Here is a 57,205-nt window from a genome sequence, read left to right as displayed (position 1 = left end):
AAGCGATCCGGGATGCGCGTTTCCGGTATCCAATTTTCGGTTATCGGTAAGCCTGCTTTGTAGGACGGTGGCCAATCCTTGATTTGATCCCGCAACGTTGCGAACGAAACACTCAACAGCGTCGTCGTGAAGATCGCGGCAGAACCCTTGAAACTCACCGGCTATCCGAATGGTCAACGACCAATTGATCTGCTCCGTCGTCCACCGACGACCTCGTCCACCGCCGCCAACCGCCTTGTGCGCGCCAAGAAGCTGGTTTATCCGCCCCTGGCGTGGTCCGTTCCAGTTTTGCAAAGCCGCTGATGGCACGGTTACAGCTTAGACCTGGCCTGGTCTTGCGCCCCTCAGGTACCCCGACTGGTCATGTGATGAGCACGCCACCTCGCTCGGTCTGCTCTTCGCAGACGTTCACGGTGTCCCTAGCTGGGGTGCGAGCCTGGGTGCGGATCGCCGTCGAACCGGGCGGTTGGAGCGATCAGCGACGGGGCTCAGTGGGGCGGAGTCGCAGGTAGTTGGGGGGTGCGGGACCGCGTAGGTGATTCAAAACCCGTCCAGTGTGCGTTCGAATCGCACCGGGGGCACTCGAGATTGGGCGATCCGTGCTCGCGGAGTGCGCTCGCCGGGATCTCTCGTCGTGGTTTCTGGGGCTCCCGCCCCAGACCCCGAGCCAGGAGGGCTTCGCCCCCTGGACCCCCATCCTTGGTGTGCCACGGGATGTATCCGTGGCGTCCGTTGTGGGAGGACGTGCGCACGCTGACCGAGCGACTGCTCGACGGAGCGCCGGCGGTTCCACCGCAAACGAAGACGCGACTGCCGGGTGCGCCACAACGAGCTCAAGCTCAACGCCGATCTGGTTGCGAGACATGGATCCTTGTGGTCAGGGCGGGACATCCGCGACCGCGCCACGGCGCTCGTCGACCGGATCGGCGGGGTGTGGCTGCGGCCGACTCATGCCCTGCAACCACGGCAGCCAACGCCCCTCGTGGCCCCCGATGTCGAGCAGATTCTCGACGGCACGGCATTGGACCGAGCGCACCGCGGTGAGGCGGGACGCGGCGCCAATGCCCATAGCGGTCCGCGACTGCCTTCACACCGACCGTGGCCGGGCGTTTGCCGTGTCGATCAATTCTGCGGTACTGCGATTGGGTGGTAACGAAAGGGTGCGCTAACAAGTGGCGCGACCCGGTCGATCTGCGGTGTGACGTCCGCAATGGTATCGACCGCGGACGGGTTGCCACGGGAGGAATCGTGCGAAGACCCAAGCAGTCCCGGGACATGGTGTGCCCATTTCTGGCTACTACGCCCAGAAGGGAGGCGTACCGATGAAGGTGTGCATCGTCGGATCCGGAATATCCGGTTTTGCTGTGGCCCACTACCTGACCGACAGGCCGGGTATCGAGGTCACGATTCTGGAACGCGATTCGCTGTACGGCGGCCGGGCCAATGTCACCGCGGACGGCGAACACTGCGCCCGGCTGTTCCTCGGCGACTACCACTACCTGCTCGGGCTGTTCCGCGAGATCCCGGGCGTCGGCGGCACCGTGCTGGACTCGCTGCGCCGGTGCCGGCGCTTCGCCGGCCGCAGCGACGGGACCTGGGTGGAGATCGATCACATCTACGCCTTCCTGGCCCGGACCCGGGGTCTGTCCATACGGGACAAGGTGGCCATCACCAGGTCGAACTGGCAGGCATTGCTGGTCGCCCGGCACAGCGCGCAGTCCACGAACATATTCGGTTCGGCCTGGAACTGGTCGACGCGTTCCCTCGTGAAGGCAATGGCGACATCTCGGCGAGAGCGGACGACCTTCGCCTTTCCCGGCGCCACCGATCGGTACCTGACCGAGCCGTGGATCGAACTGCTCCGGTCACGGGGCGTCGAACTGCGTGCCGACACTCCGGTGGAAAGACTCGAACCGGAGACCGATGGCGTGTGCGTGGTGACGCCGGCCGGTAGGGAGAAATTCGACGCAGTTGTCTGCACCGGGTTCGTGCACGATGCCTATGCGCTGCTGGACCGGTCCGGCGTGGCACGCCCGATGGATTGCCGCCGCCACACGCACTGCAAGGCGTTCACCATCGATCTGGATCCGCGTGAACCGGTCCTGGCGGACTCGGGCGTACGGATCTACGCCGGCGGCGGCATCACGACGGTGCTGCAGCCTGACGAGCGGCGCTGCGTCACGCTGGCCGCGTTCCCTCGTTCCACCGCCCCGGACTTCGTGCTTGACCAGGTGCGAAGGCAACTCGCGCTGGAGCACGAGCCGGTACGCGTCCGCACTCGGAACAACCTGTCCCGGTCGGAGGCGGTGTTCGTCGGCGAGTACGTCGACCCGCGCCGGCTTGAGGAGCCGCTGCGCGGCAAGGTGTACTTCGCCGGAAGCTACACCGACAACAGCTATCCGCTCGACTCCGGCGAAGGCGCGTGCCGATCCGCGTTCAACACCGTCGGGCGAATGGCCCGCGACCACAGGGAAGTCGTACGGCGATCGGCCCTGGGCCTGCCGTCCTCGGCGGGCAGTCTCCGTGCCCGTCGCCCTGGCCCGCATCCGAACACACCGGCGCATCCGCGACTGGACAGGGGAATCCGGTCCGCCATGACACGGATCGCCGCACTGGTCACACCGCTCGTCGCCGACCTCGTGTTCGACGACCCCGGCGACTGCACGTGGCCGATTGCTGGCCCGGCCGTGTATGTGGCCAATCACCGGTCGATCTTCGACGTCCCGGGCGGCGTGCTGACGTTTCGCCACCTTCAGACCTCGCCGCGTCTGGTCATCGCCCAGAAGTACTTCCACCGGGGCGCGTTCGGCAAGGTGCTCCGCGCGATCGGGGCACTGCCCGCACTGCGCGGGTGCGACGCGACGGTCAACGCAGGCATCGCGGCCATTCGCGGCGGCGATTCCGTGGCGATCATGCCCGAGGGCCGGATCACGGCCCCGGAGGACGCGGCCACAGCCGACTACGGGCGTGGCGCCGCAGAGATCGCCATCGCCACGGGCGCCCCGATCGTGCCCATCGGCGCGTCCGGCACCAATCTGGTGTGGGGCAGCAGTCGCGCCTGGCCGCCGCTGCGTTGGAGGCGTCCGCGGGTGAGGATCGCGATCGGACAGCCCATATATCCCGCCGGCCTCACGGCGGCGGAACTGACCGAACAGATTCGCGACAGGGTTCTCCGGCTGGAGAACCACATCGGCCCGCTCGTGGCACACGCGATCGAGAAGGCGATCGCGTGATCGAGGAGAACGCCTGGCACCTGCCTCGACCTACGGCGTTCGTGTTCGGCGGTGGTGCCGCCTCCACCTGCACCCAGGTCGGAATGCTGGCCGCAGTGCTGGAGGTCGGCATCCAGCCGGACCTGGTCGTGGGCACCTCGGCCGGCGCACTCAACGGCGTCGTGCTCGCGGACACGCCGGAGGCGGCGGTGGAGCGCCTGCACCGGATATGGACCAGCTGCGATCGCCGCACCGTGATCGGCGACTCCCGACTTCGACAACTCCGCAACCTGTTGGGCGGCCAGTTCTGGTTCCGCGGCCAGCGACTCGCGGAGCTGTTCACCACCGAGGTCGGCGCGCGCACGTTCGACGAACTGGCCACGCCGTTCGCCTGTGTCGCAACCGATCTCGACTCCGGCGAAGCCATCGCGCTGCGGGACGGTGATCTCGTCGACGCGCTGTTGGCGACGTGCGCGCTGCCCGGCGTCTTTCCCTTGGTCCACAGAAACAACCGGGTTCTCGCCGACGGCGGGTGCGTGGCGAACGTCCCGATCCGCCAGGCGATCGACCTGGGCGCGGCTTCGCTCGTCGTGTTCGACGGCCGGCCCAGGGTGCCGTCTCGCGGTCCCTTCCGCAACGTGCGGGACTCGATGACGGCCGCGCTGGCGGCGGCGCTCAAACAGCAGTACGAGTGCGACCTCGACCGTGCCCGCGGGTTCATGCCGGTGCTGTGTGTGCCTGGGCAGCCGGAACTCCATGTGCGGGGCTTCGACTTCACGAACGTGCCAGCCTTGATCGACGCCGCCCACGATGCCGCACAGGCCTACCTGGCGCCGCTCAGAGTGAACGTGTCTCCCGAATGACGGCCTCGGCGGCCTTCCACGCGGATCGGACGGCGCTTTCCGCTGAGTCGTAGGGATAGCCAGCCGCCAGCCACGAGCCTGCGAGATGGATGCCGTGCGGGCGATCGGGCAACACCGTCGCCGGACCGGGCATGGTGGCAGACCAGACTCCTTCGTTCGGCAGCTGGTTCGTACGGCAGTGCACGGCGCCGAAACTGTGCTGCAGTGACAGGAGTCCCCGGATCAGGGCCAACACGTGGCTGTCGTCGGTCGAGGCGACCCGCGTGCAGACCACGACACAGCGGGATTCCTGGGGTTGCACGAGAATCGCCAGCCTTGCCCGGCAGAACAGCAGCGGCCTGGTGTCGTCGAGCACCCGCTCCCGGCTGTCCAGCCCCACGGTCAGCACCTTGCAGTGGGCATGGCGTAGCGAGAGGTCGAGGCCGTGTCGGATTCCGCTGGCCTTCAGCAACGCGGCAAGATCAGTGGGGAACAATGCAAGGACAACCGCGTCGAAGCCGTCTTCGGCGCCGACGGCTATGCGCCCGACCTCGTTGCCCTGCCGCAGGACCACGCCACTTTGCTCGAGATTGGCCACCATGGGCGAGATCAGGTAGCGGTCGGTCGAGCCGGGGAAGGCGAAAATCCGGTCGGCACGCCATATGTTCCGCGCGATGCCGAGCAAGCTGGCCACCGAGTACTGCCGCCATGTGCCAGGCGTTCTCGTTCATCCCGTTGGCCTGCGCCACCAAAACCCCCGGCCGGCCCTGACGGATCATCGCAACGTGATCGCGCCAGGTGAGAGTGGACGCACGGAACCGGTTGATGTGGTCAAGCTCGATCCAGCGGCCCGCCGGCCCCCATTCCATACGACGGACCCTGGTCACCGTGTCGAACACCGTGCGGTCTCCATCAACCGCCGGAATCTCCCGCAGCAACGCCCAGACCGCGTGATAGTCGGGCAGCAGCAGTCTCGCGCAGTGCTCACCCCCGGCGGGTTCCACCCCGGCCCGCCCGCCGAAATGTGACCGTTGCTCGAAAAGCGTGACATCCCGCCCTCCGCCCCGGCTGAGGAACGTGGCTGCGGTGGAATCGATTTCGGCGATCCGAAAGGAGGTAATGTCGCCGACGTGAAGGACACCGAACTCATCGGAGTGCAGAAGACCCTCAGCCCTGTCCTCAGGGCCAAGGCGCTGGACAACCGACTGCGGGACCCGATCCTCGGCGACAAGTACGCCGAGCAGGCAATGCGCCGGCTCGACCCCGACTACGACAAGCGTCCGTTCGGCGCCAGCCAGATGGGCCTCGTCGCCGTGGTACGCGCCAAGGCCCACGACGACTGGGCCCGCGGCTTCCTCGCCGATCACCCCGACGCGGTGGTGCTGCACCTGGGCTGCGGCCTTGACGCCCGGGTGCACCGGATCGACCCGCCCGCCACCGTCGACTGGTACGACCTGGACTACCCCGCCATCGTCGAACTGCGGAAACAGTTCCTGCCGGCGCGAGAGCACTACACCCTGATCGGCTCCAGCGTGACCGATCTGACCTGGCTGGACCGCATCCCCCGCGACCGGCCGGTGCTGATGATCGCCGAAGGGCTGGTGCCCTACCTGACCGAGGCCGACGTCCGCCGGCTGCTGACCCGCGTCGTCGACGCCTTCCCCACCGGCCAGATACAGTTCGACACGGTGGCGGTCTGGGCCTGGCGCACCTCGAAATGGGACCCCACCCTGCGCAAATACAACACCCGGTTCCACTGCGGCTTCGACGATCCGGCCGCGCTGGCCGATTGGCACCCGGGCCTCGAATACGTCGATGAGGCGCCGATGAACGACTCACCGGTGCTGATGGCCAAGGCGCCCGCGAACATTCGCCGCATGTACCGCCTGCTCAACCTGCTGCCCGGCACGAAACGGTCCACCCGCATCGTTCCGGTTCTGATCCGTCGCTGGACCTTGTGGTCCTCGCGGGGCAGAGGGGTGGCCGGCGGCGGCGGACCTGCCCGGAATCGCACCTGACAGTCCACTATGGACAGAGTCGGTGCACGTGCATCTGCCGATTGCACCCACCACTGTTCACGGACGTGGTCCGGGCAAGTCAACCCCTGGACGTTGCGCGTTGACGGCCTATGCCTGGCACAATGTCAGGGCTGGGCGGCCTGTCGGCGAGCTTTCCTACTGCTGGGTCAAGCGGAACGCCCGTCCGGTGATGCATGATGGCTTGTGTCGGGCTCGTCACGATCCGTGCACACAGAGGGGCTGGTGACATGCCGGAACCAGAACTCAGCCTGCGGTCCGAGTTGATCGACCTGACCGACGTGTCCCTCAACGCCCTGCGCGCATGCACGGAGCCGGCACTGCGCCGCTCGGTGGCCAACCTGCTCAGCGAAGCGGACGACCCGTGGATAGCCGCGCTGCGCCTGCAGAGCGCGTCCGGCGCGAGCAGCTGCTGAACCCGCCGGGTGTGGGCCGGCTGACCATGCACGGCCTGTCCCACAAGGATCTCGACGCGCTGGCACACGGGGGCGGCGGCCGGGAGGCGGTGCTCGCGCTGCGTTCGGCCAAGCGCAGCAAGGCGCTGGTCACATTGCTCACGCTGCTGGAATCCGCGCCGGCCATGGATGGCCCGATCGGCCCGATCGTCGAGGCTTGGGACCTGCTCGCGGCGGCTCAGGATACGGATCCCGCTGCGGCAGGCCGGGTTCTGGCGCTGCCGGCGGTGCACTCGTGGGCCGCGCAGGCGTTGCGCCATCTGCGGGGCTCGGTGCCGTTCGACGCGCCGCTGTGGTTCGTGCTTGGCCATCTGCACTCGGTCGCCGCAGCCGCGGCGGTGTCGGCGGGCCTGGAATTTCGCACCAGTATTCCCGTTTTTGCGGGGCTGGCGGTGCTTCCCACACTCGGCGCGGCCGTCGTGCCGAGCGGCGAGCGCCACGACGTCGCCGAGATCACGGCCGGGCGAGACGGATTCGCGGTACGGCACAAGGGTGTCGAGCTGACCGGATGGCTGCCGATGCGGCAGATCCGGGTGGAGCACAGTGGCCAGGAACTGGCCGTGTGGCTGGACGATCTGTCGCCGTTCCGGGCCTTCGGCGACCCGCTGCCGGCCGCACCGTTGTCCGACAAAGCGGTTCTGGACTGGACGTCCGCCTTGGACCAGGCCTGGCGGCTGCTGGTGTCCCGGCACGCCGAACAGGCGGAGGGACTAGCCGCCGGGCTGGCCGCGCTGGTGCCCCGGCCGCGGCGCAACAGGTTCCGGGATTCCAGCGCGACCTCGGCCGACGCGTTCGGCCTGGTGGAGCTGACGCTGCCGACCGACGCGCCGCGCCTGGCGGCGGTGCTCATCCACGAGTTCGCGCACAGCAAGCTCAACGGCCTGTTCGACCTGGTGACGCTGGACGTGGAGGACCGCGACGAGATCTGCTACGCCCCATGGCGGGACGATCCCCGGCCACTGCACGGGTTGCTCCACGGCGTCTACAGCTTCCTTGCCGTCACGGACTTCTGGCGGGCCGAAGACGTGGACGACATGGCGCACTTCAGCTTCGAGCTGCACCGGCTCCAGACCACGGACGCCATCGACACCATCGAGCGCAGCGGTCTGCTCACCGATGTCGGCGAACGTTTTGTCGCCACGATGCGGGAGCACGTGCTGAGCTGGCAGCACCACCCGGTTCCGGAGCGGCATCGCCGCGCGGCCGAGCAGGTGGTGCTGGATCACCGCGCGACCTGGCGGCTGCGGCATCTGGCGCCCGATCCCGATCACGTGGCGGCGGTGGCCGCGGACTGGCGGGAGGGCCGGCCCTGGCGGGGTGATCCGGGGCCGGCGCCGGAAGTCCGCCCCGCCGCCAGCATCACCGAGCCCCGCGCGCGGACTCACCTGATCGAGTGGAGCCTGCGCGACCCGGAGTCGTTCAAGTCGCTGACCGAGGAGACGGTGGCGGCCGAGGTGCCGGGTGCGACGGCCGCCGACCTGTGCCTGATGCTGGGTGAGACCCGGCGCGCGCAGGCGCTGTACGAGGAGCAGATCGCGGCCGATCCGGTCGGGTTCACCGGCTGGATCGGCCTCGGTCTCGCGGTGGGGAGCCGTTGTCTGGTCACATTCCCCGAACTGGTGTGCGCCGTGGCGGCGGAGGTGGACGCCGCACCCGGCGAGCTGGTGGCGTGGTTCGACCGGGGATGACCCGGCGACGCCTTCTGTATCGATTCAGATCAGGCTTGTCGCCCACTCATCCGGAGGCGAGAGCCCGGTCAGATGAGCGGCAACGGCTCGATGTCGCAGTCGGCCCGATGCCGGCTTTCCGCGCTCAGCGTTGCCGGGTGCTGCGCGCCCAGGACCCCGCGAAACGCCTCCACCACGGACTCGTGCTCGGGCTTGGCCTCGGCGTCACGGCGCAGCGCGAACAGGTCGAGCGCCCGGTTCAACGCTACCGCGAGCGTGGACGGGTGGCGCTCGCCCAGCGCGGCCCGTGACCGCGCCACGGTGTCGGTGTCCAGCTCCAGCGCGGCCTGGTGGTCCCCGCTCGCGGCCAGGTCGCTGGCCAGGTTGGTGGCCGCCACCAGAGTGAACGGGTGGTCCGCGCCGAGTGCGTCGCCGAACCGCCGCACCGCGTCCTGGTCCAACTGGCGGGCCTCCGCGACCTCGCCGGACAGCCGCAGCGTCACCGCCAGGTTGGTGGCGCCGACCGAGGCGTACGGATGCTGCTCGCCGAGGGTGTCGCGATAGCGCTCCCAACTCCGCCGGCCCAGGCTGCGGGCCTTGCCCAGTTCGCCGTTCTGCCGCAGGTCCACCGACAGGTTGATGGCCGCGGCCATCGAGTCCGGGTGCTCCTTGCCGAGGCGGCGTCGGAAGCCGTCGAACGCCTCGTTGGCCAACTCCAACGCGCCCACGTGGTCACCGGACTTGCGGCGAGCCACCGCCAGGTTGCGCACCGTGGTCAGCGTCTGCGGGTGGTCGTCGGTGAGCAGCTGCCGGTGCGCCTGCACGATTTCTTCCTGTAGCAGGGACGCCTTCAGGTAGTCGCCCGCTTCGCGATCGTCCAGCGCCAGCGCGTTCCACGACAGCAGCGTGAACCGGTCGTCGCCACCGAACACCTCGCGGCGGCCCTGCCAGGTCCGCTCGTCCAGGTCCCGGGCCGCCGTGTAGTCACCGGTCAGCCGCAAGCTCATGGCCAGGTTGTGCGCCGTGAACAGGGTGGTCGGATCGTCGTCGCCGAACACCCGCCGCGCCCGGACGTAGCTGTCCTCGTTGAGCCTCTTCGCGCCGGCGAAATCACCGACCGCACGCAGGTCCGCGGAGAACAAACCGGCCAGCAGCAGCGTTTCCTCGTGGTCATCGCCCACGGTCTCGCGCAGCAGCGCGAAAGTGCGTTCGTCGAGCACCTTGGCCCGGCCGTAGTCGCCGAGGCTGCGCAACGCGGTGCCGACACGGCGGGCAGCCGACAGGGTGTCGGGATGGTCCTCGCCGAACTTCTCCTGCCACAGCTGGCGGGCTTCCTCGGCGAGCTCGTAGGAGCCCTGGTAGTCGCCCCAGGCGTTGAGGAAGATCGCCTGGTTGACGACGAGCATGCGCACCTGGGTGTCGTCGCATTCCACCGCGCGGGACACTCGCACATGGGGCAGCAGGCTGCTGTAGACCGGCCACTCCCGCGGCAGGCCTGGCAACTTCGGGTCGGTCTTGAGCAGCAACAGGTGCGCGATGTGGCGCATTCGTGCCTGCTCGGCCTGGGTCATCTGGTCCTGCACCACCGCCTGCACGATGCGGTGCAGCTGAATGGTGTCGTTGCGATGATCCACACGGGCCAGGCTGTACCGCTTGATCTCCCGGATCGCCCGGCCCAGCGACACCGGTTTCTGCAGCGCATCGGCCAGCTCCGCCGGCACCGTGGAGTCGCGGAGGTCGGTGAAGATGCTGCGGCGTATGGGTTCCGGCGCGAAGCACGAGCACAGCTGCACCAGCTGCAACGCCTGCGGCGAGTCGCGGCGCAGCCGCTCCAGCGACACGTTCCACGCCGCGGCGACGGTCACCGGGTAGTCGATGGGGGCGTTGTCCTCCAACAGATCCGCCCGCTGCTGCTCGAACAGCGTCAGGTATTCCGGCACTGTCATGCCGGTCTCCGCGCACCACGCGCCGGCCTGCTCGATGGCCAGCGGCAGGTCGCCGAGCACGTCGGCCAGCTGCTGCGACTCGTCGTCGGTCAGCTCGGGGCAGCGGCGCTGCAACAGCTCGATGCTCTCGTTGCGGTTGAAGATGTCCACCTCGACCGCGCGGGCCACGCTGGACCAACGCGGATTGCGGGAGGTGACGATGATGTGGCCGGTGCCCTGGGGCAGGAACTGGCGCAGGTCCTCAGGCTGGTCGGCGTTGTCGAACACCAACAGCCAGCGCAGGTCAGCGCCGGGGTTGCGCAGTTCCTCCAGCACCGCCGGCACCGCCACCTGTGGGCTGGGATCCACGTTCGCCAACTGCATCTTCGCGGCCAACTCGACGAACGACGACTGGATCAGCGCCGGGTCGTCGGACGGGATCCACCACACCAGGTCGTAGTCCGCGATATGGCGATAGACGTACTCCACCGCCACGAGCGTCTTGCCTACACCGCCCATACCATGCAGCGCTTCGGGGAGCACCGCCGTCGGCGAGGAGGCGTCCAGCCGCTCCCCGAGCTCACGCAACAGGCTCTCGCGCCCGGTGAAGTTGGCGTTGCGCAGTGGCACGTTTCCCCAGATGGGCGGGAAATCGCCCGGCCGCCGCCGCTGTCGGAGGGCTGGCACCTCGGAGACGGACACTTCTGCTCCTCCCGGGTGGGCCGCGGGCGCCCCGCCCGTCGGCCGCGCCGCCGCGACGCCCGGCTCGTCCGCAGTCGGCCGACTGTGGGTCGAGAGGCCACCGGTTTCGGTCGCGGAGCCAATAATCGAACTACTCACAGGGGTGCTCTCTGGTTCATGGGAAGGAGTGGGATAAAGTTCGGACACCCCGCCCGACTTCTCCTGCTCGACGCGTTCCGCCGATGAACCGTGCCCTGGTGAATCCTGTGCTGCTGAACCCCGCGCTGACAACGTTGGTGAATCGTGGGCCGAGGCGTCGCGAACTCTCTCAAGCTCGGCGCTCAGCACCTTGCTGCGCCTGGCGTAATCCCCGCCCAGGGCGGCGAGAACCGCCTGCTCCACCACGGCGAACCGTCGCGACCGATCGTCGACGAGGTCCGGACGCTCCGCGGTGTCCGGCGAGCGCAGCACATCCCGCAGCCCGCGCACGGCGGACACGGTCGGCGCCAGCCGGTCCGCGATCAGCCGCAACACGCGCATCGTGTCCTGGCGGAATCCGGACGCGAGCAGTTCCTGCCTCACACCGTCTCGGAATTCGTAGGTAATGGATTCCGGATCCGTGACCGTCGCGGTGCCGACCCGGCGCAGCAGTCCGGACAGGAAAACCTCGGCCAGGTGGGAAAGCCTCGATGCCGGCAGCATCTCCTTCTGCACGAGCATCATCGTGGGCACGTTCAAGGGCGCGGCGGCCAGCAGCACGGCCAACCGGAAGGCGGTGCGTGACGAGACGGCGCGGAATCGGCGCACCCGGTGCTCGGCGGCGGGTTCGGCCGGCGGCGCCGGTTCCGGTTCCGGCTCGACCAGGGCCGGCAGCCGAGACATGGTCGGCAGCACGGTCAACGCGACCGGGGCCGACGCGGGTTCGGCAACCAGCCGCGCCCATCGGCCGAACGACCGCTCATCCATTTCCAGCAAGGGAACGGGCACCACGCCGGCCGGTGCGTCCAGATCACCGAACCGGCACTGCAAACGGGTGTTGGCCACGCGCGGCGCAGGGGCGCGCAGCGTCGCGGCCATCGGATCGAGACTCGACCAGTGCCACAACGACTGCGGCAGCACATTGACCACGGCAACCGGGCCACAGCGGCCCCATCGGGCCAGCCACCGCTGCGCCATCGACTCCTGCCAGGCGGCGCCGATGCCGTCGGTGAGCACGATGACCAGCCGTCGGCCGGTCGGATCGAGCAGCTGGGACGGGGACAGCGAGACCGCGTCGTTCTCGGTGCGCAGCACCAGGGGCTTGACCTGGTCGGTGTCCAAATGGAACAGTCGTACTGTGGAGAACGCGCCCTGACGTTCCAGCAACGTGCGGAACTCGGCGGCGGTGTGCCGCCAGATCACCATCGACTCCGAGCTGTCCACCACCAGCACTGCATCAAGTGGACGGTCGAGGGCCGCACGCAGCACCGGAGTGATGCGGTCGCGGCCGGCCGCCTGCTCGGCGGTGGCGTCCTCGTCCAGTTCCGATCGCAGGCGCGAAGGAACCGTGCGCCTGAACGGGCGCAAGGCCTTGGCTATCCTGCGCCCACCGTGCAGCCCCGACATCGCGGGCCATTCAACCATCGGCGCGGTGGATTCGACACGCTGGGTCGTGTGACCGCGCGGGCCCTTGGTCTCCCCGCGCGTGATGTCGGCCGGGCGGACGCCGGGACGGGGCGGGGTCGGCGCGCGCGGCTGGGGTTCCGGCGTGGGTCTTGACCTCGGTCTATCACCCGGTGGAGTGGATGGCGGCCGGATTTCCGTTGTGTTGCCGGTGTTCTCCGCCCGACCGGCGTCCGGCCCGTCCGCCACGGCGGTCTCGTGCGCGGCGAGGAAGATGGCTTCCGCGACCTCCCAGGCGGACAGCTCGGCGGTGCCGACCGCGTTCGGGCGGCCGCCATCAGCGCCACCACCGGGGCGTCGTGGTGGCACCGGGAGAACGCGGGACGGTCCGGTCATTCTGCTTCCGTCAGCCGTTGCCAGACGCTGTCGATAAGACCATCCCACAACTCGTCATAGGAATACTCCCCCGAAGTGACGAGATGTACCGCGTTCAGGAGCTGGTCGGCCGCCAGGCCGCCGTCGCGGCGACTGCGTGCCACGAACTGCTCGATGAGTTCCGTCGAATGGGGGGATTCCTTGCCCCGAAAGTGAGCGTGCACCATGGCGGCGAGCTGGGCCACGTCCGGGTCCTCGATCCGCATCCGCAGACACCGGCGCAGGAACGCGGGCGGGAACTCCCGCTCCTCGTTGCTGGTGATCACGATGACGGGGAACTCGCGGCACTGAACCATGCCGTTGCGGATCACCGCGGTCCGGCCCGGATCGGCGGTGTGCACCTCGATCTCCGGCGCCGCCTTGGCCACCCGCAGCAACTCGCGAATCGGGTACTTGCCGTCCTCGAAGGCACTGAGCAGGTCGTTGGGCAGGTCGATGTCGCACTTGTCGATCTCGTCGATGAGGAGCACGCGTGGTCGGTCGTACGGCAGCAGCGCGGTGCCGAGCGGACCGAGCGTCAGGAAGTCGCCGATCTCGTGCTCTCCGGATGGAGTCTGGCGCGCGTTGGCCGCCTCGACGCGGCCGATGGCGTCGTAATCGTAGAGACCGGAGTTCAGCGTGCTGCGGCTGGTGATCGGCCAGTGCAGCACCCGCCCCAGCTTCAGCTCGCGGGCGATCCGGTACGCCAGCGCGGATTTCCCCGTGCCGGGCCGGCCGGTGACCAGCAGCGGACGGCGCAGCAGCAGCGCGGCGTTCACCAGTTCGAGTTCGCGCGAGGACGCGCTGGGTTGCTGCGGGCTGACCGTGACCGAGCCGAGCCGGCGGTGGTTCTCCGCATCGTCCTCCGGTGGTGGTGGCTCCACCGGTCCACCGGTGAACAGCCGCCACGGGGGCGGAGCCGGGAACGTGGGGCCCTGCCCCTGATCCGGCAACGGCCAGCCGGTGCCTTGATAGAGCTGCCTGCTCATGTCGCCACCTCCGGGCGCGGGGCCGCCGGTCGCTCGTCCAATCCGATCATGCGCTCAGGGTCGTCCCAGAGCAGGCAGACGTGGGCGCCGCAGTGCTCACTCAGTCCGGTCCGCTGGGCCTCGTTGCGCTGCTTGCGTGTGGTCGCCCGCAAACCGCCCGGACCGGCGGCGACCAGCGCGTCCGCGACCTCCAGGAAGTGCTTCAGCGCGGCTTCCTCACGGCACCACAGGACCACCGGCACGCCCGCCCGCAATGCGACGGTGAGTGGATCCTGTCCGGCCTCGGACGTCCGCTCGACGCAGTGGTCCAGCACAACCACGCAGATCTCCTTCTGGTCGGCCAGCGTCGCCGTCAACTCCGACACGTGGCGATCCGAATCCCGCCGGCACCAGTGCGCGGGCGCGCCCGCGGGCATCCGGTGCCAGCGACCCCACCAGTTCCGGTGCCACGACAGGTCGCGCATCCGCTCCAGACTGCGCAGCACCACATCGAACTCCACGCCGAGGCGGCGGTCGACGCCGTCGTCCGCCGTCAGCCACTGATCCACCGGCAGGTGCATCAGATCCCTGGGCAGCACGAACTCCAGTTGAATGAGCTCCGGCCGCAGATGCCACTCGGCCTCGGCCTGTTCGACCAGTTCGGCCACGTGCCGTTCGATCTGGTCGAGGGTGCCGAACCGGTCCGTGCCGCGGATCGGGCGCCAGGCCTCGCCGCCGGAGTGCCGCCAGTGCGAGAGCACATACTGGTCGACATCGAGTCGATCCCGTTCGATCTGCATGACCAGGTACAGGCTCCCGGATCCGTCCGAACCGCCGGGCAGCGCCAGGACCGGCGCCTCGATCACGGGCGCGGTGAGCTCCATCCGGGGCGCCTGCCGGCTGATCCAGTCCAGCAGCCGGCCCGCCTGCGCTTCGTCGCACAGCGCGGCGAGGCGCTGCACGAACACCAACACCGGCGGGATCCCGTCGGCGCGGACGTTGTGCTGTTCCAGGCGGCTCACCACATCGCGTGCGGTGCCGTGGCCGCGCGGCCGGATGTCGGCGTCCGGGCCGAGAACCTCCCGGTAGAGGTCGTCCAGCGCGGTCACCGGCCATCCCTCCAACAGCGCCACCAGTTGGTTGTGCTCGGCGGTCAGCAGGAGTTCACGCGGGCTCATCGCGTCCACCAAATTGACGAGCTTCTTCACGGCGGGCAGTCCCGGTTCCAGTTGCCGGACCGCGTCGGCCAGTTTGCGCAGGCCGTCCTCCCACCCGCCGCAGGCCATCACGATGCTGTACAGGTGCAGCCGGGCCTGGGGATGCTGGGCGGGGTCGAAACTCGGTCCGAGCATGGTCCGCAGCAGATCCAGCAGCAGGGCCCGTCCTTCCTGGTGGTGCAGGAACTGCACCTCCTGCAACGCGTCGACGACGTGCTCGAACGAGATGGGGCCCTCGTGCTCCTGGTCGCCCACGGTCGCGCCTCAGTCCCGGGCCCGATCGCCCCGGTCGGACCGCGCCAGCAACGCCGCCACCGTCGCGTCCAACGCGCGGACGGACGGGCAGTCACCTTGCAGATCGCGCACCACGTCCAGCAGTTCCTCGATGCCGTAGTCGTAGCGCAGGCAGGTGTTGACGAGGCTGAACACGTGCAGGCGCGCCTGCGGGTGATAGGGGACCGCGTTGGCCACCTCGGGGCGCAGGCCGTCCATGAGCAGCCGCCGACCGGACTCGCTGATCATGGTGGGGATTTCCAGCAGCGCGTCGACGAGCGTGGCCAGGCCGAGGGCGGAGCGCCGGTGCTGCCGTCGGTCTGCGACCAGGACCTGGTTCAACTGGTCCTCCGGCTCGTGGTCGACGATGGCGGTCGGAGCGGACGCAGGCAGCATCGTCCCCGCGGGGGCCATCGTTAAGGCCGCGCCGTCATCATCACTCGGAAGGCGTATCCATGCGACGGCCGTGGTTTCCTTGAGCTGGCACTCGACACTGCGGTAGTCCCCCGGCCGCGCCGCCGGGTCGTGCCGCACCACGCCCTGGTAGAGCAGCTCCGACACGATCACCAGCAGGTCGCCGTCGGCCGTTCTCAGTGCGTCCTTCGCCGCCGGCGAGTCCAGCAACCGGAACGCGTAGTTGAGGGCCTCGCCGGTGAATCCATGGCTGTCCACGTACACCTCCCCCGCGTGCAGAGCCAGCCGCAGTCGAGCCCGGGACGTCGGTTCGCAGTCCAGGTTGTGCTGCCTCAGCGCGTACACCAGGCGCCCGGGCAGCCGTGCGACGAGCCGGTTCTTGGACACGTCCGCCGGCACCAGCACCATCGCGCCATCGCCCAGATCACGGACGGCGCAGTCGGTCCAGGGGATCTGCGCGTCGGCGAAAGCGCTGCTCAGCGCCGAGTAGACACCGTCACGGACGACCAGGTGGTCGTTGTCGGTCCGCGTCGGGTCGCCGAAGCGCTCGACGTCGACGAGCACCATCGACACGTGTCGGGCGTCTAGATGGTTCTCCATTGACCTACAGTGCCGCAGGGCTTCCCGCCGCTGTGCGTCATTTGACACACGCCCCGGCGCGAACGTCACCTCTCCGTGTTGCCCGTTGTCACGCACCGTCGTCCCGGACACAGGTTCATCGGGACGTCTCGACGCGCCGAAACAATGCACGTGAATCTGCACGCGTTTGCCGCTATCGTCGGCCCTCCAGCTTGTCCCATCGTGCTTTGCTGGGGACAACCATGCCTTTGGAAGGGTGCCGTGCACGTCGCGCGTCTCGGGTCGTCCGCGACCCTGGTGGATCTCACCGCTGTTTCCCTCGCCGAGCTTCGGAGCAGCGCGGATCCCGTGTTGGAGCAATCCAAGTCCCGGATGCTCCGCGAGGCCGGCGATCCCTGGTTCGAGGCACTCAAGTTGCAGAGTGCCACTGGCGGCAGCAACTGCTGACGATCCACGATGCTCACCACACACGGGCTCGGTGACGAGGAACTGGCCTCGATCGCCCGGGGACGCGGTGGCGCGAAGGCGGTGCGCAAGCTCCGTGCCGGCTATCACAGCAAGGTGCTGGTCATCCTGCGCGCGTTGCTCGACGAGGCGCCCGATGACCCGGGGTCGCCGCCGCTCGCCGAGGCGTGGGATCTGCTCATCAAGGCGGAACGCGCCGATCCCGTGGCCGTCGCCGACGTGCTCGGATTGACCGAGGTCCAGGGCTGGGCCGCCGAAACCATGCGTCTGCTGGCGACCACAAAGGACAGTGACCGGCTGTCGCCGTTCCTTGGCCAGTTGCACGCGGTTGCCGCCGCGGCGGCGATCCGCGCCGGCGTCGACTGCACGGTCCGGGTGCCCGCCGTCGAAGGGGTGATCGCCCTGCCCGGCCTGGGCACGGCCGTGCTGAGCTCGCATGATCACGGCGAGGTGATGGCGACATCGCGGGGCGTGTCGGTGCGCACCCCGGACGGGACCCGGCAGCTGCCGGAGGCTTTGACCGAAGACGGGCCGGATTGGCTGGCGCACAGGCGGATTCGCTGCACGCATGCGGGTCGGGTCCTCGATGTCCGGCTGGACGACATCCAGCCGTTCCGGTTCAGCAGCGCACGACCGCGGCAGCGCCTCACCGCGGACGAGGTCGAAGGCTGGCAGCAAAGGCTGGACCGGGCCTGGCGGTTGTTGGCCACCAAGCATCCGGACATCGCCGACGAGTTGGCGGCCGGGATGTCCGCGCTGGTCCCGAAGGCCGCTGCCAGTCGTTTCCGGTTGTCCAGCGCCTCGTCCACGGATGCCTTCGGCACCATGGAGGCGGCGCCGGTCGAGGACGCGGCGACGATGGCGTCGGTCCTGATCCACGAGTTCGCGCACAGCAAGCTCAACGGCGTGTCGAACCTGATCACGCTGGACATCGAGGACCGGCACGCGAAGTACTACGCGCCATGGCGCGATGACCCCAGGCCGCTCCACGGCCTGCTCCACGGGGCGTTCTCCTTTCTCGCCGTCACGGACTTCTGGCAGCACGAGCGGCACGAAAATCCCTTGTGGAACCTGGAATTCGCCACACGGCGGGGGCAGGTCGGCACCGCGCTCGAGGCCATCGCCGGCAGTGACCTGCTCACCGAGGCCGGCGCACTCTTCGTGCGTGAGATGACAGCGGTGGCCGACAGTTGGGCCGACAGCAAGGTCGACCAGCCGGTGCAGGAGATCGCCGACCGGGTGCTCGCCGATCACCGTGCCACCTGGCGGATTCGACACCTTCGACCGTCGGCCGACCGGCTGCGGCGGGTGTTGGAACTGCGTCGGACCGGCTCGCGGTGGCCCGGCGAAGACGGCGGCGAGACCGAACTGGCACCGACCCTGGAGCCGATGGTCGAACCTCGGGCGCGGACGCATCTCGCACAGTGGTCGCTACGTGAGCCCGCGACGTTCGCCGGACTGACCGCGGAAACCGTGGCGCGGGAGATTCCCGGTGCCACCGCGGCGGATCTGGCGTTGGTCAGAGGCGACGGCGAGCGGGCTCGGACACTGTACGTGCGCCAGATCGGGACCGATCCCCACGACCATCGCGGTTGGGTCGGTCTGGGGCTGGCCACCGATGCGCACGCCGCGTTGGCATGTCCGGAGATCGTGCGCGCTGTGCACCTGGCGGAGCCGGGTGACCCGGAAGAACTTCTCGCCTGGTTCGGCGGTGTCACAGCAGCGCGATCGGCTCGATATCGCAGTCCGCACGATGGCGACGCTCCGCGTTGAGCGCGGCGGGGTGAGTAGGGCCGAGCACGCCGCGAAACCGTTCCAGCAACACGGTGTGCTCGGTCGTGGCGTCGCCGTCACGGCCCAACGCGGCCAGGTCGAGCACGTGGTTCAGGGCGACGGCGAGCGTCGAGGGATGGCGGTCGCCCAGGGTTCGGGTGGACCGCGTAAGCGTGTCGGTGTCCAGGTCCAGTGCCGCCCGATGGTCGCCCGCGGCGGCCAGGTCGCTGGCCAGGTTCGCCGCGGCGACCAGGGCGTACGGGTGATTGTCGCCGAGACTTCCGCGTAGCCGGGTCAACGCCTGCCGGTCGAGCCCGGCCGCCTCGCCTGGATCGCCCATGAGCCGAACAGTCACTGCGAGGTTGGTCGCGGCGGCCGAGGTGAAGGGATGCTGTTCGCCCAGGTTGTCGCGGTAGCGCTGGAGGCCGCGCTGGCCGAGCTCGCGGGCGTCGGCCAGTTCGTCGGCGTGCCGGCGATCGATGGAGACGTTCATCGCGGCGGCCATCGTGTCCAGTTGGTCGACACCGAAACGCCTGCGCAGTCCGCGCCACGCTTCGGTGGACAGCGCGAGTGCGCCGGCGTGGTCGCCGGCTTTGCGCCGGGCGACCGCGAGATTGGCGATCGCGGTGAGCTTCTGCGGATGGTCGTCGGCCAGCAGGCGCCGGCTCAGCTCGACGGTGCGCTCCTGTCGCCGACAGGCCGCGAGGTGATCACCGGCCAGCCGCTCGTCGAGGGCGAGCGCGTCCAGCGACATCAGCGTGAACCGGTCCTCCTCGCCGAACACCTCGCGGCGGCCGCGCCAGGTCCGTTCGTCCAGCTCCCGCGCCGCCGCGTAGTCGCCGGTCAGGCGTAGGCTCATGGCAAGGTTGTGCGCGGCGAACAGAGTGGTCGGGTCGTCGTCGCCGAATACCCGCCGGGTGCGGATGTAGGTGTCCTCGTTGAGCCCCTTCGCGCCGGCGAAGTCACCGACCGCGCGCAGGTCGGACGAGAGCAGCCCGGCGAGGATCAGCGTCTCCTCGTGCTCCTCGCCCACAGTCTCGCGCAGCAGGGCGAAGGTCTGCTCGTCCAGCTCCCGCGCCCGCGCGAACCGGCCGAGGCTGCGTAGTGCGACACCGACCCGGCGCGCGGCAGCGAGCGTGTCCAGGTCGCGTTCACCCAGTCGCTCGTGCCAGATGCGGCGTGCCTCCTCCGCGACCTCGTACGCTCCCTGGTAATTGCCCCAGGCATTGAGGAAAACCGCCTGGTTGACCACCAGCCGGCGGACGTCCGAGTCGCCGCAGTCGACGGCCCGGGTCGCTCGCACGTGGGGCTGGAGTCCACTGTAGAGCGGCCAGTGCTTGGGTATGCCTGGAAGCCTGGGATCGTTGCGTAGCAACAGGAGGTGGGCGACGTGGCGCATCTGGTCCTGCTCGGCGGGGGTCATCTGGTCGCGGACGACGGCCTGCACGATGCGGTGGAGCTGGATGGTGTCGTTGCGGCGGTCGACGCGGACGAGGCTGTAGCGCTTGATCTCGCGGATGGCGAGGTCGATCTCCCGGCGCCGACGGGGGAGGCCGGCCTGGTCGGCGGGGGCGGTCAGGTCGCGGAGGTCGCCGAGGATGCCGCGGCGGATGGGCTCGGGGGCGAAGCAGGAGCACAGGCGGACGAGTTGCAGGGCCTGAGGGAGATCCCGGCCGATGCGCTCCAGGGAGACGTTCCACGCGGCGGCGGCGATCACCGGATAGTCGAGCGGACCGTCGTCGGACGGCCGCAGAATGGCGCACTGGCGCTGGAAAAGCTCCAGGTACTCCGGGACGGGCATGCCGGTCTCGGCGCACCAGGCGCCGGCCTGTTCGAGGGCGAGGGGCAGGTCGCCGAGCACCGCGGCGAGCTGGTCGGCCTCGTCGTCGGGCAGGGCGGGACACCGGCGTTGCAGCAGGGCAACGCTTTCCGAGCGCTCGAAGACGTCCACCGCGATGGCGTTGGCCACCTCGGACCACCGCGGATTGCGAGACGTGACAATGACATGACCGTCGCCCTGCGGAAGGAACGGGCGCAGGTCGTCGGGATCGTCGGCGTTGTCGAACACCAGCAGCCAGCGCGAGTTCGAGCTCGGCGACCGCAGTTCCCGCAGCACGGCAGGGACGGCGACCTGCGGACTGGGGTCCGAAATGGACAGTCCCATGCGGTCGGCCAGTTCGACGAAGGAGGACTGGATGAGCGAGGGGTCCTCGGAAGGAATCCACCACACGAGGTCGTAGTCCGGACGGTACCGGTAGAGGAACTCGACGACGATCTGGGTCTTGCCGACGCCGCCCATGCCATGCATGGCTTCGGGGAGGACGGCGGTGGCCACACCGGGTTCGAGTTCGGCGGCCAGGCGGCGCAACTGCTCGGCCCGACCGATGAAGTTGGCGTTGCGCATGGGGACGTTGCCCCAGATCGGGGGGAAGCCGCGGGGCAAGGGGCGCGCGGTCGAGGAACCGTCCGCCGCCGTGCCACCCAGCGGATCGGGGGTGGGCAATTCGCGGGTAACCGGGGCGCTCGTGCGGGGAAGCTCGCCGTAGGCGACGAGTGCTGCGCGTAAGGCGATGCCGCGGCGGGAGTAGTCGCCGCCGAGGGCGGTCATCACGGCCTGCTCGACGGTCGCGAAGCGGCGGGCCAGCGGGCTTCGGAGGTCGGGGTGGGGCGCGGTGTCGGGGGCACGCAGGGCATCGCGCAGGCCGCGGACGGCGGCTACCCGGGGGCCGAGGCGGTCGGCGATCAGGCGGAGGACCAGCACGGTTTCCCGGCGGTTGCCGGCGGCGAGGAGCTCCTGCCGGACGCCGGGCCGGAAGTCGTAGGCGACGGTGCCGAGGTCGGTGACCTCATCGTCGATTCGGGTCAGCAGGCCGGAAAGGAACACCTCGGCGAGGTGCGCGCCACGGGCGTCGGGCAGCATGAACCGCTGCACGAGGGTCATCACCGGCAGGTTGAGCGGCGCGGCGGCGAAAAGTCGCGCCAGCTGGAAGGCGGTGGTGGAGGCCACCGCGCGGAATCGCAGAACCCGTTGCAGCGCGTCGGGTTCGGTCTCATCGATGGGATCATCGGCGGAGCCGACGGGGCCGCGGTGCGAGGTGCTCAAGAGCATCGTGGGCAGGCGCACCGCGCCGGCGCCGGGTTCGGCGACCAGCCGGGCCCAGCGGCCCAAGGCCAGCTCGTCCAGCTCCAGCACGGGAATGGGCACCAGCTTGCCGTCACGGGCCGAATCCCAGCGCAGCCGGCTGTTGGCCACCCGCCGTGACGGCGCGCGAAGGCGCAGGGAGATCGGTTCGAGGCGGCTCCAGTGCCACAGGGACTGCGGCAGCACCTGAAGCACGGCGACCGGCCCGCAGCGGCCCCAACGGGCCAGCCACGGCTGCACGAGGCCGTCCCGCCAGGCCGCGCCGATGCCGTCCGTGAGGACCAGGACCAACCGCCGGCCGGTCGGGTCCAGCAACTCGGCGGGACTCCGGCGCCCGCCGGCGGCGGTGTCGGTGCGCAGCCGCAGGCCGTCGGTCCGGTCGGTGTCCAGCTGAAAGGTTCGCACCGTCGAAAAGGCGGCCTGGCGTTCGAGCAGCACCCGAAGTTCCGTGGCGGTGCGACGCCACAGCACCATGGACTCCCCCACGTCGACGACCAGCACCGCCTCCATCGACCGGTCCTGCGCGCGCCGCATGCACGGCATCCACTGCCGCTGCACCGCGGCCTGGTCGGCGGTCTTCTCCTCGTCGAGCTCGGTCAGGGTGGCGGAGATCTCGGTTCGTTTGAACGGACGCAACGCCCGGGCGATGGCACGGTGGCCGGTGAGGCCGAACCCGTTGTGCCAGCGCGGTTCTGCGTCGATGTCGAGACCGTCGGCCGCCAATCCCGTGTTCTCGAGGACAAATCCGAGCCGGGACGACGACAGGGCACCGGGCGCACCGGGAACACCACCGGGCTCGACGCCGTCCGTCGGGCCGGTGCTCTCCGCCGGCGGTCCGACCGACGGCGACGGGCCCGGCTCCGGACGGCCCGGCGTCGCCGCGTCGGGCCGGTGCGCGGCCAGATAGATCGCGTCGGCGATCTCGTCCGGCCGGAGTCTCCGTGTGGTCAGCCGCCCAGGTTCGGCCACTGCTCGTCCTCCGCGCGGGCGCCCGTGATCACCGCCCGCCGTCGCGGCGGGGTGCGCCCGGCCCGTCGCAGAGGTCGATCAACCGCTCCGGGTCGTCCCAGATCAGACTCACGTGCGCTCCCACATGATCGGCCGAGTCGGTACGGTGGGCTTTACCACGGATCGCGCGGACGCTCTCCCGGATTTGGTGGAGTCCGCCCCGTGTCACGAGTTCGGCGGCAGCCGCGGCGAACGCCGCCCCGCCGCCCGGTTCGCGGCACCACAGCATCACGGGAACGCCCTCGACCAGCGCGATGGTGAGCGCGTCCGGCCCGAGCGCGGCGTTCGGCTCGATGTGGTGATCCAGCAGGACCACCGCGATCTCCTCGTGCCCGGCCAACGCCGCCTGCAGCTCGTCCAGGTGCCCCTCGTGCCCATGACGGCACAGATAGCCGGTGCCGGTGAGGTTCTGCACCGCGCGCCAACGGGAACGCCAGCGGCGCAGCCACCGTCGTTCGCGCATCCGTTCCAGGCTGCGGATGGACAGCTGGTAGTGCGTGCCCAGCCGCCGCACGATGCCGCCGTCGGTCGACAGCACCCAGCGGTCGACCGGCAGGTGGACCAGTTCGCGGGGCAGGATCACCTCCAGCGCGATCGGCTCGGTCGACATCGCCCAGTCCGCCTCGGCATTGTCGATCAGCTCGGCGACGTGCCGCTCGATGTCGGCCAGGCTGCCGGCCCGGTCCTCGCCGCGCTCCGGCCGCCACGGCAGCTCGCCGGCCTGCCGCCAGTGCGACAGCACGTACCGGTTCTCGTCGACCAGATCGCGTTCCAGCTGAAGCAGCAGGTACAACCGGTCCACGGCGACCGGCGGCGGCGCGGCGGGCAGGCCGCGGTGGGATCGCATCTGCTCCCGAGCCCCATCCGGGCCGCCTGCCGGTCGGCCCACCACCGGAGCTTGGCCGCCAGGCCGTTGTCCACCCCGGCCGCCAGTTCCTCCACGAACACCAGCGTCGGCGGCACGCCGTCCGCGCGGGCGTTCTGCTGCTCCAGCCAGGACAACACGTCGACCAGCCGGGCGCGGCCCGGCGCCGGGCGGGGCGCCGCCGCGCCGAGGGCCCGCCGGCACAGCTCGTCCAGCTGGGGCAGCTCGATCCCCGACAGCAGTTCGAGCAGCTGCTCACGGTCGAAGTCGGCGACGAGGTCGAGCGGGCTCATGTCGTCGATCAGGCGGCAGGCCTTGGCCACGGCCAGCGACCCGGGCTCCAGGTCCCGCAGGGTCTCCGCGAGGGCGATCAGGCCGCCGCGCCGGTCGCCGCAGGTCTGCGCGATGCTGAACAGGTGTGCCCGGGTCTCGGGGTACTCGCGGACGTGGAATCCGTTGCCCAGCTTGTGCCGCAACAGATCCAGCACGAGGTGGCGTTCGTAGGCCGTGCGCAGGGACGAGACGTCCTGCAGCGCGTCCACGAGGAGCCGAAGGGTCGGGTTGCCGTGGTCATGGCGCTGCTCGTTCACGCTCGTCCCCTCAGGTCCGGGTCCGAAGGACCGTCAGTGTGGCAGCTGGTCCGGTGTTCGGCCACGGTTCCAGCACGCGTTTTCGCCGGAATGGCCGCACCTTCGGCGCCCGTGGACGACGGCGGGGGCTGCTGGCCGCCGAGCCGATGGTCCGAACAGGTGCACCTTGGGGATCTCGTGGCCAGTTCGTGGCCAAGGCCACGACCCTGGCCGGCGGTGATCGTCGCGGTTCCGAACAGAATTCGCCAAATCCGGCCCACACAAGGGAAACTGATCGTCCGGGTGCAAATGTGTGTCCGAACCATGCAGGCGTGTAAGGGAAATCCACGCTTCGCTACCGTTGCGGACCGTCCACTTAGGTCGGTGCGAGTAGAGGAGTTCAGGGTGAGGCGCTGGAGCTGGTGGCCGAGCGGGAGGCGCACGGCTTCACGATGGCGGAGGCGAGCCGCCGGGCCGGGGTGAGCGTGGCGGCGCCGTTCAAGCACTTCGCGAACCGGGAGGCGCTGCTGGTGGCGCTGGTGACGAAGGCCCACCGCGAGCAGGCCCGACGGTTCGCCGACGCGGTGGGCGCGGCCGAGGATCCGGTCGAACAGCTGGCCGAATTCGCTGCCGCCTATGTCCAGTTCACCGTCGACGAGCCAGCATTGTCGGAACTGATCTTCGGCGCCGGAATCGACAAGTCGGCGTATCCGGAATTGGCGGAAGCGGGGGAAAAGGTGCTGGCGGTGCTGCTGGCCCCGGCTCAGGGACTGCGCCCGGACGACCCGCTCACGCTCGTGCACACCATCGGCGCGCTGGCCCACGGCTGCGCCGCTTTCCTCCGCGAACGGGTCTTCGACACGCCGGACGCGGCAATGGCCAGCGCCCGCGCCGCCGCCCGGGCCGTGGCCGGCTGCTAACCCAACGGCAGCGGGAGCTTCGAAGCCAGGTCGCCGAGCGCGGCCCGCTCGGCCTCGGTCGCAGGACGACGGCCGGTGCCGACCCTCAGGGCATCGGCGTCCGAGAAGGAATCCGGGAACGTCACGCCGGCGATCTGTTCCAGCATCGCCCGTGCGCGGGCCAGCGACTCGGGCGGCGGCGGCGCGGCGGACGGCAGGTTCACGACGAGATCGAGGTGGTGCAGGCTCCACTCCACGACGTACGCGTCGAGGTAGTCGCCGGCGGTGATGACCTGCTCCTGCGTGCCGACCCGCAGGGCCGGATCGGCCAGCGCGGCGGCGCGGCCGGCAGCGGAGCCCACGTCGTCGAGGTGGAACTTCAGCAGCGCCGGGTCGCCGTAGGCGGCGGCGAGCCGGACGATCAGGGCGTCGAGCGGGTCCTCGCCGGTCGGCGGCTCGACCACCGACCAGTAGGTCACGGCGTTGCGGGTCGGCTCGGCGTCGACCGGGGTGGCCAGCGTGATGAGCACGTCCTGCGCGTCGATCACCAGGTGGCACACCAGGTCGCGGACCAGCCAGCCGGCGCAGCCCGAGGGCTGCTCGAAGTCGTGGTCGGTCAGGTCGGCGACGGCCCGCCGCAGCGCGGCCCAGGAGCTGGCGAAAAGATCCACGGCCGCAAGCTAACAGCGGCCGCCGCCGGACGCGACCGTTTCAGCTCAGTCCACAGTGGACACGGGCTCGAGGCGGATGATCGGGAACTTGCGGTCGGTGTGGGTCTCGTACTCCTTCGAGTCCGGCCAGTAGGCCGACCAGATCCCGTACAGGCGCTGCCATTCGGCCCCGTCCGGCCGCACGACGGTGCTGCGGGCACGCAGCGTCTCGGTGCCGACCTCGATGGTGACTTCGCCCGAACCGGCCTCGACGTTGCCGACCCACACCGGGTCGGCCGGCGCGCCGCCCATCGAGCCGCACAGCAGGTAGGCGTCGCCGTCCTTGGCCGCGACCAGCGGGTTGATCCGCTCCTGGCCGGTCTTGCGGCCGATGTGGTGCAGCAGCACCAGCCGCTTGCCTTCGAAGTGCCCGCCGACGACGCCGTCGTTGGCGCGGAAGGCATCGATGATCTCGGTGTTGAAATCGGTCATGCATCGACGTTAATGCCGAAGGGTTCAATGTTCAATGTTTGAGCACTCAAATTCAGCCGAAATAGTGGCCTAACACGTCCAACCTTGCACGAACAGCGGGTCCAGCGCCTCGTAGAGCGCCTTGACCTGCTCCGACGTCAGATGGTCGAAGATCCGCTCCCGGACCGCCCCCACGTGCCCCGGGGCGGACTCGGTGAGCTTGCGCCAGCCGTCGTCGGTCAGCGTGGCGATGACGGAGCGGCGCTGCCCCTCGGCGTGCGACCGGGTCAGCCAGCCGTTGGACTCCAGCTTGTTGGCGGCGTGCGACAGCCGCGACAGGGAGCCGTTGGTGGCGATGGCCAGGTCGCTCATCAGACGGGAACGGGTCGGCGACTCCGACAGCATGGCCAGCACGTAGTACTCGTACCGGGTGAGGCCGGCGTCGCGGCGCAGCTGGGAGTCGACCTCGGCCAGCGTGCGCTCGCTGAGGGCGTGCAGGCGCATCCACAGGGCGCGTTCGTTGTCGTCCAGCCACCGCGGATCCATGTCGCGCATGGTAACCGCTGCCGAAATACGACCATGGTTGTTGGCGCAACCGTGTCGGCACCCGATCGACTGGCAAGGGTTGACCCGAGCCGGGAATAAGACCAAGATTTGTTGGCGAAACTTCGGAGGCGTAAACAGGGAGCGGACGGCGTGGCGCAGCAGAGGTTCGTGATCGTCGGGGGCGGGCTGGCCGGCGCGAAGGCCGCGGAGTCCCTGCGCGACAAGGGGTTCGACGGGAAGATCACGCTGGTCGGCGACGAGCGGCACCTGCCGTACGAGCGGCCGCCGCTGTCCAAGGACCACCTGGCCGGCAAGGCGGATCGGGACAGCATGACCGTGCATCCGGACTCCTGGTACGCCGAGCACGACGTGACGCTGGCGCTGGGCATCGGCGTCAGCCGCATCGACCGCGACGACCACCGGGTGCAGCTGGCCGACGGCAGCGGCCACTCCTATGACAAGCTGCTGCTGGCCACCGGCGCGAGCCCCCGGCGACCGCCGATCGCCGGCGCCGGCGCGCCGGGCGTGCACTACCTGCGTCGCATCGAGGACTCGGAGTCGATCCGGGACACCTTCGCCACCGCCTCCCACCTGGTGGTGATCGGCGCCGGCTGGATCGGCCTCGAGGTCGCCGCCGCCGCGCGGCAGGCCGGGGTCGCCGTCACGGTGCTGGAGTCGGCGGAGCTGCCGCTGCTGCGCGTGCTGGGCCCGGAGGTGGCGCCGGTCTTCGCCGACCTGCACCGCGCGCACGACGTCGACCTGCGCCTCGGGGCGAACGTCGCCCAAATCGCGCCCAACGGCGTGAAGCTGGCCGACGGCACGGAGATCGCCGCCGACGCCGTCGTCGTGGGCGTCGGCGCGGCCCCCAACACCCAGCTGGCCGAGCGGGCCGGCCTGCGCGTGGACAACGGCATCCTGGTCGACGACGCGCTGCGCACCTCCGACCCGGACATCGTGGCGGCCGGCGACGTCGCCAACGCCTTCCATCCCTTGTTGGGCAAGCACACCCGGGTCGAGCACTGGGCCAATGCCCTGAGCCAGCCCCCGGTCGCCGCCGCGACGATGCTCGGCCAGCGGGCCAGCCACGAGGACCTGCCCTACTTCTTCACCGACCAGTACGACCTGGGCATGGAGTTCGTCGGCGACCCCACCGGTTACGACCGCGTGGTGTTCCGTGGCGATGTCGCCGCCCGCGAGTTCATCGCCTTCTGGCTCAAGGACAACCGGGTCCTGGCCGGCATGAACGTCAACGTCTGGGACGTCGTCGACCCGATCAAGGCCCTGATCGGCGGCAAGGCCCCGGTCGACCCGGAGGCGCTGGCCGATCCGGGGAAACCCCTCACGGCAGTCGAATAGTCACGTCCAGGCCACCGTCGGGGCGGGCCCCGGCGGTGGCGCTGCCGTTGTGGGCGAGGGCGACCGACCGCACGATGGACAGCCCGAGGCCGGAGTGCCCGGCGTCACCGGTGCGGTCGGGGGCGCCTCGACGGAACGGCTCGAACAGCGACTCCACGGTTTCGGGATCCATCCGGGGGCCGGTGTTGCGCACGACCAGGGCGTCGCCGACCTCGACGCGCACCCAGCCGCCGGGCCGGTTGTAGGTGACGGCGTTGTCGATGAGGTTGACGACAAGCCGTTCCAGCAGAACGGGATCGCCGGCGACGGTGCGCTCCACAGCGTGCACCTCAACGTCGGCAAAGGTCGCGGCGACGGTCTCCACGAGGTGGTCCAGCCGCACCGGCACCCGGCTGGACAGGCCCCGGTCGCTGCGGGCCAGCACCAGCAGCCCGTCCAGGATCCGTTCAGTGCGCTCGTTGGCCTCGACGAGCCGTGAACCCAGCAGCCGCATCTCCGGCGCCACGTCCTCGGACAGCATCGCCACGTCGATCAGGGTTCGTTGCAGGGCAAGGGGTGTGCGCAGCTCATGGGAGGCGTTGGCGACGAATCGCCGTTGGCTGTCGAAGGACCGTGACAGGCGGTCGAGCATGCCGTCGAAGGTGTCGGCCAGCTCCTTGAGCTCGTCGTCGGGGCCGGTCAGCTTGATCCGACGACCCAGGTCTTCGGCCCCGAGCCGGCGCGCGGTGGCGGTGATGTCGTGCAGCGGCCGCAGCACCCGGTACGCGATGAGCCAGCCCAGCAGCACGGCCAGCGCGGTGGTGATCAGCAACGCGGCCACCGACTGGATGAGCAGCGTGGCCAGCGTGGAGGACCGATAGGCGGCCAAGGAGTTCACGATCACCGTGTCCCACGGCCGCGCCGGCAGGATGGTCGACGGGTCGACCTCGTTGCCGCTGAGCCGCTCCGTGAACTCCGTCGGCATCGGCAGGGCGTCCCGCACCAGCAGGAAGACGATCACCAGCAGCACCGCGCCGGAAACGACAAAAAGGCCGCCGTAGAGCGCGGTGAGCCTGGCCCGCACGGACAACGGCCTCATACGCCGAACCGGTAGCCGACGCCGGCGACGGTGTCGATCAGCGGCGGGTCACCGAGTTTTCGGCGCAGCGTCATCACGGCCATTCGCACCGCATTGGTGAATGGATCGGCGTGCTCGTCCCACGCCTTTTCCAGCAGCGATTCCACGCTGACCACGGCCCCGTCGGCGCGCATCAGAACCTGGAGCACGGCGAATTCCTTGGGCGACAGCGGCAGGAATCGGCCGTCCCGCGTGGCCTGGTGCCGCGGCAGGTCGAGCACCACGCCGTCGCGCTCAAGCACGGGCGGCAGCGCGGGCCGGGACCTCCGGGCCAGCGCCTGCACCCGGGCCACCAGCTCGCTGAACGCGAACGGTTTCGTGAGGTAGTCGTCGGCTCCGAGACCGAGGCCGGCCACCCGGTCGGCCACGTCGCCGGCGGCGGTCACCATCAGCACCCGGGCCTCGCCGCCGGCGGCGACCACCGCGGCGCACACCTCGTCGCCGTGCACGTCGGGCAGATCGCGGTCGAGCACGACGACGTCGTAACCGTGCACGCCGATCCGTTCCAACGCACATTCCCCGCCATAACAAACATCGACCGCCATCGAGAACCGGCGCAGTCCCTCGGCGATCGAGTCGGCCAGCAGCCGCTCATCCTCCACCACCAGCACGCGCACGGTCCCCAGGTTAGACGAGCGCCGATAAGCACGGGATAAACGCCATCGCTTATCGGTTCCGGATCACTCGATCGGTACTACTGGAATCGTCAGAACACGACCCGAGGAGTGTTATGCCGAAACGGACCATGGTGGTCGCCGCGGTCGGGGCTGCGCTGCTGCTGGCCGGCTGCGGGCAGGCCCAGGACACCGGCAAGGTGGCCTCGCTGAACTCGTCGAACCCGACGACCAGCGGCGCGCCCAAGAAGGGCGGCTTCGAGCTCGACGACCTGCGCAAGTACACGAAGTGCCTGCGCGACCACGGCCTCGACGTCCCCGACCCGGACCCGAACGGCGGTCGGATCAAGCTCGCCCCCGACAACCCGGACGACGCCAAGGGCAAGGCCGCGATCGAGGCGTGCAAGTCGCTGGTGCCCGACAGCGGGCCGCCGCCGACGATGGACGCCGACCAGCTGGACAAGCTGCACAAGAAGGTGCAGTGCATGCGTGACCACGGCGTCCACATGGACGATCCGTCGCCGGAGAAGTCGTTGCAGATCGGCGGCCCTGGCGACGATCCGGCCAAGGTCTCGGCGGCCGCCAAGGCCTGCGGATTCGAGTTCCATTGAGCGAGCAGAGCACGCATCGACGGCGCGGGCATCGGACCCGGTGGGTGGTGGGCGCGGCGGTGCTGGTCGTGGTGCTGGGCACCGGGTCGGTGGTCGTGCTGACCAACGCCTCCGAGGCCCAGACCCCGGCCGCACCGCCGGCGCCGGCCGCCACCGCCGCCGTGGCCAAGGCCGACCTGAGCGAGCAGGAAGATGCCGGCGGCACACTGGGTTTCGGCGCCGAGACGGATGTGCCGGGGCGCAAGCCGGGCACCGTCACCTCGCTGCCGCCGGCCGGCTCGACGATCACCCAGGGCCAGACCGTGTACGGCGTGGACGCGGCCCCGGTGCCGCTGTTCTACGGCACGCTGCCGTTCTACCGGGACCTGTCGGCCGGCGTGGCCGACGGCCCGGACGTCCAGGTGCTGGAGACCAATCTCCAGCAGCTCGGTTACGGCGGATTCGGCGCGCCGGACAAGAAGTTCACCGGCGCGACCGCCGCCGCGGTGAAGAAATGGCAGAAGGCGCAAGGGCTTCCGCAGACCGGCACGTTCACGCCGGCCGACGTGGTGCTGGCCGCCGGCCCGATCCGGGTGTCGGCGGTGACCGCCACGCTGGGCGGGCCGGCCACCGGCCCGGTGCTCAAGACCACCGGCACCGACAAGGTCGTGGAGGTGCGGCTCGATGTCGCCAAGCAGAGCCTGGCCAAGGCCGGCGACCAGGTCACGGTCGAGATCAACGGCGGGTCCGGCACCGGAAAAGTCCTCGACGTGGGGCGCACCGCCGTGGCTGACAAGGACACAAACGGCCAGCCCACCGGCAAGTCGGTCATCACCGTCACGGTGAAGCTGGACGACCCGAACCTGGGTGGCGGCCTGGACAGCGCCCCGGCGACCGTGCACTTCACCAAGGCGGTGCACAAGGACGTGCTGGTGGTTCCGGTCGGTGCGCTGCTGGCGCTGGCCGAGGGCGGCTACGCCGTCGAGGTCGACGACGGCGGGACGCGGCGGCTGGTCGCGGTGAAGACGGGCTTGTTCTCCGGCGGCAAGGTCGAGGTCACGGGGTCCGGGCTGGCCGCCGGCGTCAAGGTGGTGACGACCTCGTGACCCCGGTCCTCGCCGCCGACCACGTCTCGCGCACGTATCCCGGTGGTGTGCAGGCCTTGCGTGACGTCTCACTGTCCATTCAGGAGGGTGAGATGGTCGGCATCGTCGGCCCTTCCGGCTCCGGCAAGTCCACGCTGCTCCAGCTGATGGGCACGCTGGACGCCCCGACCGCCGGGCGCATCGAGATTCGCGGGCACGACGTGGCGACGCTGCCGGACCGCACGTTGTCGGCGCTGCGCTCGGCGTGGATCGGCTTCGTGTTCCAGCAGTTCTTCCTCAGCGAGGGCGTCAGCGCGGTCGACAACGTGTGCACGGGACTGCTGTACGCCGGGGTGCCGCGGCGCAAGCGCCGGGCGAAAGCCTTGGCAGCGTTGGAGAAGGTCCGCCTCGGACACCGGGCCGAGCACTTCCCGAACGAGCTGTCCGGCGGGGAGCGGCAGCGGGTGGCGATCGCCCGGGCAGTGGTCAACGAGCCGTCGATCCTGCTGGCCGACGAGCCGACCGGCAACCTGGACACCGCCACCGGCGCGGCCGTGCTCGGCCTGCTCGGCGACCTCAGCGCGGACGGCACCTCGATCGTCGTGATCACGCACGACCGGGACATCGCCGCCGGCATGCCGCGGCGGATCGAGGTCCTGGACGGGCGGATCCAGCTGGACACCGGGGGCGTGCGGTGACCGCGCCGACGCTGCCGCAGGCCCGCCGCCTCGCCCCGCCGGACGTGATAACCCTTGGCGCACACGGCATGCGGACCCGGCCGTTACGGGCCGTGCTGTCCGCGCTGGGCATCGCGATCGGCGTGGCGGCGATGGTCGCCGTGATCGCGGTGCCCGCCTCCGCCCAGCAGGCGCTGCACGACAAACTCGCGGCGCTGGGCACCACCCTGCTGACCGCCGGGCCGGGCCAGAGTTTCACCGGCGGCACGGTGTACCTGCCGGACAACGCGGTGGCCATGGCCAAGCGGATCGGCCCGGTCACCGGGGCGAGCGCGACCGGCAAGGTGACCACGGCGACGATCCGCCGGTCGGACAAGGTCGCGTTGGGCGACACGTCCGGGGTGGCGGTGCTGGCGGCCAAGGACAACCTGCTCGGCGTGCTCGGCGGCAAGCCGCACGGCGGCTCGTTCCTCAACGGGGGCAACGAGAAGTTCCCGGTGGTCGTGCTCGGCGCGGTCGCCGCCTCCCGGCTCGGCATCGACCACGTCGACCCGGCCCACCCGACCCAGGTCTACATCGGCGGGCACTGGTTCACCGTCGCCGGCGTGCTCGACGCCATGCCGCTGGCCCCGGAGATCGAGCGGGCGGCACTCGTCGGCTGGGACGTCGCGCAGCAGCTGCTCGGCTTCGACGGCCACCCCAGCACGGTTTACGTGACGGCACAGGAATCCGCCGTCAGCGACGTGCAGGCGGTGCTCGGGGCGACCATCAATCCCAAGGCCCCCAACGAGGTCGCCGTGCAGCGCCCGTCCGACGTGCTGGCCGCGCAGGAGCTGACGCAGAGCACGTACAGCGCGCTGTTCCTCGGGCTCGGCGGCGTCGCGCTGCTGGTCGGCGGGGTCGGAGTGGCCAACACCATGGTCATCTCCGTGCTGGAGCGCCGCCGTGAGATCGGCCTGCGGCGGGCCCTCGGCGCGACCAGACGGCAGGTCCGGGGCCAGTTCCTGGCCGAATCGGTGCTGCTGGCCGGGCTCGGGGGCCTGGTCGGCGTGCTGATCGGGGTGCTCGTCACCGCCGGTTACGCGCTGTCTCAGGGCTGGCCCGCGGTGCTGCCGGTGCCGGCCCTGCTGGGCGGCGTCGCGGTGTCGGCGCTGGTCGGGGCGGTCGCCGGGGCGTATCCGGCGATGCGCGCCGCGAAGCTGCCGCCGACCCAAGCCCTCTCCTGAAAGGCCCGTGGGGGACCGGAGTTCTCGGTCCCCCACGGTGCGCCCCTCAGCGCGTGCGGATCGAGCGCAGGACCCGGATCACCGAGCCGGACAGATGTGTCGTCCGGCTGCCGCCGGCCGGCGGCTCCATGAACGGCATGAACTTGTCCGGGAAGCCGGGCATGGTGCAGCCGATGCAGATGCCGCCCACGTTGGGGCAGCCGCCGACCCCGTTGATCCAGCCCCGTTTCGCCACGTTGCACCGCACGACCTGGCCCCAGCAGCCCAGTTTCACCAGGCAGCGCGGGGATCCGTGCTGTTCGGCGTACTCGTCCTGCTCGAAGTAGCTGGCCCGGTCGCAGCCGTCGTGCACGGTCGTCTCGAACAGCCACTTCGGCCGCAGCGCCTCGTCCAGCGGCAGCTCGGGCGTGGGAGCGCCGTACTGGTAGAGCAGATGCAGCAACGTCTCGGACAGGTTGTCGGGCTGCACCGGGCAGCCAGGCACGCAGACGATTGGGATGCCGGCCCGGGATTTCCACTCCCAGCCCAGGTAGTCGGGCACGCCCATCGCCCCGGTCGGATTGCCGGCCATGGCGTGGATGCCGCCGTACGCCGCGCACGTGCCGGCCGCCAGCACGGCCCAGGCCTTGGGGGCCAGGCGATCCAGCCACTCGCTGGCGGTGATCGGCTGGCCGGTGTCGGGATCGGTGCCGAAGCCGGTCCAGTAGCCCTCGGCCTTGTTCGTCTCGTCGGCCACGGACCCTCCACGACCAGCACGAACGGGTCCAGCTCGCCGCGGGCGGCCATATGCCACCAGCGCATGAAGTCCGGGCCGCTGTCGTAGGAGAGCATCGGCCAGTGCATGGCGATGCGGGGCAGCCCGGGCAGGCCGCCGAGCACGATCTCCTCGATGCTGGGCTGGGTGGCGGCGGTCAGCGCGACGGAGTCGCCGTCGCAGCCGAGCCCGCCGTTGATCCACAGGATGTGCAGCTCGCTCATCGGCCACCTCCGGCCCGCGCAAGGATACTGGTGGAACCGGCCGCCATCGGCGAAAATCCGGGGACGGCTGGTGAGAGGCGGCAGGCGTGGAACCGATCGAGGTGCTCCCGGTCGACGTGCGCACGCGCGTGTTCGCCGCCCGACCCGGTGCGGTGCCGGAGATCCGCGAGTTCATCCGGCAGTGCGCGGCGGATGCGCCGCTGGCCGAAGCCGACGGCCGCGAGGTGTCGAACGCGGTGTTCCGGGCCATGCTGGACGCCGCCGGGCCGTCCGGCGCGATCCAGATCTCCTGCCGCACCTACCCCGACTACGTCGAGTTCGACGTGCTGCGGACGGTGGCGGAGCCGGTTCCGGTGCAGGGCACCTTCGCCGACTGGATCACCGATGTGTTGCGGCGCGAGGGAATCAGCCGGGAGACCGCGGCCCGGCAGCTGGGCGTGTCGGCCAAGACCGTGAGCCGCTGGGCCGGCGGCGAGACCGAGCCGCGGCTGCGGGAGCTGCGTCGGATCCAGGAGCGGTTCGGCGAGGTCGACCTGCGGTGACCGGTCAGGCACCGAAGGCCTCCGCGGCGCGCTGACCGGGCACGGCCAGCTCGACGGTGCAGCCGGTGGCGTCCGAGCTGACGTCCAGCCACTCGCAGATCTGGTTGGTCAGCCACAGCCCGTCGCCGTCGGCCAGTTCCTGCCCCGGCGGGCGGAAGCCGACGAACGGGTGCACGGCCAGCGGCCGGTCGCCGCGCAGGGTGCAGACCACCCGGCCGCCGGTCGGCCGCACCCACACCGACACCCGGGCGATGCCGTGCCGGAGCAGATAGGTGATCGACTCCCCCACGGCGATGCCGAACGTGGCGACGGCGTCCTCGTCCGGCAGCAGCGGGGTGGCCTTGTCCAGCACGTAGCGCCGCACGGCCCCGAGATCGCCGTCGAAACGGAAGAAGTCGCCGGCCACCGCCACCGCGCCGGTCGTCGTGTGGCTGCGGACGAAGTCGGCCGGCGCCATGAACTCCGGCGACGGCCGCCCCTCGCTGCCCGTGACGAGCTCCGGGTGGGTGCGGCGGGCGTCGTCGACGATGGCCGGCTCGACGATCCTGGTGTCGTACGGGCAGATCAGCCGGATGTCGGCGTCGGCCAGCACCACGTTGACGCCGGCCTCCATGCGCTGCCAGGCCTCGACCTCGCGGCGGGAGCGGCCGGTCCACACCGGCTCGGCGATGACCCGCACCACGGCGCCGCCGTGTTTGGCCCAGTACCGGTGGATCGCCGCTGCCCGCTGCGGCGGACGGCGGCCGAAGTACGCCGCCTCGGCGTAGTCGACGCCGTCGGCCTCCGGCCCCATCGCGTCCCGCAGCAGCTCCAGGTTGGCCGAGGTGGTGGCCACCAGCACCGGTTCGCCGCGGGCCAGGCCGTCGCGGGCGAACGGGACCGCCATCGCGACGAACTCGGCGTCGCTGCCGTACAGACAACCCTGGTGTCGTAAGCCGGGTGTCATCTCACCGTCCGATTCCGCGGGATTCCGGCCACCGAGACTACCCGCCGAACCGGACGAAAGGAATTGCGCGCGGAATCGATTTCACCTGGTCGAGTGGCCCGTCGTTCGACCGGACACTTCTGTCCGCGTCGAATTGTTTTCGGCGACAGAATTGTCCTATGAGTGGATGTCCACCGGGTGCTCGATCACCTCGTACTCGGCCGAGCCGTTGCGCCGCACGAAATGCAGGTCCACCAGCAGGCGGCGCAGCCCGGCCACGTCGTCACCGGCCTGGGCCAGGTGGTCGTTGACCTCGGCCTCGGTCAGCGTGCGGTCGTTCGGCAGCAGCGTGCACAGCACGGCCGCCATGGCGTCGAGGTCGGCCGGTCGCTTGGGCAGGGCCTCGATGCGCCCGTGCACGAGGTATCGGCGCAGGGGCGAGTCCGGCGGGATGGCCCGGGCCAGCGCCGTCGCCTCCACCACCGCCTCGGCCAGCCCACCCAGCGGCGACAGGTCGGCGATGAACTGGCCGCGCACCTTGGACAGCAGGCCTGCCTCGGTCAGGCGGCCGACCTCCTTGGCCACCACCCGCAGGTCGAAGCCCAGCTCGCCCAGCACCACCGGGGCCCGCCGCTGGTTGCGGTCGGCGATCGCGGCCAGGATGGCCAACCGGGTCGGGTTGGACAACGCCTGCAACGCGGCGGCCGCCGCACTCAACTTCGCTGACACCGCCAGCAGCGTAGCCGGGCCTCGCGGCCGCCGCCGGTCAATTACCGTGCACCCGTGCGCACCCTCCTGTCGCGGCTCCGCCGGCAACCGGAACCCGCTGCCCAGCCATCGATCCTCGACGAGTACGTGACGTCGGCGCCGTCGCCGCAGAACGCCGTGGACGTCTTCGCCGGCGAATGGTCCTCGCAGGTGCCGGGCGTCTCGGCTGGGCCCATCCCGCTGTTCGCCGACGACCGGGTGGAGTGGGCCCTTGACCAGCTCGGCGGCGTGACCGGGGCCAGCGTGCTGGAGCTGGGGCCGTTGGAGGGCGGGCACACGCACATGCTGTCCCGGGCCGGCGCGTCGTCCGTGCTGGCCATCGAGTCGCAGACCCGGGCCTACCTGAAGTGCCTGATCGCCAAGGAACTTCTCGGCATGCCGGCGGCGCGGTTCGTGCTGGGCGATTTCATGGCGTACTTGCGGGACCACGCCGACCGCTTCGACCTGGTGTTCGCCAGCGGCGTGCTCTACCACATGCGCAATCCGGTCGAGACCATCGCGCTGACCGCTCGCGCCGGTTCGCGGCTCTTCCTCTGGACCCATTACCACGACGAGGAAATCGTCCGGTCCAGCGAGTTGCTGTCGCCGCGCTTCACCACCGCCGAGACGTCGTCGCACGAGGGCTTCGAGCACACCCTGCACCGGTTCGAGTACGAGAGCGCCTTACAGCTGAAGGGTTTCTGCGGCGGCAGCGCCCCGCACAGCAACTGGTTGTCCCGCAAGGACCTGCTGGCCGCCCTGGCGCACTTCGGCTGGCAGGTGAAGGCCGTCTCCTTCGACACCCCCGATCACCCGCACGGGCCGGCGCTGGCCCTGGTCGCCACGAAGTCCTGACCGTCAACTCCTTCGGGTGATGCCGGCCGCCCAAATTCGCGTACCGCTACCCCCTAGGGGTATAAAGGAGGGACGAGCCCGCGACTCCCCCGCCCCAGGCCGCGTCGTGGGCCACCCGACCACAGGAGGACGACGATGCACGGTTACGCCGACAGCAAAGAGGCGCACCTGCGTCGCCTGCGCCGGATCGAAGGTCAGGTCCGCGGGCTTCAGCGCATGATCGACGAGGACAAGTACTGCATCGACATCCTGACGCAGATCTCCGCCGCGACCAGGGCGTTGCAGGCGGTGTCCCTGTCGCTGCTCGACGAGCACCTCCGGCACTGCGTCACCGACGCCATCGCCGAGGGCGGCGCGAGCGCCGACGAGAAGATCAAGGAGGCAGGCGACGCGATCGCCCGGCTGGTCCGCTCCTGACGTCAACTCTCATCCCCGAGGAGAAGCACACCCCATGGCCGAGAACACCTACACCGTCCAGGGCATGACCTGCGGCCACTGCGTCAGCTCGGTGACCGAGGAGGTCAGCGAGGTGAGCGGCGTGCAGAAGGTGGACGTCGACCTGGCCACCGGCCGGCTGACCGTGGTCAGCGACGGCGACGTGTCAGCGGCGGACATTCGCGCCGCCGTCGAGGAGGCCGGCTACGAGCTGGTCGGCTGACACCCCGGCCCGTCGGCGTGGAGGCGGCGGGCCACCCACTCTCCATGGAGGAGCCTCGATGACATCCGCGACCCAGCTCGCCCGGCACGAGGTCGAGCTGTCCATCGGCGGCATGACCTGCGCCTCCTGCGCGAACCGCATCGAACGCAAGCTCAACAAGGTGGACGGCGTCACCGCCACCGTCAACTACGCCACCGAGAAGGCCAAGGTCAGCTTCCCGGGCACGCTGGCGCCCGCGGACCTGGTGCAGGTCGTCGAGGCCGCCGGCTACACCGCCGAACTGCCGGCCGAGAAGCCCGCCGCTTCTGACGAACACGATCCGCTGCGGCAGCGGCTGATCGTGTCGGCCGTGCTGGCCGTGCCGGTGGTTCTGCTGTCGATGATCCCGGCGTTGCAGTTCACGAACTGGCAGTGGCTGGCGTTGACGCTGGCCAGCCCGGTCGTGGTCTGGGGCGCGCTGCCGTTCCACCGCGCCGCCTGGACGAACCTTGTGCATGGCGCGGCCACCATGGACACGCTGATCTCCATGGGCGTCGGCGCCGCCTACCTGTGGTCGCTGTACGCGTTGTTCTTCGGTGACGCCGCCATGGCGTCGACCGGCATGGCCTCGATGTCCGGCATGGACGTCTACTTCGAGGTCGCCGCCGGCGTCACCGTCTTCATCCTGGCTGGCCGGTACTTCGAGGCCCGGTCCAAGCGCCGCTCCGGGGCCGCCCTGCGTGCGCTGCTGGAGCTCGGCGCCAAGGACGTCGCCGTGCTGCGTGACGGCCGCGAGCGCCGGATTCCCTTGACAGAGCTGAGGGTCGGCGACGAGTTCGTGGTCCGTCCCGGCGAGAAGATCGCCACCGACGGCGTGATCGCCGAGGGCAGCTCGGCCGTCGACATGAGCATGCTGACCGGCGAGTCGGTGCCGGCCGAGGTGCGCAACGGCGACGCCGTGGTCGGCGCGACGGTCAACGCCGGCGGGCGGCTCGTGGTCCGTGCGACCCGGGTCGGCGGCGACACGCAGTTGGCGCAGATGGCGCGGCTGGTCGAGGACGCGCAGAACGGCAAGGCCGCCGTGCAGCGCCTGGCCGACCGGGTGTCCGCGGTGTTCGTGCCGGTGGTGATCATGCTGGCGCTGGGCACGTTGATCACCTGGCTGGCCACCGGCAACGCCGCCGAGGCCGCGTTCACCGCCGCCGTCGCGGTGCTGATCATCGCCTGCCCGTGCGCGCTGGGCCTGGCCACGCCGACCGCGTTGCTGGTGGGCACCGGTCGCGGGGCGCAGCTGGGCATCCTGATCAAGGGCCCGGAGGTGCTGGAGTCCACCCGGCGGGTGGACACGGTGGTGCTGGACAAGACCGGCACCGTCACCGAGGGCCGGATGAGCCTGGTCGACGTGCACGTGGCCGAGGGTGTCGCCGTGGAGGAGGTGCTCCGGCTGGCCGGCGCGTTGGAGCACGCCTCGGAGCACCCGATCGCCAAGGCCATCGCCGCCGGGGCGATGGACCGGGTCGGCGAGCTGCCGGCCGTCGAGGAGTTCCGCAACGAGGAAGGCCTTGGCGTGCAAGGCCTTGTCGAGGGCAAGGCGGTGCTGGTCGGCCGGGATCGGCTGCTGGCGCAGTGGGGTCTGCACCTGGACGGCTCGCTGTCGGCGGCCAAGCAGGCCGCCGAGAAGGCCGGCCGCACGGCGGTCGCGGTGGCGTGGGACGGCTCCGCGCGGGCGGTCCTGGTCGTCGCCGACACGGTGAAGCCGACCTCGGCCGAGGCCGTCGCCGGGCTGAAGTCGTTGGGGCTCAAGCCGGTTCTGCTCACGGGCGACAACGCCTCCGCCGCTCGCGCCGTCGCCGCCGAGGTCGGCATCGACGACGTCATCGCCGAGGTGCTGCCGGCCGACAAGGTCGAGGCCGTGGCCCGTCTCCAGCGCGAGGGCCGTGTGGTCGCCATGGTCGGCGACGGCGTGAACGACGCCGCCGCCCTGGCCCGCGCCGACCTGGGGCTGGCCATGGGCACCGGCGCCGACGTCGCCATCGAGGCCAGCGACCTCACCCTGGTGCGCGGCGACCTCCGGGCCGCCGTCGACGCCATCCGGTTGTCCCGCAAGACCTTGGGCACCATCCGGGGCAACCTGTTCTGGGCCTTCGCCTACAACGTGGCCGCCCTGCCCCTGGCCGCCCTCGGCCTGCTCAACCCCATGATCGCCGGCGCCGCCATGGCCTTCTCCTCCGTCTTCGTCGTCACCAACAGCCTCCGCCTCCGCCGCTTCCACTGACCCCCCGTTTATGCAGGGAAGGACGCCTTACCCTCGTTGAACGCGGGTAAGGCGTCCTTCCCTGCATCAGTCAGGCCGCGGAGATCGTCACCGCGGCGGTGTGGCGCACGTTGTCGGTCTGGAACTGGATGAACAGGCGCCAGTCGCCGGGCTGGGGCAGCATCGCCTCGAACGTGAGCTTCGACCCCGTCTTGCCCTGCGGGTGCAGGTGAGCGAAGGCGAGATTCGTCGCGTGGAACGCCGTCAAGTGCGCATCCGTGTCAAGGTACGGCTGGAGATCGGTGACCGGCCGGCCGGCCTTGCTGACGTCGACCGTGAGCTCGTGACTCATGCCGGCCATGACCTTGCCGCCCACGGTCAGGGTGAAACCACCCACCGATGTTGTCGCACCGGGCGCAGGCAAGGCGGTTTTCGTTGCATCGCCCGGGACGGTGACCGGGCGGCTCAGCACCTCATCGGGGCATGGACGGCTCGATATCGGGGTGCTGCCGCAGGCAGCGGTCAACAACCCGGCGGCGGCTACGGCCGCCAGGGCGCGCGTGATCGTGAACATGGGATTGTCTTTCCGGGTCACGTGAACAGGACGGCTCAACGCGAGCGTCCGTCAGGTCCGGGAGACACACACCACGGTCAACAGCCGGGCGCCGAACAGCGGCGGCCCACGACGACTCGGGCCGGCGACCAGCAGCGGCCGCCACAGCACCGTCAGCAGAACGGCGACGAACAGCAGCACCAGGGCCAGGATCGGCAGGTGGTCGCGGGACGGCGTGGTGAACACGCACACGCCGCCGTGGCCGGACCCCATGTCCATGCCCGTGTGGGCCACGGCCCCCATCGCCGGCATGACGGTGGAGCAGTCCTGCGCCGACAGGCCGTGCATGAGGAACACCCCGGCCAGCACGGCGAACACCGTCAGCAGCCGCGCACCCGGGTCACGCCGTCGCACATACCCCGTGCCGGTATGGGGCAGCCGATCCGGCGCACCCCTAGAGCGCCGGATCGGCCACCCTCCCCCGCGCAGCCAACTCAGGTCCGCGACGATGGCTTCGCCGCTTCAGCGAAACCGTACAGCACGAATTAGTCAGCTCGCTACGCTGAGGTGAAGTGAATCGAATGGGCCTAGCACCTGGTGACGCTGGTTCGCATGTCAACGACATGGCATGCTGGTTACGCAACGCCGACTGGGGAGAGCGGAGACATGGACAGCGAGCGCGAGCCGAACCACTCCACGCTGAGCGACCGGCTCAACCGGCTCTTCGACGTCCGCAGACCCGTGGCCGCGCCCGAGCGGGCCTACACCAACCGCGAGGTCGTGACCGCGGCCAAGGCCGCCGGCTTCGAGCTGTCCGAGTCGCACCTGTCCGAGCTGCGCCGCGGCATCAAGCAGAACCCCACGCTGCGCACCCTCCAGGCCGTCGCCTCCTTCTTCCAGGTCCAGGTCGGTTACTTCACCGACGCCGAGATCCCGGCCGAGGTCGACCGCGAGCTCACGGCGCAGGCCGCCAAGCTGGCGCAAACGCTTGCCGCCAACGAGGCCGCCCAGTCCGAGCTGCGCGCCGCCACCCAGGAGCTCCAGCAGGCCATGCGCGACTCCGGCGTCACAAAGATGGCACAGCGCGGCGCGGTCAACGCCCGCAGCGCTCGTGAGCAGGCCTCGATGATGCGTGCCCTGGCCAAGGCCCTCATCGCCGCCGACGACGAAGCCCCGTGACCGGCCGCGCGTCGCCGAGTGGCAGGCTCAGCCCGGGACGGCGACCGGCTGAGGAAGGACCACGATCATGGGCGTGCGCGTCTCCGTGCTGGACACGTCCCCGATCGTGCGCGGCAGCACCGCCCGCGAGGCGCTCCGAAACACGCTCGACCTCGCCGTTCTCGCTGACGAGCTGGGGTTTCACCGCTACTGGGTGCCCGAGCACCACAGCATGCGCGGCGTCGCCAGCTCCGCGCCCGCGGTCGTGGCCGGACGGATCGCCGCCGCCACCGAGCGGATCCGGGTCGGCGCCGGCGGGGTGCTGCTGCCCAACCACGCGCCGATCGTCGTGGCGGAGCAGTTCGGCACGCTGGAGGCCTTCCATCCCGGGCGGATCGACCTGGGCGTCGGCCGTGCCCTCGGCGGCCCCCAGCACGCCGCCGACGCCGTCCGCAGCGAGCGGGAACGGACCCTGAAGACGTTCGAGGAGCAGGTCGCCGAGCTGCTGCGGTACTTCTCGGCGGCCGGGGAACGGATCCGCGCGGTGCCGGCCGTGGGCAACGTGCCGGAGGTCTGGCTGCTCGGATCCAGCGGCCACAGCGCTGCCCTGGCCGGGACGCTCGGCCTCGGCTACGCCTACGCGCACCACCTCAAACCGGCCGACGCCGTCGACGCGCTCGGCCGGTACCACGGGCCGCGGACCCTGGTCAGCGTCTCGGCGATCGTCGCCGACACCGACGAGGAGGCCGAGTACCTGGCCGGTTCCACCCGGTTGAAGGTGCTCAGCCGGGTCCGTGGCAAGCGCATTCAGCTGCCGAGCCCGGCCGAGGCCGCCGCGTATCCGTACACCGACGACGACCGGGCGGAGATCGCCGTCCGATCGGGTGGAGTGCTGGTCGGATCGCCCGACACCGTCCGGGAGCTGTTGCAGGCTGTGCTGGCGGAGACCGGCACGACGGAGCTCATGCTGACCACGCCGGTGTACGAGCACGCGGCCCGCCGCCGCTCGTACGAGCTGGTCGGCAAGATCGCCCCGTCCTTGGGCTAGCGAAGGCGTCGATGGGGCGGTACGACCGGCTGCGCGAGTTCCGGCGGCTCGACCCGGACCGCGACTACCACCGCATCTACCGTGACATGGCGCTGCTGGAGTTCCCATGGGACATGACCATGGGCATCCAACTGGGCTTCTACCGCACCTTCGCGGTGCCGGGCATCAGCGCGCTGCTGGACCGCACCGGCCGGATGACCGGGCACACCCAGCGGCGCCTGGACAACACCGCCATCCTGCTCTTCGAGGTCATCCTGCACGGCTTCGAGCACGAGCGAGGGCTGGCCGCGGTGCGACAGATGCGGCGCGTGCACGGGGCGGCGACGCGGCAGGCCAGCACGCCGCAGCAGCCGTGGCGAATCGCCAACCACGAATTCGTCTACGTGCTGGGCACATTCGTGATTCCGGTGCTGCGTTGGCTCGACGAGTACGCGTGGCGCCCGATCTGCTGCCACGAGCGCACCGCGACGTTCCGCTTCTACCAGGAGCTGGGGCGGCTGATGGGCGTGCGGGACGTGCCGGCGACGCTGCGAGCATTCGAGGCGTGGTTCGACACGTACGAACGGGAACATTTTGCCTACACCGCGGAGAATCAGCGGCAGTGGGACGCCACCCGCACCGAGTTGACCACGCTGTTCGCGGCATGGCTGCCCCGTCCCCTCGCGGCGGCCGGCCGCCGCTTCGCCGACACGATGGCCAACGCGCTGTTGGACGACCGGGTGCGGGCGGCGCTGGGGGTCGGTCCGGTGCCCGCGTGGGCGGTCCGCGCGGGGCGGGTTGCGTTCAAGGCACGGGGTGGGGTAGTCCGCTGGCTGCCCGTCCGGAAAACCCCGCTCTACCAGGACAAACTGGTGACCCCGAGCTACCCGGACGGCTACCGGATCGAGCGGATCGGGCTCTGACCGTCCCCTGTGGACCAGCCCTTCGTCGTCAATCGGCCTTGCCGGCGTTGCGCGGTCGCTAGTGTGGATGCCATGTCGATCCCACCCGGTCTGCTGGCCCGGCGCACCTCGGAACTGCCGCGCCAGCTGTGGCACCTCGGCGGCCTGATGTCGATCCGGGTCACCGCCGGGGACACCGACGGCGCGGTGAGCGTCGTCGAGCAGCGGGCCCAACGCGGCTACTCCACGCCGCCGCACGTCCATTCCCGCGAGGACGAGACCCTCATGGTGTTAGCGGGCGAACTCGAGTACACGGTCGGCGGCCGCGACGGCGTGTTGAAGGCCGGTGAATCGGCGTTCCTGCCGCGGCACAAGGCCCATCGCTTCGCGGTGATCTCCGAACAGGCGCACTACCTCATGCTCATCACGCCCGGTGGCTTCGAGGAGATGTTCCAGGTCGTCAACTCTCCCGCGCCGGAAGACGGGGACGCTCACACCCCCACCGATCCCGGCCTGATGGCCGCGGAGTCCGCATCGCGCGGCGCCACCCTGTTTCGCGACGATCCCGCCGAACGGGCCCGTCAGGCGGAGTTGCTCGCCGCCGCGCCGGGAACCGCCGAGTCCTACCGGTACTTCGCCGCGCAGATCGCCGGGCCCGGCCCGACGTTCGACGACGTCATCGACGGGCTTGTCGTTGCGGCACAGCGCATTCCGTCCGATCCGGGGCACGCGCGGGCCTTGATCCTGCTCGGCATCCTGGCCGAGACCTCGCACGACGCCGTTTCCCCGCGGCTGCCGGAGATTCTCCACGCCGTCGGCGCCGACCAGCCCGAATCCGTCCTGCTGGCCTTGGCCTTCCTCGGCGCGCACTTCCGTGAACATGCCGACGCCGTGCTGGCCGCGACCACTGGCTTGTCCGACGAGGACCGGCAACGGCTGGAGCGCTGTCTGGCCGACCCCGACCCCGACCGGATCGGCCGCTCCTGGCCCACGCCCGCGTTGTGGGAGCTCAGCGAGGCCGAGCGCGAGCTGGACCGCCGCTGGCGGGACGAGGGCCGGTGGGACGCCGAGACCGTGCGGGCCATCTGGGACGCCGAGACCACCTCGCTGCTCGCCTTCATGGGCGCCAAGGCCGATCACCACGTGGAACGGAACACCCGTGTCTGACCTCATCGACATCCTCGCCTGCCCAGCCTGCCTCGGGCCACTGACCACGGCAACCGACGGCGTCGAGTGCACCACGTGCGGCCACGCCTATCCCGACGCCGGCGGCTACCTCGACCTCGGGCCGGCCTCTCGCGCCCCAGGAGGCGGCCTCGGCCAGTTCTTCCTCCAGGACCCGCTGCACGTGCCGAGGTACGAGGACCACACGCGGACCTCGTTCCTGGCGATCATGGGCGACAACTGGGAGAACGCCCTGACCCCCGAGGCCGAGGACGACTACCTGCGAGCGCACCTGACCGCCGCGCACGCGCCGCTGCTGGACCTCGCCTGCGGCGCCGGCCGGTGGACCCGCACCCTCATCGACCACCTAGGCCTGGACCGGGTCGTCGGCCTGGACCTGAGCGTCCCCATGATCGACGCCATTCGCGCCGACATTCCCGGCATACGGATCGTGCGCGGCACCGCGCTGCGACTTCCCTTTGCCACCGGCTCGTTAGGGGCCGTCAACTGCTCCAACGCCTTGCAGTTGCTGCCCGAACCCCGCGAGGTCCTGCGCGAGGTCGCCCGCTGCCTGCGTCCCGGCGGCCTCTTCACCACCTTCACCTACCGGCAGGCCGAACGCCCCACCTACCGGTATTTCCAGCAGCAGCACGAGAACACCTTCGGCGTGCGCTCCTTCACCACGTCCGAGCTGATGTCCTGGCTCTCCGCCGCCGGCCTCGACCTGGTCGACCTCCGCAGCCCGGCCGGCATGCTGCTGCTCACCGCCAGGAGGACCGCGTGATCCGCGTCCGCGGTTACGCCCTGCCCAGCGGCGAGGTCGTCGACCTCTACGCCGACGGCGACCGGTGGACCACCGATCCGGCCCCCAACGCCGAGCTCGTCGAGGGCTGGCTGCTGCCCGGTCTCGTCGACTCGCACACCCATCCCGGCGCGGAGAACCCCGGCGACCCGCTCGACGAGGCGGTGCTGCGGGAGGACCTGCACCGGCACGTCGACGCCGGCGTCACCGCCATCCGCGCCCCCGGCCTCGCCGGCGACCCGCCCTCGTGGTTCGGCCAGGATCCCGACGTGCCACGGGCCTGGCATGCCGGCCCTTGGCTGGCGCAGCACGGCCAGTTCTTCGACGGCTGGGGCCGTCGCGTCTCCCACGCCGAGATGCCCGCCGTCGCCGGCGCGCAGGCCGCCCGCACCGGCTGGGCCAAGGTCATCACCGACTGGGGTCCCGACGACGAGGTCGTTCCCGTCGCCGTGCTCCGCACCGTCGTCGACGCCGTGCACGCCGTCGGCGGCCGCGTCGCCGCCCACACCCAGCAGGCCGCCGGCGGTCTCGCCGCTGTCGCCGCCGGGGTCGACTCCATCGAGCACGGCATGTGCCTCGACCCCGCTGCCCTGCACACCATGGCCGCCCAGGGCAGCGTCCTCACGCCCACCCTCTCCATCATCACCTCCGGCCTCGACCGGGTCCGTGCCGCCGAGCCCAGCCCCCGCCGCGACTGGTACCTCAACGGCGCCGAGGCCCACGGCCCTCTGACCTGCGCCGCCGTCGAAGCCGGCGTCACCGTCCTCGCCGGCACCGATTCCCGTCCCCACGGCCGCATCTCCGACGAGATCTTCGCCCTCGTCCACGCCGGCCTGCGCCCCCACGACGCCCTCGCCGCCGCCTCCTGGTCCGCTCGCTCGTTCCTCGGCCTCGGCGGCCTCACCCCCGGCTCCCCCGCCGATGCCGTCGTCTACCCCGCCGACCCCCGCACCGACCTCTCCCTCCTGGACAAGCCCACCGCCGTCATCCTCCGCGGCCTTCGCGTCCGCTAGCTACCAGTACTGGTGCTGCTTCCCGTCCGTGTCCGTGATGAACACAACCGCATCCGCCCCGTCCAGATCCTCCCGTGTCAACGGGATATGCCCGCGCACCATCGCTTCTCCCGTGCGCATCCCTTCGGGCAGCGCCGCTCGGGCTTCTTCCGCCGGGAACAGCGTTCGCCCCTCCGTGGCCGAGGCCAGCGCCCCCTGCAGCGTCCCCTCCTCGGTGCTCGGACTCCCGTCGCTGGCCACAAACACGTACCGCTCGCCCAGGTCCCTCGCCAGCAGCGCCCCCGCACTCCCCCACGTCGCCTTCTCCGCCCCGAACACCAGCGTCGACTGCCCGCGCCTCAGATGCATGTTGTGGGCAAACACCAGGCTCGGCCCCCGATGCCGCTCCCGCTCCACCATCGCCCGCAGGTTGTCCGCCATCATCTCCGTCCGCAGGCTCATCAGCACCCCCACCCGATCCGGCGCCGTCCGGGCCATCGCGGCGTGATATCTCAACAACGCCTGCGCCGTCCGCACCCACCCCACCGCCTCGCTGTAGCCCCCGCGCAGCAGACTCGGTGCCGCGCGGCGAAGCGCGCTGGCCAGGTCGTCGGCGATGATCCGCAGTGCGCGCACCCTGTCCGAGTCCCCGATCGACGCCCCCGGGTCATACATGGCCGCCGGGTTCGTCCAGTCCCCGTCGTCACCCAGCAGGCCTTCGAGCTCGCGTGACGACTCCGGGTGCAGCCCCGCCGGCAGGTAGTCCTTGACCCCCACCAGCCATCGCCGCGGACTGGGCGCCGCCCCGGTCTCCGTCGGCGCGTCAAACCCGTAGAAACGAACCCGCTCGCCCTCCGCACGCCCGGCGTTGTGCGCCCTCAGCCACTCCACCAGCTCCCGGTTTCCTGGCACCGCACCGAATCCGTGGCTGAACCCGGTCGCCAGGACCTCCTCGATCTCCCCCTCGCCCCCGTTCACGTAGGCATCCACGACCGACCCCGCGAAGAAGTCACTCTCCAGGGCGATCGACCGAAACCCCCGCTCGACGAGACGGGCGAGCATGTCGTTACGCAGCAACGGGAACGCCTTCACGCCGTGCGTCGGCTCACCCAGCGCCACCACCACCGGCGCCTCGGGCCGGGTGGCGAGCAGCTCGTCGATCGTCCGGGCCAGGGCGGCCGGGGTGTCGAGTTGGCGGCCGATCCCGTGCAGCGGTGCGGCAGTAGACATGAACATCCTCCCCATCCGGAACTGCCCTTGACGCTATCGTTGAAGATTCGATTGAGCTTTAACCGACGCTCAGCTGGGCCCAGTGACCCAAAACCTCAAAGGGAGGTGCAGCCTGCGCCCCGTCGACCTGGCCCGTGAGCACGGATTGTCCACCCAGGCCATCCGCAACTACGACGATGCCGGCGTCCTTCCGCCGACCGAGCGCAGCGAGACGGGGCACCGGCGGTACACGGCCCTCCACGCGCAAGCGCTGCGTGCCTTCCTCGCGCTGCGGCGAGGGCACGGGCATCAGCCGGCGCTGGAGATCATGCGCGCGATCAATCGCGGTGACACCGAGTCCGCGTACCGGCTGATCGATGACGCGCACGTGACCCTCGGCGCGGAGCGCAGCACTCGCACCGAGGTCGCCGACGCCCTCAACGCGCTCTCCGCGGCCGAACCCTTCCGCGGAGCCCCGCTGACGGTGGGCGAACTGGCGCGCCGGCTCGATGTGCACCCGGCGACGCTGCGCACGTGGGAGGTCGAGGGCATTCTGCGGCCCGCTCGCGATCGTGCCACCGGTTATCGCGAGTACGGCCCCGAGGCGGTGCGTGACGCCGAAATCGCCCGCCAGCTGCGTCGAGGCGGCTATCCGCTGCGACACGTCGCCCGGTTCATCGACTCCCTGCACGAGGCCGGCGGCACCGAGGCACTGCGTACCTTCCTCGACGCCTGGCAGGAGCGTCTCACCACCCGCAGCCGCCACCTCATCGCCGGCGCCGCCCAGCTCGACGCCTATCTCACCCAGCTCAGCGAGCCGTAGCCCGAATATCTCGCCACCACGGATCGCGCCAACCATCCCATGTATTACGCACCGGTCAGACCGGTGCGTATAAGCTGACCATGTGAGCGAGAACGAAGGCAAGCCGATCGGACGCCGAGTGGTCCTGTCGATGCTGGGGCTGGGCGCCGCCGGTATCGCGGCCGCACCCGTGTTGCAGGGCGGGTGGCAGAAACTGCTGGACGCGGACCCGGTCGGCGTCACCGGACTGCTGCCCAACAGCGGCGGATTCCGCTACTTCAGCGTCGCCGCGTCGGTGCCCGTCAAGAACGAGGGCAACTACCGCCTGACCATCGACGGCCTGGTCGACCGCCCCCGGACGTTCACCCTCGCCGACCTCGCCACGCTCCCCCAGCGCCGGGTCGTGCACGACGTCCAGTGCACCGACGGCTGGAAGGTCGAGAACGCCGCCTTCACCGGCGTGCCGCTTTCCGCCCTCCTCGACGCCGTCGGCGTGAAGACGCAGGCGCGGGCCGTTCGTTTCACCTGTTTCGACGGCGTGTACACCGAAAGCCTCACCCTGGACCAGGCCCGACGCCCCGATGTGCTGGCCGCCCTCAAACTCGGCGACCAGCCCCTCACCCACGAACGCGGCGGCCCGTGCCGCCTTTACGTCGCCCCGATGTACTTCTACAAATCGGCCAAATGGCTGTCGGGAATCACGGTCACCGATCGCGTCCAGCAGGGCTACTGGGAGGACTACGGCTATGACGTCGACGGCTGGCTCTGACACGGCCGGCGCCGGGCCGGTCGGCAGCGACGCGGGCGACACCGAGCCGGAGCGGGTGCGGCGGTTCGGGCGGGTGCCGAGGCTGGTGCACCGCACCACCGGGTGGCTGATGGCGTTGTGCCTGGGCACGGCGGCGTGCCTGTATTTCGGGCCGCTGGCGGAGGTGGTGGGGCGGAGGCTGCTGGTGGTGGCGGTGCACGAGTTCTCGGGCCTGCTGCTGCCCGTGCCGCTGTTGCTGGGACTGCTGTCGAAGGAGTTCCGGGCGGAGCTGAAGCGGCTCAACAGGTTCGCCAAGTACGACGGGGAGTGGCTGCGGCTGGCGGTGAAGCGGGTCAAGCACCGCCCGGCGGGGAAGTTCAATGCGGGGCAGAAGCTGTACGCGGCCTGGATCACGGGGGCGGTGCCGGTGATGCTGTTCACGGGCCTGCTGATGTGGTTCGGCGGCCTGCTGACGTGGATTCCGCGCAGCAGCGCGATTTTTGTGCACGACTGGCTGGCGCTGGCCATCGCGGCGGTGGTGGTGGGGCACATCCGCATGGCCTACCGGGATCCGCTGGCCCGCGAAGGGATGCGCACGGGATATGTCCGGCTGTCGTGGGCCCGCAAGGAACATCCGCGCTGGATCGACTAGGAGCCCAGAGCCGTGATCTCGCGAAGGAAGGGAACGGCGGTGGCGTCCAAGGTCTCGGCGTACTCGCGGCCGGCCCACACGGCGGCGGCGATGGTGCCGGGGGCGAAGGCGTCGCCGATGGCGCGGACGGAGCGCAGGTCGGACCATTCGGCCTGACGGGCCATCAGGTCCTGACAAAGCTGGTCGACGGGGGTACGGGCGGTGACGAGGACGACGGCCGAGGCGGGGTGATCCCGCTGCGAGCCGGTGAAAACGCAGGCGGTGCGTAGACACTCGGCGGCGATGGAGACGGCGGCACGGTCGGTGTGCACGGTGACGCCGGCCTCCAGAACGCGGCGGCGGATCTTGGGGAGTTCCATGGTGTTGGCGGTCCACTCGGAGACGCTGGGTGCCGGCGTGACGAGCTCGACGGCGAAACCCTCGCGGGCCAACAACTCCGCCAGCACGGCGCCGAGGTAGTAGTGATCGTCGTCGTAAATCACGACCTGCCGGCCGCGAGGGCGTGAGCCGGACATGATGTCGTCGGGGGTGAGGACCTGGGCACCGGCGTCGATGGGCAGCCCGAGCGGATGGGCCCGGCCGACGCCGTCGGCCCGCCACCGGGAGCCGGTGGCGACGGCCACGTGCGAAAAACCGTGCTCCAGAACGTCATCGGCGGTCATGGTGCTCTCGAAGTACACGTCGACGGCGTCCAGCTTGGCCAGCACCATCTCCCGGTGGTCGACGACCCGGATCCATGCCGCCAGCCCCGGCAACAGGGCCTCCCGCCGCACCCGACCGCCGAGCACACGGGAACGCTCGGTCAAGGTGACGCGATAACCCCTGCGCCCCAACGACATCGCGGCCTCAAGGCCGGCAGGACCCGCGCCGACGACCAAGACACTGGCGTCGGAATCGGCCGCACGAATACGCTCCGGGTGCCAACCGCGCCGCCATTCCTCGCCCATGCTGGGGTTCTGGGTGCAGCGGATGGGCGACTGCGTGTGGTCCCCCGACACACACATGTTGCAGCCGATGCATTCCCGGATCTCGTCCAGCCGGCCGTCACGGATCTTGGCGGGCAGGAAGGGATCGGCGATCGACGGCCGGGCGGCGCCGATGAAGTCCAGGGTGCCCTCGCGGATCTGCCGCACCATGGCGTCCGGCGAGGTGAACCGGCCGACGCCGACAACGGGCTTGTCGGTCAACGACTTCAGCCCACGGACGGCCGATTCCTGCTCGCCCTCGGGCCCGAACCGGGAGGTGTTGGAGTCCAACGACCACGGCCCGGCCACGAAGTCCCACAGGTCTGGAAGATCACGCAGCGAGTGCACGACCTCCCGGGTCTCCGCCGCCGACAACGCGGTCTCCTCGGCCCCGCCGCCAACTCCCAACCGGCAGGCCACGGCCGCCCTGCCGGCACACAACTCCCGGGTGTCGGACAACACCTCACGCAGGAGCCGAGCCCGGTTCCACAGGCTGCCGCCGTACTCGTCGGAGCGGTGATTGTGTTTCGGGGAAAGGAAATGCTCCAAAATGCCGTAGCCGTGCGCGGCATAGACGTAGACCAGGTCGTAGCCGGCCGACAGCGCCCGCCGAACGGCGGCGCGGTGCATCTCCCGCAGCGCGGCGATGTCCGCCATGGTCATCGCCCGCGCCTGCACGGGATGGATGCTGCCGACCACCGGCAGCGCGCTCGGCCCCATCGGCGGGATCCGCGAGGTCAGGTTGGCGGCGTGGAGTCCATTGTGGACAAGCTCGATGCCGGCCAGGGCGCCGTGTTCGTGGATGCGGTCGGCGATCCGGGCCACCGCCGGCACATCGCGGTCGTCCCACAGCCGCAGCTCGATGGACGGCGTGATGTCGCTGGAGGGATCGATCTCCGTCTCCTCGGTGCACACCACCGCCCAGCCGCCCTCGGCCTTCACCCCACGCATCGCCGCCTCGGCGCCGGGATCGCGATAGCCCATGCCGTTGCAGTGCGGCACCTGGAAGAACCGGTTGCGGGCGACGACCGGCCCAATCGACACCGGCTCGAACAGCACGTCGTAGGCCACCGCGCCACCGTGCCACATCGCGGCCCGATCGGGCACCCCGTCGGACGAACAGCACCGGGCAGCTGGGCCAAGCTGGCCTGACTCACCAGGGGACCGGAGTTCCGTCCCACGACACGAAAGTGCCGGTGGGACCGTCGTCGGGCAACAGCGCCAACCGCACGGCGCCCGCCGCGGCCTCGGCCGGATCGCCGTCGCTGGCGGCGGCGCGGGCGGCCAGATCCGTGCGACGCAGCCCCGGCGCCAGGGCGTTGACCTTGAAGCCGGCAAGCGCTTGCGCGTAGTACAGGGTCAACGCGTTCAACGCCGCCTTCGACGACCGGTAGGCGGCCCCGGTCCCGCCGGTGGCGTACCGCTCGCCGCTCCACGCCAGGGACGCGGTGCCGCTGGAGATGTTGACGATCCGGGGATGCGAGGACCGGCGCAACGCCGGCAGGAAGGCGTTGGTCACCGCCAGCACACCGAACACGTTGGTCTCGTAGGTACGGCGAAAGGCCGCCACGTCCGACTCGGAGGGCGTGGCGCCGTCGACCATGATGCCGGCGTTGTTGACCAGCACATCCAGCGTCTCCACCTGCGCCGCCGCGGCGGCGATGCTGGACGAGGAGGTCACGTCGAGCACGAGCAGCCGACAGCCGCCGCCGATCTCCTCGACCGCCCGCCGCCCACGCTCCGCGTCGCGAGATCCGATGTGGACGGTCAGGCCGGCCGCGACCAGCTGACGGGCGATTTCCTTGCCGATGCCCTTGTTGGCCCCGGTCACCAATGCGTTCATGTCTCGACGATGCCGCCGACACGGGCCGGTAACCAGGCACAATCGATACCATGCCGAAGGAGGAGCTGGCCCGTTTCCTCAAGGACCGCCGCGCCGGCCTGCGACCGGCCGACGTCGGTCTGATCGCCGCCGGCCGCCGCCGCACGCCCGGCCTGCGCCGCGAGGAGGTCGCCGACCTGGCCGCGATGTCGGTCGACTACTACGCACGGCTGGAGCAGGCCCGCGGGCCGAACCCGTCGCCACGCATCCTCGACGCCCTGGCCGACGCCCTGAAACTCCCGGAAGCCGAGCGTCGGCACCTGTTCCGGCTGGCCGACACCGTCCCCACCCCGCCGCCCGGGCCGCCCGGCCAGGTCCGTCCGCACGTCGCCGACCTGCTCAAACGCCTCCCCGGGGCGGGCGCGGTCGTCACCGACGCCACGTACCGGATCATCGCCTGGAATCCCCTGGCCGAGGCCCTGCTGGGCGACCTGCGCAGCGAGCCCAACCTCGCCCGCCGCCGCTTCCTGCACCCCGACCTCCAACGCACCAGCCACGCCGAGGAGTTCGGCGAGATCGCCGTCGCCCGCCTGCGCGGCTCCGCTGCCCGCTACCCCGGAGACCCCCGGCTGACCAGCCTGCTCGCCGATCTCCGGGCCAGCGAGGAGTTCGTCAGCATCTGGAACACCAACCCCGTCCGCACCCCCGGCCACCGCAGCAAGACCGTCGAACACCCCGTTTTCGGCCCTCTGCGGGTGAACTGCGACGTCCTCGTCGTCCCCGACGACGACCAGCAGGTGGTGTTCATCACCGCCGACCCGGGCACCGCCACCGCCCGCCTGTTCCGACGGCTGCCGGGGTTGTAGCCCGGGCACGCATGGCCCCTGTCCGATCGGGCGGCCCTTGTCCCCAATGCCTCGACCGTCGAGCCGCGCCCATATGCTGTTGTTCTACGCATGTTGAATTTCTGGGGAGGCGCGGTGGCCGGGCGAGTTGTCTACGCGGCGTTGGAGACTCAGTTCCCGCTGGGCGGGATCAGGGTGCTGAGCCAGCAGGTGGAGCTGCTGCGCGCGGCCGGAGTGGAGGCGTTCCGGTGGACGCCGACGCCGGGGTTCCGCTACAAGTGGTTCGACGACACCGTGCCCACGCTGTCCGGGATGAACCTGGAGCTGGGCGAGGACGACCTGCTCGTGGTGCCCGAGGTCGCCGTCGTGCCGGACAGGGATCCGGCGCGGGGCGCGCACTCGGTGATCTACTCGCAGGGGCACTACATCACCTTCCTCGGCACGGCCGACCTCGACCCGTACCCGGGCTGGGCGGCCCGGCCGGCGCTGTGGACGGTGTCGCAGGCCGGCGCGCACATGCTGCGGCGGGCGCTGCCCGGGTACGAGCCGCACCTGGTGCCGCCGGTCATCGACACCGACCGGTTCCGGCCGGCCGACAAGGTCCGCCGGGTGGCGTGGATGTCGCGCCGGCGGCCCATGGAAAGCACGCTGCTGCGGCGCCTGCTGCGCTCCGACCCGCGCAGCGCGGGCGTGGAGCTGCACGACATCAACGGCGTCTCGCACGAGGAGGTCGCCCGGGTCCTGTCGGAGACCTCGGTGTTCATCGCCCTGAGCACGCCCGAGGGCGAGGGCTTCGGGCTGCCCACCGCCGAGGCCCTGGCCGCCGGCTGCCTGGTCACCGGCTACACCGGCGGCGGTGGGGCCGAGCTGTACGCCTCGCCCGCGGCCTGGCCGGTCCCCGAGCTGGCCACCGACGAGCTGGCCGACAAGGCGTTGGAGCTGCTCGACCATCCCGACAAGGACGAGTTCCGCCGCGTCGGCCGGCAGTGGATCCAGCAGCGGTACAACGCCGAGACCGCCACCGACGCCCTGCTGGAGGGCATCCGGCTGGCCCGCGCCCAGCCCGGCCGGGCCGCGACCGCCGTCCACCCGACGCAGTGGACGGACGAGATCGTCAAGCACTTCCGGCGGCCCGAGCCCGCGACCACGGGCTGAGGTGACGGGGTCGGTGCTGTCCGTGCCGACCCCGCCACCCACCGCGGACGCCCGATGACAACGTTGTCGGTGTCCGCATTTCCTGTCTTGCTTGTCGTCTTGACACTGGTCTCACCCCTGAAGCAGGGTCTTGGCAACGTTGTCAACGCCGCGACGGTCACGGGAGCTGGGCATGACGCAGGTCGAAGAAGACGGGCTGTCGAGAAGGGGCTTCCTCTCCACGGGAGTCACCCTGCTGGCGGGATTCGGCCTGGCGGCGGCGCTGCCCGGCGTGGCCGAGGCGGCAACCGACGCCAAGGCACCCGGCGGAGCACCCACGGACCTGGCCCAGTTCCGCCCGGTGACGGTGTCCTCCACCGACTACGCGGCGACGCCGGGCAGCTTCGCCGTCGACGGCGTGGCCCAGGTCGGCCTGCGCGGCAGCGGCTGGCGCGCCGCCCAGGGCGACCCGCAGTGGATGGTGGTCGACCTCCATGGCCAGTGCCAGGTCAGCAAGATCGTGCTGACCTTCGACGCCAAGCAGGGCGACCCGGCCTTCGACTTCTCCAAGTCCCGCAACGGCACCAGCGGCCTGGAGATCCTGACCAGCTACTCGACCTCGTACGCGCTGGACGTGTCGAGCGACGGCGAGGTCTGGACGACGGTGCACAGCACCACCGCCGGCACCGGCGCGGTGAACACGATCGCGCTGGACCAGGCGGCGACCGCGCGCTGGGTGCGGTTCACCTCCTTCGGCCGCTCCACGACAAACCCGTTGGGCCTCAACGGTTTCCAGGTCTACGGTACCGCGAAGGGCAGTCGCCCGCAGGTGACCGGCTGGACCAACTGGCCCTCGCAGCACCGCACTCCCCCCGCGCTCAAGGTCGCCGGCGACGGCACGGTGCCGGTCGAGTCCGGCTGGGTGCTGACGATGGACGACTTCGCCCCGAGCCAGGACGGCGCGGCGCTGTCGGGCCCGGCGGTGAACACGGACAACTGGGTGCCGGCGACGGTTCCCGGCACGGTGCTGGCCTCACTGGTCGAGCAGGGCCACTTCCCGGACCCGGTGTCCGGTATGAACAACATGGTCATCCCGGAGGCGCTGGCCCGGCATTCCTGGTGGTACCGCCGCACATTCTCCATTCCGTCCGGTGTGGACACCGGAGCGGGCCGCTTCGTCTGGCTGGAGTTCGACGGCGTCAACCAGACGGCCGACATCTGGCTCAACGGCAAGTCGGTCGGCTCGCAGTCGCACCCGTTCGGCCGCGCCGCCTTCGATGTCACGGGCGCGCTGCGCAAGAGCGGCGACCAGGTGCTGGCCGTGAAGATCACGCCGATCCCGTTCCCGGGCAGCCCCGGCGACAAGGGCCCGGCCGGCCAGTCCTTCGTGGACGCCGGCGGCGGCATCTTCGCCAACTCCCCCACGCTGGTCGCGGCCTCGGGCTGGGACTGGATGCCGGCGGTGCGTGACCGCGTCGCGGGCATCTGGGACCACGTCCGGCTGCGCTCGACCGGCGCGGCGGTGCTCGGCGACGCGCGGATCGACACCGTGTTGCCGAAGCTGCCCGACGTCAGCGCCGCCGAGGTGACCATCACGGTGCCGGTGCGCAACGCTTCGACGGCCTCGCAGCAGATCACCGTCGCCGCGTCCTTCGACAACGTCAAGCTGAGCAAGACCGTCTCGGTGCCCGGCGGCCAGCAGGTCGACGTCAAGTTCGACCCGACGGCGTACCCGCAGCTCAAGCTGACGAACCCGAAGCTGTGGTGGCCCAACGGGTACGGCGACCCGAATCTGCACACCCTGCAGATGACCGCCACCGTCGACAACAGGACCAGCGACAAGCGGTCGGTCGAGTTCGGCATCCGCAAGATCAGCTACGACTACAACCTGCCGATCACCATGAGGAACAACCGGGCCGACCAGACCGTCGACTTCCCGGTGCAGCAGGCCCGCTACGTGCGGCTGCAGGGCCACAAGCGGGCCACCAGCTACGGCATCTCGCTCTACAACCTGTCCGTGGTCAACAGCGCCGCGCCCACCACCGACCTGGCCCTGAACAAGCCGGCCACCGCGTCCTCTGTGGACGATCCGAGCCGGCCGCCGGGTCTCGCCGTCGACGGCGACACCAACACCCGCTGGGCCTCGGCCTGGGA

At 70.4% G+C, this 57,205-nt stretch carries 51 protein-coding genes and 2 pseudogenes (2 of these 53 running past the window's edge); 30 read left to right on the top strand and 23 right to left on the bottom strand.

The features are described 5' to 3' along the window. Positions 1-309, bottom strand: the 5' portion of a protein-coding gene (locus tag AB0M73_RS06860) for a hypothetical protein (protein WP_363887830.1). It extends 288 nt beyond the left edge of the window; only the first 309 of its 597 coding nucleotides appear in the window; it begins with the start codon at positions 307-309; the stop codon falls past the left edge of the window. 1,013 nt (positions 310-1,322) lie between these two features. Here AB0M73_RS06860 and AB0M73_RS06855 point away from each other — a divergent pair. Further along, positions 1,323-3,233 (top strand): FAD-dependent oxidoreductase, encoded by a 1,911-nt coding sequence (locus AB0M73_RS06855; RefSeq protein ID WP_363887828.1) that lies wholly within the window; start codon positions 1,323-1,325, stop codon positions 3,231-3,233. Continuing rightward, positions 3,230-4,075 carry a patatin-like phospholipase family protein gene (locus tag AB0M73_RS06850; protein ID WP_363887827.1) on the top strand — a complete coding sequence of 282 codons (846 nt, stop codon included), beginning with the start codon at positions 3,230-3,232 and terminating at the stop codon, positions 4,073-4,075. The genes AB0M73_RS06855 and AB0M73_RS06850 overlap by 4 nt, the downstream gene beginning before the upstream one ends. Here the strand turns inward: AB0M73_RS06850 and AB0M73_RS06845 are convergent. After that, the gene (locus tag AB0M73_RS06845) at positions 4,050-4,748 is read right to left on the bottom strand and encodes a hypothetical protein (protein ID WP_363887824.1); all 699 of its coding nucleotides are present in this window, start codon (positions 4,746-4,748) and stop codon (positions 4,050-4,052) included. The genes AB0M73_RS06850 and AB0M73_RS06845 overlap by 26 nt on opposite strands. 244 nt (positions 4,749-4,992) lie before the next feature. Continuing rightward, positions 4,993-5,151 (bottom strand): annotated as a pseudogene (locus tag AB0M73_RS06840) (FAD/NAD(P)-binding protein); the annotation flags it as partial. 33 nt (positions 5,152-5,184) lie between these two features. Here AB0M73_RS06840 and AB0M73_RS06835 point away from each other — a divergent pair. The 3 genes from AB0M73_RS06835 to AB0M73_RS06825 all read left to right on the top strand — a co-directional run bounded on the left by AB0M73_RS06835 (position 5,185) and on the right by AB0M73_RS06825 (position 8,233). Continuing rightward, the gene (locus AB0M73_RS06835) at positions 5,185-6,072 is read left to right on the top strand and encodes a class I SAM-dependent methyltransferase (protein ID WP_363887822.1); all 888 of its coding nucleotides are present in this window, start codon (positions 5,185-5,187) and stop codon (positions 6,070-6,072) included. Between the two features lie 248 nt (positions 6,073-6,320). Further along, positions 6,321-6,506, top strand: a complete 186-nt coding sequence (locus AB0M73_RS06830) for a hypothetical protein (RefSeq protein ID WP_363887820.1) — start codon at positions 6,321-6,323, stop codon at positions 6,504-6,506. A gap of 11 nt (positions 6,507-6,517) precedes the next feature. After that, positions 6,518-8,233, top strand: a complete 1,716-nt coding sequence (locus tag AB0M73_RS06825; RefSeq protein WP_363887817.1) for an HEXXH motif domain-containing protein — start codon at positions 6,518-6,520, stop codon at positions 8,231-8,233. A 68-nt stretch (positions 8,234-8,301) separates the two neighbouring features. On the opposite strand, the gene fxsT (AB0M73_RS06820) is transcribed toward AB0M73_RS06825, so the two are convergent. From fxsT (AB0M73_RS06820) to AB0M73_RS06805, 4 genes are read right to left on the bottom strand one after another with little or no spacing between them, the layout of a single operon-like run. Continuing rightward, the gene (gene fxsT / locus AB0M73_RS06820; RefSeq protein ID WP_363887816.1) at positions 8,302-12,816 is read right to left on the bottom strand and encodes an FxSxx-COOH system tetratricopeptide repeat protein; all 4,515 of its coding nucleotides are present in this window, start codon (positions 12,814-12,816) and stop codon (positions 8,302-8,304) included. After that, the gene (locus tag AB0M73_RS06815; protein ID WP_363887813.1) at positions 12,813-13,823 is read right to left on the bottom strand and encodes a MoxR family ATPase; all 1,011 of its coding nucleotides are present in this window, start codon (positions 13,821-13,823) and stop codon (positions 12,813-12,815) included. Before AB0M73_RS06815 ends, fxsT (AB0M73_RS06820) begins: the two co-directional genes overlap by 4 nt. Beyond that, the gene (locus AB0M73_RS06810; protein WP_363887810.1) at positions 13,820-15,274 is read right to left on the bottom strand and encodes a hypothetical protein; all 1,455 of its coding nucleotides are present in this window, start codon (positions 15,272-15,274) and stop codon (positions 13,820-13,822) included. The genes AB0M73_RS06815 and AB0M73_RS06810 overlap by 4 nt, the downstream gene beginning before the upstream one ends. A gap of 9 nt (positions 15,275-15,283) precedes the next feature. Beyond that, positions 15,284-16,306, bottom strand: a complete 1,023-nt coding sequence (locus AB0M73_RS06805) for a hypothetical protein (RefSeq protein WP_363887807.1) — start codon at positions 16,304-16,306, stop codon at positions 15,284-15,286. A gap of 435 nt (positions 16,307-16,741) precedes the next feature. On the opposite strand from AB0M73_RS06805, the gene AB0M73_RS06800 reads away from it, so the two are divergent. Beyond that, the gene (locus AB0M73_RS06800) at positions 16,742-18,523 is read left to right on the top strand and encodes an HEXXH motif domain-containing protein (RefSeq protein WP_363887804.1); all 1,782 of its coding nucleotides are present in this window, start codon (positions 16,742-16,744) and stop codon (positions 18,521-18,523) included. On the opposite strand, the gene fxsT (AB0M73_RS06795) is transcribed toward AB0M73_RS06800, so the two are convergent. From fxsT (AB0M73_RS06795) to AB0M73_RS06785, 3 genes are read right to left on the bottom strand one after another with little or no spacing between them, the layout of a single operon-like run. Next, positions 18,465-22,634 carry an FxSxx-COOH system tetratricopeptide repeat protein gene (fxsT, locus tag AB0M73_RS06795; RefSeq protein ID WP_363887802.1) on the bottom strand — a complete coding sequence of 1,390 codons (4,170 nt, stop codon included), beginning with the start codon at positions 22,632-22,634 and terminating at the stop codon, positions 18,465-18,467. The genes AB0M73_RS06800 and fxsT (AB0M73_RS06795) overlap by 59 nt on opposite strands. Before the next feature lie 28 nt (positions 22,635-22,662). Further along, a complete protein-coding gene (locus tag AB0M73_RS06790; protein ID WP_363888029.1) occupies positions 22,663-23,415 on the bottom strand; it encodes a hypothetical protein in 753 nt (250 codons plus the stop codon). Next, entirely contained in the window at positions 23,310-24,128 is an 819-nt protein-coding gene (locus AB0M73_RS06785) for a hypothetical protein (RefSeq protein ID WP_363887800.1), read from the bottom strand. Before AB0M73_RS06785 ends, AB0M73_RS06790 begins: the two co-directional genes overlap by 106 nt. A gap of 401 nt (positions 24,129-24,529) precedes the next feature. On the opposite strand from AB0M73_RS06785, the gene AB0M73_RS06780 reads away from it, so the two are divergent. Further along, the gene (locus AB0M73_RS06780) at positions 24,530-25,027 is read left to right on the top strand and encodes a TetR/AcrR family transcriptional regulator (RefSeq protein WP_363887798.1); all 498 of its coding nucleotides are present in this window, start codon (positions 24,530-24,532) and stop codon (positions 25,025-25,027) included. On the opposite strand, the gene AB0M73_RS06775 is transcribed toward AB0M73_RS06780, so the two are convergent. From AB0M73_RS06775 to AB0M73_RS06765, 3 genes are all read right to left on the bottom strand, one after another. Further along, on the bottom strand, positions 25,024-25,677 hold the full coding sequence (locus AB0M73_RS06775; RefSeq protein WP_363887797.1) for a maleylpyruvate isomerase N-terminal domain-containing protein: 654 nt from the start codon (positions 25,675-25,677) through the stop codon (positions 25,024-25,026). The genes AB0M73_RS06780 and AB0M73_RS06775 overlap by 4 nt on opposite strands. Positions 25,678-25,722: 45 nt before the next feature. Continuing rightward, a complete protein-coding gene (locus AB0M73_RS06770; protein ID WP_363887795.1) occupies positions 25,723-26,148 on the bottom strand; it encodes a nitroreductase/quinone reductase family protein in 426 nt (141 codons plus the stop codon). Positions 26,149-26,217: 69 nt separating this feature from the next. After that, the gene (locus tag AB0M73_RS06765) at positions 26,218-26,673 is read right to left on the bottom strand and encodes a MarR family transcriptional regulator (RefSeq protein WP_363887793.1); all 456 of its coding nucleotides are present in this window, start codon (positions 26,671-26,673) and stop codon (positions 26,218-26,220) included. Between the two features lie 150 nt (positions 26,674-26,823). Here AB0M73_RS06765 and AB0M73_RS06760 point away from each other — a divergent pair, with 150 nt between their 5' ends. Next, a complete protein-coding gene (locus tag AB0M73_RS06760; protein ID WP_363887790.1) occupies positions 26,824-28,029 on the top strand; it encodes an FAD-dependent oxidoreductase in 1,206 nt (401 codons plus the stop codon). On the opposite strand, the gene AB0M73_RS06755 is transcribed toward AB0M73_RS06760, so the two are convergent. Then, the gene (locus AB0M73_RS06755; protein ID WP_363887788.1) at positions 28,013-29,107 is read right to left on the bottom strand and encodes an ATP-binding protein; all 1,095 of its coding nucleotides are present in this window, start codon (positions 29,105-29,107) and stop codon (positions 28,013-28,015) included. The genes AB0M73_RS06760 and AB0M73_RS06755 overlap by 17 nt on opposite strands. Then, positions 29,104-29,763: a response regulator transcription factor gene (locus tag AB0M73_RS06750; protein ID WP_363887785.1), complete on the bottom strand. Its 660-nt coding sequence runs from the start codon at positions 29,761-29,763 to the stop codon at positions 29,104-29,106. Before AB0M73_RS06750 ends, AB0M73_RS06755 begins: the two co-directional genes overlap by 4 nt. A 113-nt stretch (positions 29,764-29,876) precedes the next feature. Here AB0M73_RS06750 and AB0M73_RS06745 point away from each other — a divergent pair, with 113 nt between their 5' ends. From AB0M73_RS06745 to AB0M73_RS06730, 4 genes are read left to right on the top strand one after another with little or no spacing between them, the layout of a single operon-like run. Further along, positions 29,877-30,371 carry a hypothetical protein gene (locus tag AB0M73_RS06745; protein WP_363887782.1) on the top strand — a complete coding sequence of 165 codons (495 nt, stop codon included), beginning with the start codon at positions 29,877-29,879 and terminating at the stop codon, positions 30,369-30,371. Continuing rightward, positions 30,368-31,456 (top strand): peptidoglycan-binding protein, encoded by a 1,089-nt coding sequence (locus tag AB0M73_RS06740; RefSeq protein ID WP_363887780.1) that lies wholly within the window; start codon positions 30,368-30,370, stop codon positions 31,454-31,456. Before AB0M73_RS06745 ends, AB0M73_RS06740 begins: the two co-directional genes overlap by 4 nt. Further along, complete coding sequence (locus AB0M73_RS06735; RefSeq protein WP_363887777.1) at positions 31,453-32,133, top strand: ABC transporter ATP-binding protein; 681 nt, start codon at positions 31,453-31,455, stop codon at positions 32,131-32,133. Before AB0M73_RS06740 ends, AB0M73_RS06735 begins: the two co-directional genes overlap by 4 nt. Further along, a complete protein-coding gene (locus AB0M73_RS06730; RefSeq protein WP_363887775.1) occupies positions 32,130-33,338 on the top strand; it encodes an ABC transporter permease in 1,209 nt (402 codons plus the stop codon). The genes AB0M73_RS06735 and AB0M73_RS06730 overlap by 4 nt, the downstream gene beginning before the upstream one ends. 46 nt (positions 33,339-33,384) lie before the next feature. Here AB0M73_RS06730 and AB0M73_RS06725 read toward each other — a convergent pair. Then, positions 33,385-34,316: pseudogene (locus AB0M73_RS06725) on the bottom strand (hydrogenase expression protein HypE). A gap of 86 nt (positions 34,317-34,402) precedes the next feature. Between AB0M73_RS06725 and AB0M73_RS06720 the strand changes: the two are divergent. Further along, positions 34,403-34,858, top strand: coding sequence for a helix-turn-helix transcriptional regulator (locus AB0M73_RS06720; protein WP_363887774.1), 456 nt, complete (start codon positions 34,403-34,405; stop codon positions 34,856-34,858). Between the two features lie 4 nt (positions 34,859-34,862). Here AB0M73_RS06720 and AB0M73_RS06715 read toward each other — a convergent pair whose 3' ends face one another. Next, entirely contained in the window at positions 34,863-35,804 is a 942-nt protein-coding gene (locus tag AB0M73_RS06715) for an MEDS domain-containing protein (RefSeq protein WP_363887772.1), read from the bottom strand. Positions 35,805-35,960: 156 nt separating this feature from the next. Next, positions 35,961-36,512 carry a DUF2087 domain-containing protein gene (locus AB0M73_RS06710; RefSeq protein WP_363887769.1) on the bottom strand — a complete coding sequence of 184 codons (552 nt, stop codon included), beginning with the start codon at positions 36,510-36,512 and terminating at the stop codon, positions 35,961-35,963. A gap of 54 nt (positions 36,513-36,566) precedes the next feature. On the opposite strand from AB0M73_RS06710, the gene AB0M73_RS06705 reads away from it, so the two are divergent. From AB0M73_RS06705 to AB0M73_RS06690, 4 genes are all read left to right on the top strand, one after another. After that, entirely contained in the window at positions 36,567-37,385 is an 819-nt protein-coding gene (locus AB0M73_RS06705) for a class I SAM-dependent methyltransferase (RefSeq protein ID WP_363887766.1), read from the top strand. A gap of 135 nt (positions 37,386-37,520) precedes the next feature. After that, positions 37,521-37,802: a metal-sensitive transcriptional regulator gene (locus AB0M73_RS06700; RefSeq protein WP_043717325.1), complete on the top strand. Its 282-nt coding sequence runs from the start codon at positions 37,521-37,523 to the stop codon at positions 37,800-37,802. A 34-nt stretch (positions 37,803-37,836) separates the two neighbouring features. Continuing rightward, positions 37,837-38,043: a heavy metal-associated domain-containing protein gene (locus AB0M73_RS06695; RefSeq protein ID WP_363887763.1), complete on the top strand. Its 207-nt coding sequence runs from the start codon at positions 37,837-37,839 to the stop codon at positions 38,041-38,043. A gap of 58 nt (positions 38,044-38,101) precedes the next feature. Then, the gene (locus tag AB0M73_RS06690; protein ID WP_363887760.1) at positions 38,102-40,297 is read left to right on the top strand and encodes a heavy metal translocating P-type ATPase; all 2,196 of its coding nucleotides are present in this window, start codon (positions 38,102-38,104) and stop codon (positions 40,295-40,297) included. Between the two features lie 70 nt (positions 40,298-40,367). On the opposite strand, the gene AB0M73_RS06685 is transcribed toward AB0M73_RS06690, so the two are convergent. After that, positions 40,368-40,628 (bottom strand): hypothetical protein, encoded by a 261-nt coding sequence (locus AB0M73_RS06685; RefSeq protein ID WP_363887758.1) that lies wholly within the window; start codon positions 40,626-40,628, stop codon positions 40,368-40,370. Here AB0M73_RS06685 and AB0M73_RS06680 point away from each other — a divergent pair. Continuing rightward, positions 40,627-40,875 carry a hypothetical protein gene (locus AB0M73_RS06680; protein WP_363887755.1) on the top strand — a complete coding sequence of 83 codons (249 nt, stop codon included), beginning with the start codon at positions 40,627-40,629 and terminating at the stop codon, positions 40,873-40,875. The two genes, AB0M73_RS06685 and AB0M73_RS06680, sit on opposite strands and share 2 nt — an antisense overlap. 26 nt (positions 40,876-40,901) lie before the next feature. Here the strand turns inward: AB0M73_RS06680 and AB0M73_RS06675 are convergent, their stop codons facing one another. Continuing rightward, entirely contained in the window at positions 40,902-41,243 is a 342-nt protein-coding gene (locus AB0M73_RS06675) for a hypothetical protein (protein ID WP_363887754.1), read from the bottom strand. A gap of 252 nt (positions 41,244-41,495) precedes the next feature. Between AB0M73_RS06675 and AB0M73_RS06670 the strand changes: the two genes are divergently transcribed. The 6 genes from AB0M73_RS06670 to AB0M73_RS06645 all read left to right on the top strand — a co-directional run bounded on the left by AB0M73_RS06670 (position 41,496) and on the right by AB0M73_RS06645 (position 46,895). Further along, the gene (locus tag AB0M73_RS06670) at positions 41,496-42,008 is read left to right on the top strand and encodes a helix-turn-helix domain-containing protein (RefSeq protein ID WP_363887752.1); all 513 of its coding nucleotides are present in this window, start codon (positions 41,496-41,498) and stop codon (positions 42,006-42,008) included. Positions 42,009-42,075: 67 nt separating this feature from the next. Continuing rightward, on the top strand, positions 42,076-43,035 hold the full coding sequence (locus AB0M73_RS06665; RefSeq protein ID WP_363887750.1) for an LLM class flavin-dependent oxidoreductase: 960 nt from the start codon (positions 42,076-42,078) through the stop codon (positions 43,033-43,035). Positions 43,036-43,046: 11 nt separating this feature from the next. Further along, on the top strand, positions 43,047-43,937 hold the full coding sequence (locus AB0M73_RS06660; protein ID WP_363887747.1) for an oxygenase MpaB family protein: 891 nt from the start codon (positions 43,047-43,049) through the stop codon (positions 43,935-43,937). A 72-nt stretch (positions 43,938-44,009) separates the two neighbouring features. Next, positions 44,010-45,083: a cupin domain-containing protein gene (locus AB0M73_RS06655; RefSeq protein WP_363887744.1), complete on the top strand. Its 1,074-nt coding sequence runs from the start codon at positions 44,010-44,012 to the stop codon at positions 45,081-45,083. Next, positions 45,076-45,864, top strand: coding sequence for a methyltransferase domain-containing protein (locus tag AB0M73_RS06650; protein ID WP_363887741.1), 789 nt, complete (start codon positions 45,076-45,078; stop codon positions 45,862-45,864). Before AB0M73_RS06655 ends, AB0M73_RS06650 begins: the two co-directional genes overlap by 8 nt. Next, positions 45,861-46,895 carry an amidohydrolase family protein gene (locus AB0M73_RS06645; RefSeq protein WP_363887738.1) on the top strand — a complete coding sequence of 345 codons (1,035 nt, stop codon included), beginning with the start codon at positions 45,861-45,863 and terminating at the stop codon, positions 46,893-46,895. The genes AB0M73_RS06650 and AB0M73_RS06645 overlap by 4 nt, the downstream gene beginning before the upstream one ends. Here the strand turns inward: AB0M73_RS06645 and AB0M73_RS06640 are convergent, their stop codons facing one another. Then, positions 46,896-48,104: an erythromycin esterase family protein gene (locus AB0M73_RS06640; RefSeq protein WP_363887735.1), complete on the bottom strand. Its 1,209-nt coding sequence runs from the start codon at positions 48,102-48,104 to the stop codon at positions 46,896-46,898. 112 nt (positions 48,105-48,216) lie between these two features. On the opposite strand from AB0M73_RS06640, the gene AB0M73_RS06635 reads away from it, so the two are divergent. From AB0M73_RS06635 to AB0M73_RS06625, 3 genes are all read left to right on the top strand, one after another. Beyond that, positions 48,217-48,906 (top strand): MerR family transcriptional regulator, encoded by a 690-nt coding sequence (locus AB0M73_RS06635; RefSeq protein ID WP_363888027.1) that lies wholly within the window; start codon positions 48,217-48,219, stop codon positions 48,904-48,906. Positions 48,907-48,988: 82 nt separating this feature from the next. Further along, positions 48,989-49,654, top strand: coding sequence for a molybdopterin-dependent oxidoreductase (locus tag AB0M73_RS06630; RefSeq protein WP_363887733.1), 666 nt, complete (start codon positions 48,989-48,991; stop codon positions 49,652-49,654). Beyond that, positions 49,632-50,285, top strand: a complete 654-nt coding sequence (locus tag AB0M73_RS06625) for a cytochrome b/b6 domain-containing protein (protein WP_363887730.1) — start codon at positions 49,632-49,634, stop codon at positions 50,283-50,285. Before AB0M73_RS06630 ends, AB0M73_RS06625 begins: the two co-directional genes overlap by 23 nt. Here the strand turns inward: AB0M73_RS06625 and AB0M73_RS06620 are convergent. Further along, positions 50,282-52,321, bottom strand: coding sequence for an NAD(P)-binding protein (locus AB0M73_RS06620; RefSeq protein ID WP_363887727.1), 2,040 nt, complete (start codon positions 52,319-52,321; stop codon positions 50,282-50,284). The genes AB0M73_RS06625 and AB0M73_RS06620 overlap by 4 nt on opposite strands. Positions 52,322-52,403: 82 nt before the next feature. Next, entirely contained in the window at positions 52,404-53,093 is a 690-nt protein-coding gene (locus AB0M73_RS06615; RefSeq protein WP_363887725.1) for an SDR family NAD(P)-dependent oxidoreductase, read from the bottom strand. A 50-nt stretch (positions 53,094-53,143) separates the two neighbouring features. Here AB0M73_RS06615 and AB0M73_RS06610 point away from each other — a divergent pair, with 50 nt between their 5' ends. From AB0M73_RS06610 to AB0M73_RS06600, 3 genes are all read left to right on the top strand, one after another. After that, positions 53,144-53,938: a helix-turn-helix transcriptional regulator gene (locus AB0M73_RS06610; RefSeq protein WP_363887722.1), complete on the top strand. Its 795-nt coding sequence runs from the start codon at positions 53,144-53,146 to the stop codon at positions 53,936-53,938. 114 nt (positions 53,939-54,052) lie between these two features. Continuing rightward, complete coding sequence (locus tag AB0M73_RS06605; RefSeq protein ID WP_363887719.1) at positions 54,053-55,072, top strand: glycosyltransferase; 1,020 nt, start codon at positions 54,053-54,055, stop codon at positions 55,070-55,072. Positions 55,073-55,244: 172 nt separating this feature from the next. Then, positions 55,245-57,205, top strand: the 5' portion of a protein-coding gene (locus AB0M73_RS06600; RefSeq protein ID WP_363887716.1) for a discoidin domain-containing protein. Its footprint extends 1,633 nt past the window's final position; the window shows 1,961 of its 3,594 coding nt (coding positions 1-1,961); the start codon lies at positions 55,245-55,247; the stop codon falls past the right edge of the window.

The sequence above is a fragment of the Kutzneria sp. NPDC051319 genome, assembly GCF_040682195.1.
In the GTDB taxonomy this organism is placed as follows: domain Bacteria; phylum Actinomycetota; class Actinomycetes; order Mycobacteriales; family Pseudonocardiaceae; genus Kutzneria.
The sequence above is the reverse complement of the archived record's forward strand: the minus strand, read 5'-3'. Positions and strand labels throughout refer to the sequence as shown.

Bases quoted from the DNA above. Each gene is read 5' to 3' on its own strand.
- AB0M73_RS06615 (WP_363887725.1), bottom strand. From the start codon at position 53,093: ATGAACGCATTGGTGACCGGGGCCAACAAGGGCATCGGCAAGGAAATC.
- AB0M73_RS06695 (WP_363887763.1), top strand. From the start codon at position 37,837: ATGGCCGAGAACACCTACACCGTCCAGGGCATGACCTGCGGCCACTGC.
- AB0M73_RS06770 (WP_363887795.1), bottom strand. From the start codon at position 26,148: ATGACCGATTTCAACACCGAGATCATCGATGCCTTCCGCGCCAACGAC.
- AB0M73_RS06715 (WP_363887772.1), bottom strand. From the start codon at position 35,804: ATGACACCCGGCTTACGACACCAGGGTTGTCTGTACGGCAGCGACGCC.
- AB0M73_RS06610 (WP_363887722.1), top strand. From the start codon at position 53,144: ATGCCGAAGGAGGAGCTGGCCCGTTTCCTCAAGGACCGCCGCGCCGGC.
- AB0M73_RS06700 (WP_043717325.1), top strand. From the start codon at position 37,521: ATGCACGGTTACGCCGACAGCAAAGAGGCGCACCTGCGTCGCCTGCGC.
- AB0M73_RS06625 (WP_363887730.1), top strand. From the start codon at position 49,632: ATGACGTCGACGGCTGGCTCTGACACGGCCGGCGCCGGGCCGGTCGGC.
- AB0M73_RS06685 (WP_363887758.1), bottom strand. From the start codon at position 40,628: ATGAGTCACGAGCTCACGGTCGACGTCAGCAAGGCCGGCCGGCCGGTC.
- AB0M73_RS06805 (WP_363887807.1), bottom strand. From the start codon at position 16,306: ATGGAGAACCATCTAGACGCCCGACACGTGTCGATGGTGCTCGTCGAC.
- AB0M73_RS06640 (WP_363887735.1), bottom strand. From the start codon at position 48,104: ATGTCTACTGCCGCACCGCTGCACGGGATCGGCCGCCAACTCGACACC.
- AB0M73_RS06815 (WP_363887813.1), bottom strand. From the start codon at position 13,823: ATGAGCAGGCAGCTCTATCAAGGCACCGGCTGGCCGTTGCCGGATCAG.
- AB0M73_RS06755 (WP_363887788.1), bottom strand. From the start codon at position 29,107: ATGAGGCCGTTGTCCGTGCGGGCCAGGCTCACCGCGCTCTACGGCGGC.
- AB0M73_RS06855 (WP_363887828.1), top strand. From the start codon at position 1,323: ATGAAGGTGTGCATCGTCGGATCCGGAATATCCGGTTTTGCTGTGGCC.
- AB0M73_RS06830 (WP_363887820.1), top strand. From the start codon at position 6,321: ATGCCGGAACCAGAACTCAGCCTGCGGTCCGAGTTGATCGACCTGACC.
- fxsT (WP_363887816.1), bottom strand. From the start codon at position 12,816: ATGACCGGACCGTCCCGCGTTCTCCCGGTGCCACCACGACGCCCCGGT.
- AB0M73_RS06800 (WP_363887804.1), top strand. From the start codon at position 16,742: ATGCTCACCACACACGGGCTCGGTGACGAGGAACTGGCCTCGATCGCC.
- AB0M73_RS06765 (WP_363887793.1), bottom strand. From the start codon at position 26,673: ATGGATCCGCGGTGGCTGGACGACAACGAACGCGCCCTGTGGATGCGC.
- AB0M73_RS06690 (WP_363887760.1), top strand. From the start codon at position 38,102: ATGACATCCGCGACCCAGCTCGCCCGGCACGAGGTCGAGCTGTCCATC.
- AB0M73_RS06655 (WP_363887744.1), top strand. From the start codon at position 44,010: ATGTCGATCCCACCCGGTCTGCTGGCCCGGCGCACCTCGGAACTGCCG.
- AB0M73_RS06670 (WP_363887752.1), top strand. From the start codon at position 41,496: ATGGACAGCGAGCGCGAGCCGAACCACTCCACGCTGAGCGACCGGCTC.
- AB0M73_RS06680 (WP_363887755.1), top strand. From the start codon at position 40,627: ATGCCGGCCATGACCTTGCCGCCCACGGTCAGGGTGAAACCACCCACC.
- AB0M73_RS06745 (WP_363887782.1), top strand. From the start codon at position 29,877: ATGCCGAAACGGACCATGGTGGTCGCCGCGGTCGGGGCTGCGCTGCTG.
- AB0M73_RS06665 (WP_363887750.1), top strand. From the start codon at position 42,076: ATGGGCGTGCGCGTCTCCGTGCTGGACACGTCCCCGATCGTGCGCGGC.
- AB0M73_RS06660 (WP_363887747.1), top strand. From the start codon at position 43,047: ATGGGGCGGTACGACCGGCTGCGCGAGTTCCGGCGGCTCGACCCGGAC.